The 56579-nt window shown below is 58.4% G+C and carries 56 protein-coding genes, 1 tRNA gene and 1 riboswitch (1 of these 58 running past the window's edge); of the genes, 18 read left to right on the top strand and 39 right to left on the bottom strand.

Features of this window, described 5'->3' with window-relative positions; translation table 11 throughout:
* From L6966_RS06610 to clpB, 4 genes are all read right to left on the bottom strand, one after another.
* Positions 1 to 665, bottom strand: partial view of a polyphosphate polymerase domain-containing protein gene (locus L6966_RS06610; protein WP_237224703.1) — the 5' portion only. It extends 232 nt beyond the left edge of the window; 665 of the gene's 897 nt are visible here — the first part of the coding sequence; the start codon lies at positions 663 to 665; the stop codon falls past the left edge of the window.
* A gap of 255 nt (positions 666 to 920) precedes the next feature.
* Positions 921 to 1511 (bottom strand): DUF4956 domain-containing protein, encoded by a 591-nt coding sequence (locus tag L6966_RS06605; RefSeq protein ID WP_219336358.1) that lies wholly within the window; start codon positions 1509 to 1511, stop codon positions 921 to 923.
* 165 nt (positions 1512 to 1676) lie between these two features.
* Positions 1677 to 2600: a Sir2 family NAD-dependent protein deacetylase gene (locus L6966_RS06600; protein ID WP_237224711.1), complete on the bottom strand. Its 924-nt coding sequence runs from the start codon at positions 2598 to 2600 to the stop codon at positions 1677 to 1679.
* 173 nt (positions 2601 to 2773) lie between these two features.
* On the bottom strand, positions 2774 to 5362 hold the full coding sequence (gene clpB / locus L6966_RS06595; RefSeq protein WP_237224704.1) for an ATP-dependent chaperone ClpB: 2589 nt from the start codon (positions 5360 to 5362) through the stop codon (positions 2774 to 2776).
* A 224-nt stretch (positions 5363 to 5586) separates the two neighbouring features.
* On the opposite strand from clpB, the gene L6966_RS06590 reads away from it, so the two are divergent.
* Positions 5587 to 6303 (top strand): glutamine amidotransferase, encoded by a 717-nt coding sequence (locus L6966_RS06590; RefSeq protein WP_083092031.1) that lies wholly within the window; start codon positions 5587 to 5589, stop codon positions 6301 to 6303.
* A gap of 19 nt (positions 6304 to 6322) precedes the next feature.
* Here L6966_RS06590 and L6966_RS06585 read toward each other — a convergent pair whose 3' ends face one another.
* On the bottom strand, positions 6323 to 6961 hold the full coding sequence (locus L6966_RS06585; RefSeq protein WP_237233107.1) for a hypothetical protein: 639 nt from the start codon (positions 6959 to 6961) through the stop codon (positions 6323 to 6325).
* 40 nt (positions 6962 to 7001) lie between these two features.
* On the opposite strand from L6966_RS06585, the gene L6966_RS06580 reads away from it, so the two are divergent.
* Positions 7002 to 7652 carry an HAD family hydrolase gene (locus L6966_RS06580; RefSeq protein ID WP_237224706.1) on the top strand — a complete coding sequence of 217 codons (651 nt, stop codon included), beginning with the start codon at positions 7002 to 7004 and terminating at the stop codon, positions 7650 to 7652.
* Between the two features lie 48 nt (positions 7653 to 7700).
* Here the strand turns inward: L6966_RS06580 and L6966_RS06575 are convergent, their stop codons facing one another.
* On the bottom strand, positions 7701 to 8204 hold the full coding sequence (locus tag L6966_RS06575) for a Dps family protein (protein WP_083092034.1): 504 nt from the start codon (positions 8202 to 8204) through the stop codon (positions 7701 to 7703).
* 540 nt (positions 8205 to 8744) lie between these two features.
* On the opposite strand from L6966_RS06575, the gene L6966_RS06570 reads away from it, so the two are divergent.
* From L6966_RS06570 to L6966_RS06550, 5 genes are all read left to right on the top strand, one after another.
* Positions 8745 to 9881, top strand: a complete 1137-nt coding sequence (locus L6966_RS06570) for a VIT1/CCC1 transporter family protein (protein ID WP_180377856.1) — start codon at positions 8745 to 8747, stop codon at positions 9879 to 9881.
* Between the two features lie 378 nt (positions 9882 to 10259).
* Positions 10260 to 10802, top strand: a complete 543-nt coding sequence (locus L6966_RS06565) for a hypothetical protein (RefSeq protein ID WP_237224707.1) — start codon at positions 10260 to 10262, stop codon at positions 10800 to 10802.
* A gap of 17 nt (positions 10803 to 10819) precedes the next feature.
* Entirely contained in the window at positions 10820 to 11665 is an 846-nt protein-coding gene (locus L6966_RS06560; protein ID WP_237233106.1) for a hypothetical protein, read from the top strand.
* Between the two features lie 218 nt (positions 11666 to 11883).
* Positions 11884 to 13023 carry a zinc-dependent metalloprotease family protein gene (locus tag L6966_RS06555; protein ID WP_237225167.1) on the top strand — a complete coding sequence of 380 codons (1140 nt, stop codon included), beginning with the start codon at positions 11884 to 11886 and terminating at the stop codon, positions 13021 to 13023.
* A 60-nt stretch (positions 13024 to 13083) separates the two neighbouring features.
* Positions 13084 to 13953, top strand: a complete 870-nt coding sequence (locus L6966_RS06550) for a hypothetical protein (RefSeq protein ID WP_237225168.1) — start codon at positions 13084 to 13086, stop codon at positions 13951 to 13953.
* Between the two features lie 144 nt (positions 13954 to 14097).
* Here the strand turns inward: L6966_RS06550 and sucD are convergent, their stop codons facing one another.
* The 4 genes from sucD to L6966_RS06530 all read right to left on the bottom strand — a co-directional run bounded on the left by sucD (position 14098) and on the right by L6966_RS06530 (position 19877).
* Entirely contained in the window at positions 14098 to 15015 is a 918-nt protein-coding gene (sucD, locus tag L6966_RS06545) for a succinate--CoA ligase subunit alpha (protein WP_083092039.1), read from the bottom strand.
* 32 nt (positions 15016 to 15047) lie between these two features.
* Positions 15048 to 16214 (bottom strand): ADP-forming succinate--CoA ligase subunit beta, encoded by a 1167-nt coding sequence (sucC, locus tag L6966_RS06540; protein WP_083092040.1) that lies wholly within the window; start codon positions 16212 to 16214, stop codon positions 15048 to 15050.
* A 160-nt stretch (positions 16215 to 16374) separates the two neighbouring features.
* A complete protein-coding gene (locus L6966_RS06535; protein ID WP_083092041.1) occupies positions 16375 to 16983 on the bottom strand; it encodes a sarcosine oxidase subunit gamma family protein in 609 nt (202 codons plus the stop codon).
* A 164-nt stretch (positions 16984 to 17147) separates the two neighbouring features.
* Positions 17148 to 19877 carry a UvrD-helicase domain-containing protein gene (locus tag L6966_RS06530; protein WP_419721885.1) on the bottom strand — a complete coding sequence of 910 codons (2730 nt, stop codon included), beginning with the start codon at positions 19875 to 19877 and terminating at the stop codon, positions 17148 to 17150.
* 98 nt (positions 19878 to 19975) lie between these two features.
* On the opposite strand from L6966_RS06530, the gene L6966_RS06525 reads away from it, so the two are divergent.
* The 3 genes from L6966_RS06525 (at position 19976) to L6966_RS06515 (ending at position 21574) form a co-directional block, all read left to right on the top strand.
* Positions 19976 to 20683, top strand: coding sequence for a hypothetical protein (locus L6966_RS06525; RefSeq protein ID WP_237225169.1), 708 nt, complete (start codon positions 19976 to 19978; stop codon positions 20681 to 20683).
* 130 nt (positions 20684 to 20813) lie between these two features.
* Positions 20814 to 21053, top strand: coding sequence for a hypothetical protein (locus tag L6966_RS06520; protein WP_237233105.1), 240 nt, complete (start codon positions 20814 to 20816; stop codon positions 21051 to 21053).
* Positions 21054 to 21133: 80 nt separating this feature from the next.
* Positions 21134 to 21574 carry a hypothetical protein gene (locus tag L6966_RS06515; protein ID WP_237233104.1) on the top strand — a complete coding sequence of 147 codons (441 nt, stop codon included), beginning with the start codon at positions 21134 to 21136 and terminating at the stop codon, positions 21572 to 21574.
* A gap of 187 nt (positions 21575 to 21761) precedes the next feature.
* Here L6966_RS06515 and L6966_RS06510 read toward each other — a convergent pair.
* Positions 21762 to 21834, bottom strand: a tRNA-Arg gene (locus tag L6966_RS06510).
* Positions 21835 to 21912: 78 nt separating this feature from the next.
* Between L6966_RS06510 and L6966_RS06505 the strand changes: the two genes are divergently transcribed.
* On the top strand, positions 21913 to 22827 hold the full coding sequence (locus L6966_RS06505) for a DUF4031 domain-containing protein (RefSeq protein ID WP_237225171.1): 915 nt from the start codon (positions 21913 to 21915) through the stop codon (positions 22825 to 22827).
* Positions 22828 to 22831: 4 nt separating this feature from the next.
* Here the strand turns inward: L6966_RS06505 and L6966_RS06500 are convergent, their stop codons facing one another.
* The 3 genes from L6966_RS06500 to L6966_RS06490 all read right to left on the bottom strand — a co-directional run bounded on the left by L6966_RS06500 (position 22832) and on the right by L6966_RS06490 (position 25253).
* The gene (locus L6966_RS06500; RefSeq protein WP_083092045.1) at positions 22832 to 23071 is read right to left on the bottom strand and encodes a hypothetical protein; all 240 of its coding nucleotides are present in this window, start codon (positions 23069 to 23071) and stop codon (positions 22832 to 22834) included.
* A 227-nt stretch (positions 23072 to 23298) separates the two neighbouring features.
* On the bottom strand, positions 23299 to 23925 hold the full coding sequence (locus tag L6966_RS06495) for a C40 family peptidase (RefSeq protein WP_237225172.1): 627 nt from the start codon (positions 23923 to 23925) through the stop codon (positions 23299 to 23301).
* A 6-nt stretch (positions 23926 to 23931) separates the two neighbouring features.
* Positions 23932 to 24078: riboswitch (cyclic di-AMP (ydaO/yuaA leader) on the bottom strand.
* A 482-nt stretch (positions 24079 to 24560) separates the two neighbouring features.
* Positions 24561 to 25253, bottom strand: a complete 693-nt coding sequence (locus L6966_RS06490; RefSeq protein ID WP_083092047.1) for an iron-dependent transcriptional repressor DtxR — start codon at positions 25251 to 25253, stop codon at positions 24561 to 24563.
* 351 nt (positions 25254 to 25604) lie between these two features.
* Here L6966_RS06490 and serC point away from each other — a divergent pair, with 351 nt between their 5' ends.
* Positions 25605 to 26729 (top strand): phosphoserine transaminase, encoded by a 1125-nt coding sequence (serC, locus tag L6966_RS06485; protein WP_237225173.1) that lies wholly within the window; start codon positions 25605 to 25607, stop codon positions 26727 to 26729.
* Between the two features lie 166 nt (positions 26730 to 26895).
* Here serC and L6966_RS06480 read toward each other — a convergent pair whose 3' ends face one another.
* Positions 26896 to 27384: a DUF3027 domain-containing protein gene (locus L6966_RS06480; protein WP_083092049.1), complete on the bottom strand. Its 489-nt coding sequence runs from the start codon at positions 27382 to 27384 to the stop codon at positions 26896 to 26898.
* A gap of 98 nt (positions 27385 to 27482) precedes the next feature.
* Here L6966_RS06480 and L6966_RS06475 point away from each other — a divergent pair, with 98 nt between their 5' ends.
* From L6966_RS06475 to L6966_RS06460, 4 genes are all read left to right on the top strand, one after another.
* Complete coding sequence (locus L6966_RS06475; RefSeq protein WP_083092050.1) at positions 27483 to 27728, top strand: hypothetical protein; 246 nt, start codon at positions 27483 to 27485, stop codon at positions 27726 to 27728.
* Between the two features lie 128 nt (positions 27729 to 27856).
* Positions 27857 to 28567 carry a response regulator transcription factor gene (locus tag L6966_RS06470; protein WP_143539159.1) on the top strand — a complete coding sequence of 237 codons (711 nt, stop codon included), beginning with the start codon at positions 27857 to 27859 and terminating at the stop codon, positions 28565 to 28567.
* An 88-nt stretch (positions 28568 to 28655) separates the two neighbouring features.
* Positions 28656 to 30080, top strand: a complete 1425-nt coding sequence (locus L6966_RS06465) for a sensor histidine kinase (protein ID WP_237225193.1) — start codon at positions 28656 to 28658, stop codon at positions 30078 to 30080.
* A 270-nt stretch (positions 30081 to 30350) separates the two neighbouring features.
* Positions 30351 to 30641, top strand: a complete 291-nt coding sequence (locus L6966_RS06460) for a WXG100 family type VII secretion target (RefSeq protein WP_083092052.1) — start codon at positions 30351 to 30353, stop codon at positions 30639 to 30641.
* Here the strand turns inward: L6966_RS06460 and L6966_RS06455 are convergent.
* The gene (locus L6966_RS06455; protein WP_237225174.1) at positions 30638 to 31525 is read right to left on the bottom strand and encodes an RNase H family protein; all 888 of its coding nucleotides are present in this window, start codon (positions 31523 to 31525) and stop codon (positions 30638 to 30640) included. The two genes, L6966_RS06460 and L6966_RS06455, sit on opposite strands and share 4 nt — an antisense overlap.
* Positions 31526 to 31618: 93 nt before the next feature.
* On the opposite strand from L6966_RS06455, the gene L6966_RS06450 reads away from it, so the two are divergent.
* A complete protein-coding gene (locus tag L6966_RS06450; RefSeq protein WP_237225175.1) occupies positions 31619 to 32434 on the top strand; it encodes a 4'-phosphopantetheinyl transferase family protein in 816 nt (271 codons plus the stop codon).
* 121 nt (positions 32435 to 32555) lie between these two features.
* Here the strand turns inward: L6966_RS06450 and L6966_RS06445 are convergent, their stop codons facing one another.
* The 7 genes from L6966_RS06445 to L6966_RS06415 all read right to left on the bottom strand — a co-directional run bounded on the left by L6966_RS06445 (position 32556) and on the right by L6966_RS06415 (position 38906).
* Entirely contained in the window at positions 32556 to 33647 is a 1092-nt protein-coding gene (locus L6966_RS06445; protein ID WP_237225176.1) for an isochorismate synthase, read from the bottom strand.
* Between the two features lie 123 nt (positions 33648 to 33770).
* Positions 33771 to 34907, bottom strand: coding sequence for a 23S rRNA (uracil(747)-C(5))-methyltransferase RlmC (gene rlmC / locus L6966_RS06440; RefSeq protein WP_237225177.1), 1137 nt, complete (start codon positions 34905 to 34907; stop codon positions 33771 to 33773).
* A gap of 87 nt (positions 34908 to 34994) precedes the next feature.
* Positions 34995 to 35147 carry a hypothetical protein gene (locus L6966_RS06435; RefSeq protein ID WP_180377858.1) on the bottom strand — a complete coding sequence of 51 codons (153 nt, stop codon included), beginning with the start codon at positions 35145 to 35147 and terminating at the stop codon, positions 34995 to 34997.
* Positions 35148 to 35357: 210 nt separating this feature from the next.
* Positions 35358 to 35666 carry a nucleoside triphosphate pyrophosphohydrolase family protein gene (locus L6966_RS06430; protein WP_237225178.1) on the bottom strand — a complete coding sequence of 103 codons (309 nt, stop codon included), beginning with the start codon at positions 35664 to 35666 and terminating at the stop codon, positions 35358 to 35360.
* 163 nt (positions 35667 to 35829) lie between these two features.
* Complete coding sequence (groL, locus tag L6966_RS06425) at positions 35830 to 37455, bottom strand: chaperonin GroEL (RefSeq protein ID WP_083092058.1); 1626 nt, start codon at positions 37453 to 37455, stop codon at positions 35830 to 35832.
* 326 nt (positions 37456 to 37781) lie between these two features.
* On the bottom strand, positions 37782 to 38501 hold the full coding sequence (locus L6966_RS06420) for a LytR C-terminal domain-containing protein (RefSeq protein WP_237225179.1): 720 nt from the start codon (positions 38499 to 38501) through the stop codon (positions 37782 to 37784).
* Between the two features lie 78 nt (positions 38502 to 38579).
* A complete protein-coding gene (locus L6966_RS06415) occupies positions 38580 to 38906 on the bottom strand; it encodes a DUF3263 domain-containing protein (RefSeq protein ID WP_237225180.1) in 327 nt (108 codons plus the stop codon).
* Positions 38907 to 38995: 89 nt separating this feature from the next.
* Here L6966_RS06415 and L6966_RS06410 point away from each other — a divergent pair, with 89 nt between their 5' ends.
* On the top strand, positions 38996 to 39643 hold the full coding sequence (locus tag L6966_RS06410) for a uracil-DNA glycosylase (RefSeq protein ID WP_083092236.1): 648 nt from the start codon (positions 38996 to 38998) through the stop codon (positions 39641 to 39643).
* On the opposite strand, the gene L6966_RS06405 is transcribed toward L6966_RS06410, so the two are convergent.
* From L6966_RS06405 to L6966_RS06330, 16 genes are all read right to left on the bottom strand, one after another.
* A complete protein-coding gene (locus L6966_RS06405; protein ID WP_237225181.1) occupies positions 39627 to 41261 on the bottom strand; it encodes a threonine/serine exporter family protein in 1635 nt (544 codons plus the stop codon). The genes L6966_RS06410 and L6966_RS06405 overlap by 17 nt on opposite strands.
* A complete protein-coding gene (locus tag L6966_RS06400; RefSeq protein ID WP_237225182.1) occupies positions 41251 to 43341 on the bottom strand; it encodes a threonine/serine exporter family protein in 2091 nt (696 codons plus the stop codon). The genes L6966_RS06405 and L6966_RS06400 overlap by 11 nt, the downstream gene beginning before the upstream one ends.
* A gap of 76 nt (positions 43342 to 43417) precedes the next feature.
* Positions 43418 to 44518, bottom strand: coding sequence for a lipid II:glycine glycyltransferase FemX (locus tag L6966_RS06395; protein ID WP_237225183.1), 1101 nt, complete (start codon positions 44516 to 44518; stop codon positions 43418 to 43420).
* A 293-nt stretch (positions 44519 to 44811) separates the two neighbouring features.
* Positions 44812 to 45720 carry a DUF3800 domain-containing protein gene (locus L6966_RS06390; protein ID WP_237225184.1) on the bottom strand — a complete coding sequence of 303 codons (909 nt, stop codon included), beginning with the start codon at positions 45718 to 45720 and terminating at the stop codon, positions 44812 to 44814.
* 233 nt (positions 45721 to 45953) lie between these two features.
* On the bottom strand, positions 45954 to 46232 hold the full coding sequence (locus tag L6966_RS06385; RefSeq protein WP_068169273.1) for an HPr family phosphocarrier protein: 279 nt from the start codon (positions 46230 to 46232) through the stop codon (positions 45954 to 45956).
* Between the two features lie 123 nt (positions 46233 to 46355).
* On the bottom strand, positions 46356 to 48053 hold the full coding sequence (ptsP, locus tag L6966_RS06380; protein ID WP_237225185.1) for a phosphoenolpyruvate--protein phosphotransferase: 1698 nt from the start codon (positions 48051 to 48053) through the stop codon (positions 46356 to 46358).
* A gap of 27 nt (positions 48054 to 48080) precedes the next feature.
* A complete protein-coding gene (locus L6966_RS06375) occupies positions 48081 to 50099 on the bottom strand; it encodes a PTS fructose transporter subunit IIABC (protein WP_237225186.1) in 2019 nt (672 codons plus the stop codon).
* Positions 50100 to 50148: 49 nt separating this feature from the next.
* Positions 50149 to 51111: a 1-phosphofructokinase family hexose kinase gene (locus L6966_RS06370; protein WP_083092066.1), complete on the bottom strand. Its 963-nt coding sequence runs from the start codon at positions 51109 to 51111 to the stop codon at positions 50149 to 50151.
* Positions 51108 to 51899 carry a DeoR/GlpR family DNA-binding transcription regulator gene (locus L6966_RS06365; protein WP_083092067.1) on the bottom strand — a complete coding sequence of 264 codons (792 nt, stop codon included), beginning with the start codon at positions 51897 to 51899 and terminating at the stop codon, positions 51108 to 51110. Before L6966_RS06365 ends, L6966_RS06370 begins: the two co-directional genes overlap by 4 nt.
* Positions 51900 to 52014: 115 nt before the next feature.
* A complete protein-coding gene (locus tag L6966_RS06360; protein ID WP_237233103.1) occupies positions 52015 to 52443 on the bottom strand; it encodes a VanZ family protein in 429 nt (142 codons plus the stop codon).
* Positions 52443 to 53558: a histidine phosphatase family protein gene (locus L6966_RS06355; RefSeq protein ID WP_237233102.1), complete on the bottom strand. Its 1116-nt coding sequence runs from the start codon at positions 53556 to 53558 to the stop codon at positions 52443 to 52445. Before L6966_RS06355 ends, L6966_RS06360 begins: the two co-directional genes overlap by 1 nt.
* A 206-nt stretch (positions 53559 to 53764) precedes the next feature.
* The gene (locus L6966_RS06350) at positions 53765 to 54580 is read right to left on the bottom strand and encodes a TrmH family RNA methyltransferase (protein WP_237233101.1); all 816 of its coding nucleotides are present in this window, start codon (positions 54578 to 54580) and stop codon (positions 53765 to 53767) included.
* 124 nt (positions 54581 to 54704) lie between these two features.
* On the bottom strand, positions 54705 to 55091 hold the full coding sequence (locus L6966_RS06345; protein WP_237233100.1) for a hypothetical protein: 387 nt from the start codon (positions 55089 to 55091) through the stop codon (positions 54705 to 54707).
* A gap of 46 nt (positions 55092 to 55137) precedes the next feature.
* Positions 55138 to 55569, bottom strand: coding sequence for a hypothetical protein (locus tag L6966_RS06340; protein ID WP_237233099.1), 432 nt, complete (start codon positions 55567 to 55569; stop codon positions 55138 to 55140).
* A 4-nt stretch (positions 55570 to 55573) separates the two neighbouring features.
* Positions 55574 to 55999: a hypothetical protein gene (locus L6966_RS06335; RefSeq protein WP_237225190.1), complete on the bottom strand. Its 426-nt coding sequence runs from the start codon at positions 55997 to 55999 to the stop codon at positions 55574 to 55576.
* A gap of 394 nt (positions 56000 to 56393) precedes the next feature.
* Positions 56394 to 56579: integrase core domain-containing protein (locus L6966_RS06330; RefSeq protein WP_237233098.1), on the bottom strand; the 186-nt coding region annotated here is incomplete at its 5' end.

Raw genomic sequence — 56579 nt, 5'->3', positions numbered from 1 at the left:
GTGTAGTCGGTTCCTACCTCGTACATAGAGGCGCGGGCCAGGGCCTGCTCGCTCATGGGGGTCCAGGTCAGGTTGGTGTCAATGGTCATGCGGGAGTCAACCGGGTTATTCTCAGATGCCGGGAGCAGTACGGTGGTGCGGCGGTAGGAGGTGGTCAGAACAGGCTCAAAAGCGGTGACCGGTGTCTCGATGAGGCCACGCAGTGATTCTTCAACATAGTCCCGTCCCGCTGCGTTCAGGTAGGCCCGGTCATTGCTGGGGTAGGGGATGCGCTCTTTGACCGTCACTGCCCGAGCGCCTTCGGTCTTGACCTCAAGAAAGGTAGCACCGGTGTCAAGATAGGAGCGGGTGCGGATCTTATAGCGGTTACGGCGGCCGGTGGCTGCCAGCCTATAGGAGTCCAAATTCTCAGTGTCGAAATAGACCGACTTGTAGGCAAAATGACGCTCGCCGTCGATTTCGAGCACAGAAGCCTCGCCAGGGAGGGCTGAGAGGATCTCTGCGGCGTAGCGGCCCTCGACGATGTACTTGCGATCGACACGGGTCTGCATGGCTGCTTTGGCGTTGAGCTCTGCCAGGCAGATACCGGGCCAGGAGGAAGGCACCATGGTGGAGGTACTCTGCTGGCCGGTGTAAATCTGGTCGTCAACTGCGGTTGCGGTCATGTTCTTTCCCTGTATCTGCATTACCTCGGTCGGCTCGCGACCGGCTTTCCTTGAGCTGTTGTTATCAGTGTTCTGGGCCAACCTATGTTTGAGCTGTAGTGAACGTAGCTTCTACATATGCTCTCATACGAGGATTAACTGAGGATTAATTTTGGTCTAGCTCTGGTTCAAAGTTGAGCAATCCAGTCTATTATTTCTCAGCTGTGACAGATGGCTGGGGAGAGATTCACGGGGAAAGCCCGGTCTGGGCTTGATTTAGCGCAGAGGAGTAGCGCCCGAGGCAGGCGGTATCTTAGAGGCTCCGCCAACGGTGTAACGGATGTTAGCAACAGTCTTATCATTGATGAGATCAAGCTCGGTGATGGTGACGTTTTCGATGGTATAGCCCATCTGAGTGCCCAGGTAGCTCTTAAGCTCTTCTTCGTCACCGATTGCGCGATCTACGATGACGATCTGGTTACGTAGGCTGGTCATGAGCTTAGGGTGGTCAACGATGAACATAATGACCAGTAGCAGGGCTGAGAGACCGATAGCAAGGCCGATGGGTTCGAGGCCTATGCCCATGAGCAGGCCTAGGGCCAGGGACGCGAAGTAGTAAGCCACTTCACGCTGATCCAGCTCGGTTGATCTCAGGCGGATGATGGAGAGGACTCCGAAGAGCCCTAACCCCATGCCGGCGCTGGTTGCATCTGCATTTGCCAGGGCCACAGTGACGGCGAAGACGCCCACGTTAATGATGATGTACGAGACCACCAAATCGCGGCGACGGTGGCGGGCCACGTACATGCCGCAGAGAAGAAGAATGGCCACGAGGTTGATAGCAGCCATAATGATAATGGTGTTCACGAGTGCGCTCCGCTTAAGTTCTAGTCCGTTTGTTTACTTACATCATTAGAGTAATCTCAGAGGCTATATCTAGCCTGTGCCCAGTTTAGCCTCCGCTTATGAAATATGAAGTACCCTGCGCAAGGTCTCGTGCGGCGGAGCACCTGGCCACCTGGCACCGCACCCCTAGAGACTCTGCGTTACCTCGAACAGGGCATCGGCTACATCGGCCCGCCAGATGTAGGTGGCGCGAGTATCGGCGCGCCCTGGGCCGCGATTGATGACGGCGATGGGTTTGCCGGCGCGGGCAAAATCAAGGGCAATTTTATAGGAGCTCATGACGGCAAGGGAGGATCCGAGCACCAGCAGGGAGCGCGCCCGCTCCCCCAGTTCTTTCACGGCCTGTTTGCGGGCAGGTGGCACAGGTTCACCAAAGTAGACCACGGCGGGTTTGAGTTTGGTGGAGCCACAGGCGAGGCAACCGACCATCTGAAAATCTTGAATGAAACGGGTGTCGATCTCGGCGTCACCATCGGGGTTTACGTGCAGGGTGGTGCTACCCAGGCGTTCAAGGTAGCCGGGGTTGGCGGCCTCGATTCGGGCGTCCAGTGACGTTCGCCCCTCGTCTGCTCCGCAGTCCAGGCACTCGATGTGGGAGAGGTCTCCGTGCAGGGTGACTACTTTTTGGGAGCCTGCCGCAGTGTGCAGGCCATCTACATTCTGGGTAATCAGCCCGGCCAGTTTTCCCCGGGCCTCGAGGTCTGCCAGCAGATAGTGGGCGGTGTTGGGGCGAGCGCGGCTCATCTGCCGCCAGCCCACAAACGACCGGGCCCAGTAGCGTTGCCGAGCCACTGCGTCATAGAGAAACTCCTGGTAGGTCATGGGGCGGTGGTTACGTAGGGAGCCAGCAGGCCCCCGGTAATCGGGAATACCAGAGCCGGTGGAAATCCCGGCTCCGGTGAGCACTAGCACCTGCCCGCCTGCCAGGAGTTGCCGCACGCCGTCCGCAGCCACCTGAGGCTCGGTAGGCTGGGCCGTTTCGGTCACAACCCGGTCGATGGAGCGCAGGGCCGCGGCGTGGGTGGCTGCGATGTCGGCTTTGGCGGTGATGGACGCGGACGCCCCGGCAAAGCGGGTATCGAGCTGGTCGGGTGCCTTGGGGAGCTGGTTCACTCTTCCAGTTTAAAAGACTAAAGACCCTATCGTTTCTCTCTTGACCCCGGGATAATCCGTGGGGTCAAGAGAGAAACGATAGGGTTGTGGCTGAGCTCTCAATTCAGCTTCTACTCGGCGGTGACCACTAGGCCGTCGACGGCGACGTCGGGGTTGACGTCGACGCGGACGGTGTCGCCGTCCTTGATGGTACCGGCCAGGATTCCCTTGGCCAGGCGGTCGCCGATTTCACGCTGGACCAGGCGGCGCAACGGGCGGGCACCGTAGGCCGGGTCGTAGCCTGCCAGGCCCAGCCACTCGGTGGCGGCGGGGGTGACGTCCAGGGTCAGACGGCGATCTTCGAGGCGGCGGGCCATCGAGTCAATCTGTAGCCCGACAATCGAGGAGAGATCGTCAGCTGAGAGCGGCTCAAACATGATGACCTCGTCGAGACGGTTGAGGAATTCCGGCTTGAAGGAGGCGTTCACGGTGTTCATGACGGCGCTCTTGCGGGCTTCGTCATCGAGGTTCTGGTCAATCAGGAACTGGGAGCCCAGGTTGGAGGTCAGAATCAGGATGACGTTGCGGAAGTCCACGGTGCGCCCCTGCCCGTCGGTCAGGCGGCCGTCATCGAGCACCTGAAGCAGGATGTCGAAGACCTCTGGGTGGGCCTTTTCTACCTCATCGAGCAGGACGACCGAGTAGGGGCGGCGGCGCACAGCTTCGGTGAGCTGACCGCCCTCTTCGTAGCCAACATACCCGGGAGGGGCACCAACCAGGCGGGCAACGGCGTGCTTTTCGGCGTATTCGCTCATGTCAATACGGACCAGGGCGCGCTCGTCGTCGAACTGGAACTCGGCCAGGGCCTTGGCCAGCTCGGTTTTACCGACGCCGGTGGGGCCGAGGAAGAGGAAGGATCCGATGGGGCGGTCGGGGTCTGAGATTCCGGCGCGGGAGCGGCGCACGGCATCAGCCACGGCGGTGACGGCCTTCTTCTGGCCGATGAGGCGTTTGCCCAGTTCGTCTTCCATGTGCAGGAGTTTCTCAGATTCACCCTGGAGCATACGCCCAGCCGGAATACCGGTCCAGGCGGAGATGACCTCGGCGATGTCGTCGGCAGTGACCTCTTCAGAGACCATGGACTCTTCGGAGGCGGTGTTTTCGGCCTGCTGGGCTGCGGCCAGTTCAGCTTCGAGGGCGGGTATCTCGCCGTAGAGCATGCGGGAGGCCTCGGCCAGGTTTCCTTCGCGCTGGGCGACTTCTGCCTTGGAGCGTAGCTCATCGATCTGGGTTTTGAGGTCGCCGACGCGGTTGAGCCCTGCCTTTTCGGCTTCCCAGCGGGCGTTCAAGGCGTCCAGCTCTTCCTTCTTATCTGCCATATCGGCCCGCAGGGCTTCAAGGCGCTCGGCGGATGCCGGGTCGGTCTCGTTGGCCAGGGCCAGCTCTTCCATGGTCAGACGGTCAACGGCTCGACGCAGGGCGTCAATCTCTTCGGGGGCCGAGTCGATTTCCATGCGCAGGCGGGAGGCTGCCTCGTCAATCAGGTCAATGGCCTTGTCGGGCAGCTGGCGCGAGGGAATGTAGCGGTTGGACAGGTTGGCGGCAGCCACCAGGGCGGAGTCAGCGATAGCGACCTTGTGGTGGGCCTCGTAGCGTTCTTTCAGACCGCGCAGAATACCGATAGTGTCATCAACGCTGGGCTCACCCACGTAGACCTGTTGGAAGCGGCGCTCGAGGGCGGCGTCCTTTTCAATATTTTCGCGGTATTCATCCAGGGTGGTGGCGCCTATTAGGCGCAGCTCACCGCGGGCCAGCATGGGCTTGAGCATGTTACCGGCATCCATGGACCCCTCGGAGGCACCGGCCCCCACAACCGTGTGAATCTCATCGATGAAGGTAACAATCTGCCCCTCGGACTTCTTGATGTCTTCGAGTACGGCCTTGAGGCGCTCTTCAAATTCGCCGCGGTACTTGGCACCGGCGACCATGGCACCCAGGTCGAGGGAGATCAGGGTCTTGCCGCGCAGGGATTCGGGCACATCTCCTGACACCATGCGCTGGGCTAGGCCTTCCACCACGGCGGTCTTACCGACACCGGGTTCACCGATGAGCACTGGGTTGTTCTTGGTGCGGCGGGAGAGCACCTGAATCACGCGGCGGATTTCGCTATCGCGCCCGATGACGGGGTCGAGCTTGCCTTCGCGGGCAACGGCGGTCAGGTCTGTGCCGTACTGTTCGAGAGCACCAAATGTGCCTTCGGGGTCGGGGGTTGTCACGGTGCGGTCTCCTCTCACGGTGGGGATGGTATCTTCGAGTAGCTTTTCGGTGGCTCCGGCTTTGTGCAGAGCGCGGGCGGTGGCGTCGTCACCGGCAGCCAGGGCTAGGAGCAGAACCTCGGTGGAGATGTAGGTGTCGCCCAGCTTCTCGGCTTTGGCCTGAGCTGTTTGGAGGGCAGCAAGGACGCCTCTGCTCGGCTGAGCCTGGGCCACAGAAGTCCCCTGCGCCTTGGGTAGCTTAGAAATTTCGGTGGAAGCAGCCAGTGAAATAGCGTCCACATCTAGCCCTGCGGCTTTGAGTAGCGCGACCGCCACCCCTTCGCGCTGGTCCATGAGAGCCTTGAGAATGTGGGCGGTGTCGAGTGTTGGGTTGCCCGCAGTATGGGCGTTTGTTGTGGCAGCCGAGAGCACTTCTTGGCTTTTGGTGGTGAATTGAGCGGTCATGATTCTCCTTACCTACTGGGAGGTTGTTCGTTCATACCTGAGTGTACTCCACTCAGCTTTACATTGAGTCTACTACACTCAACTATATTGCGCTATCTTTTAGGTAAAATTTTTAGCTGCGCCCTGCCACCCACCCTTGCGCAAGCTGGGTACCGTCATCCCTCTTCTTCAAAACCACCCAAAGAGCCGTACACTGGTAGCAGTCACTCACCGCAAGGAGAACCATGAACCGTACCGTCTACGCCGTTCGCCACGTAGCCTTTGAGAACCTCGGCATCTTTGAAAAACTACTCACCGACCGCGGCTTTACCGTGGAGTACCGGGACGCAGGCATAGCCCCTCTCAATACACGCGAGGTGCGAGAGGCAGACCTGCTGATTGTTCTGGGAGCACCCATCAGCGTGAACGACGCCCAGGACTACCCCTTCCTCTTCGAAGAGGTCGAGCTGATTAAGGCTCGTCTTGCAGACAAGAAGCCTGTGCTGGGCATCTGCCTGGGCGCCCAGCAGATTGCTGTGGCTGCTGGATCAGCGGTCGAACCTAACGGCGTGATTGAGCTGGGCTACTCCCCCGTCACGCTCACCCCAGAGGGCCTCAATTCTGTCTTGGCACCCTTGGAGGCCACCCCGGTTCTGCACTGGCACGGGGACGCTTTCACCCTCCCCCCGGAGAGCACCCACCTGGCCCGCACCCAGTTGTGCGAACATCAGGCTTTCACACTGGACGACGAACAAGGCCGCCCCTACGCGCTGGCCCTCCAGTTTCATCTTGAGGTCAACCCCCGCAATATTGAGCAGTGGCTGATTGCCTACGCCGACTATATTGTGGCAGCCGATCAGGAGGTCTCTGTAATTCGCCGCGAAGCCTCCCTGTACGCAGAAAAACTAACGGCAGCCGCGACCGAGGTGCTGGAGGCCTGGCTAACTGCCAATGCTCTCTAGGTTGACAGTCGCCCGGCAGTTAGTCGAGGAAATCGTACATTGATTCTTGCCGCTCGAGCTCCTCGCGGGTAGCGCTGTCTAGCCCCTGCCTGAGAGCCCGGGCCTTACGGTAGTCGCTGATAGCCAGCAGGAGCGTGGCCACAGCGAATGAGAAGGTCAGGATGCCGGTAGTGTTACCAAAAGCGGCCGACAGGCCGATAAAATCCTGACCCAACAGGGTAGCTGAGGCCGAGACGTTCCGCCCGTCAAGGCGGTCAGGAACAAGCATTCCAAAAATGCCGGCCATCACCCAGGTAGAGGCTAGCACCAGGGCCGTTATCGGCGGCAGACCAGCGCGAACCCCCGCTTCGTGTAGCTTCAGCTCCCGATGGGAATAGCCCCAGGCCACAAGCAGAAGGGCAAGCAGGGCGGGGCCAAAAGACACTGCAAAAATCAACATCAGGTCACCGCCGGCGCCGAAAAGGGCACGGCCTGCCGTGATCCAGAGAGCAGAGACAAAAGCCATGGGTATAGCCGCGTAGTGCAGGGCACTGAGTAGCACTCCGCCGCGCCTGTGCCCGGGATCAGGGGCAGCCACCCTGCGCACGGTAGGTTCCCCCTGCTCGCGGAGGTGGGGGGCAGAATGAGGTTTCTGAGGTTGCTGATGCGGTGAGCTCACCCTCCCCATTAAAGCGTCTTTGCCGGGTAGGGTGGAAGCTATGAGCACTCTTGAAGCAATCTTCTTTGACCATGACGGCACTCTCGTTGACACTGAACCCCTCTGGGCCGAGGCCAAAACCGCAGTAGCCGCTGAATTCGGTGGCGTCTGGTCCGAGCAAGACACCCTCGACACCCTGGGCAAGCCAGCCGCCTTCACCTTTACCCGTATGAAGGAACTGGGAGCTACCGAGTCAGCCGATGAGTTATATGAACAGCTCAAGGGCAAGATGTCGGTTTTACTCAAGGATGCCCGCGTTGAACTACTACCCGGCATGGAAGCCCTGCTGATGCAGGTAGCGGAAGCTGGTCTGCCCGCCGGTATCGTCACCAACGCCACCACCGACGTCGCACAGAACACCGCCCGCCTGGCACCAGAGGGCCTCTTCAAGACCCTGGTCACCGACGAGCAGGTTACCCATGCCAAGCCAGACCCCGAGCCCTACCTACAGGCGGCGCAGAACCTGGGGGTTACCCCTGCTAACTGTGTAGCCATCGAGGATTCTGCCTCCGGTGTTCAAAGCGCCACGGCTGCGGGTATGAAGGTGATTGTCGTTCCGGGTCTCACCGAAGTGCCGGAGCATCTAGGCCACGCCCGCTACAGCCACACCGACCTCACGCTAGAAAAAATCCGCGCCCTGGTCGAAGGTTAAAAAAAATATAGGTACCGGATGTAACTCCGGTACCTATACGAGGGTGGGCTACTTAAGGTTGCCCTGGCCGTCTTCGATATGGCCACGCAGGAACCACTGGAAGAGCTCAAGCTCAGCGGTCTGGCCAATCAGCAAGTCCTCGGTGATGGGATCAATACTACCCACCTTGGCGATAGCGGCACGGTGGTCTTCAACAACCACGTTGTAGACCTCATTCAGGGCACGGATATGGGCCAAGGCATCGGCGCGGTCAACGTCGTACTCAGCCCAGGTGCGCTTTTCAACCAGGTCACCGGAGAGGCCATTGGGAGCAACCCCCATGGTCGCCATGCGTTCAGCGATTGCATCGACAAAGCCGCGTACCAGGTCAACCTGGGGATCTAGCATCTCGTGAACAGCGATAAAGTTGGGGCCAACTACGTTCCAGTGGGCGTGCTTAAGTACCAGGTGTAGGTCGTTCAGGGCGTGCAGGCGCATCTGTAGCACGTCTGCAACGTGGTGGCCTGATTCTTCGGTGAGGCCGGGAACGGTAAATGATGCGTACTTGCTCATGGGATGAGACTTCCTTTCAGTGATAACCGCCGAGTGTGCATTGCTATCGGCGGGCTTGCTTCACCCCTTACCCTACGCAGGAAGAACACCCTTTTCAAGTCTTATTATGAGAAAATCATAATAAGTAAACCCTGGGCTGGCTTGGTCGTACGCCTTATATTTACCTTAAGTAAGCCTAACCTGAGCGCATCTGACCGGGCCCAACACCTGCGCCCTGCCCACCACCCACCAATAGGCAAAACCTGCCTTACCTTATTCCGTGCTTCAAAAAAATTTTTTGCCACAGCGACACACGGTCGCTAAAGTAGAGACAACGAAGGGGAGTAGTTCCCACCGGCGCGGTGCCACTATGAGGCGCAGGCTCAGACACCAACAGCGCCAACGCGGTTTATCGACACACTGGTTAGCCCACCGAGGCCCCCGGTAAACCACCGCCTAGCTCAGCGCTGGCGGCGAGCGAGACCTTCGGCTAAAAGCAAACCGTTTCTAGCCGAAGCATATCTACGCTATCGCTTCGGCTCCTGACCAAAGGTAAACATCGTGCCAGCAGCCACCCCAAACTCCCCCGCCGTACCCCACACCTCTCGCCCCGAGCCTACTCGCGCCCAGATTCGCCGCTGGCGCCGCTACCTGGCTGAGGAAATCTCAGAAGCCCATATCTACGCGGCCCTTGCCGACCGCGCGGAGGGTAAGGACGCAGAAATTCTGCGCGAAGTCGCCCAGGCCGAGCAGCGCCACCAGAACCACTGGCGCGAGCTTTTGGGCGAGCATGCCCACCCCGAGCCCAGACCATCTATCTCAGCCCGTTTCTTGCAGCTACTTGCTAAGAACTTTGGCTCTGTTTTTGTGCTGGCCTTGGCTCAGCGCGCAGAGGCCCGCTCCCCCTACGCCCTTGACCCCGATGCCACCGAGGCTATGGCCGCCGACGAGTCCATCCACGAAGAAATTATTCGTGCGCTGTCTACCCAGGGCCGTGAGAAGCTCTCGGGAAACTTTCGCGCCGCGGTCTTTGGCGCCAACGACGGGCTGGTCTCGAACGCAGCGCTGATTATGGGAATTGGCGCCTCGGGCGCCAGTAGCTCCATGGTGCTTCTCTCGGGGGTTGCGGGCCTGCTGGCCGGTGCGCTCTCTATGGCCGCAGGCGAGTTCGTCTCGGTACGTTCCCAGCGCGAGATGCTGGATGCATCCCGCCCCACCCAGGTCACTCTGGACGTTGCCCACCACCTCGATATCAACCAGAACGAGCTGGAACTGATTTATAAGGCCCGCGGCATGAGTGAGGAGGCCGCCCGCCACCGCGCTTTGGAACGCTTCGGCTACTTCACGTGTGACTGTGACCCCTCGCTTTCCTTCCGTGATGACCTTGAGGGTGAGGGCGCCGAGGTTCAGCACGGTGCGCTCGGCAGTGATGTGGGGGCGGCGGCATCTAGTTTCTGCTTCTTTGCTTCTGGCGCGCTGATTCCGATTCTGCCTTATCTCTTCGGCCTGGGTGGAGGCACTGCCATGCTGGTGGCCATGCTACTCGTGGGTTTTGCGCTCATGCTCACCGGTGGCGTAGTTGGCCTACTCTCTGGAGCCTCCCCCTTTAAGCGCGGCCTGCGACAGCTGGCCATAGGCTATGGGGCGGCCCTTGCCACCTACCTGCTGGGCCTGCTCTTCAATACAGCGGTACTTTAGTAATTTCACAAGACCCATTCAAAAATGTTCCTTACACAGGCTTGTTTACAATATTTCTACTAGCCAGATCGCATCCATAGTTGTAGAATTATTGCAATTACCATTACAGAAGCTTATTCATAAGGGGTTCCGCAAGCTCACACTCGCTATGAACCTGCCTCACCTAAACCCTTTTGAATAAGCCTCCTAAAACTAGGAGCATCCTTGGGCAAAAAATCGATAACCCTTCTAGCAACATTAACGCTAACCCTCATAGGTTGCACCTCTCCAACCACTTCCAGTCAAACAGAGTCAGAGTCTGCATCTGCGTCCCCGACTACGGTAGCCAGTAGCACATCGTCAGCGAGCGCGACTACGACCTCAACCGCTTCTGCGCAGGTGACTCCTTCGCTTAGCCCCTCTACTCTTACTGCAACATCTGACGAAAGTACTGGCTACACCTCAAATCTTTCCACAGAAAAAGCTAACAGCTACCTCGTTTTAAATGACTTTTCAGGAGCCACCACAGGCTGGCAGGACGGCGTCTATCACATAGCGGAGAAATCAGACATCACGGGGATTGGCACCGAATTGTCCTCCTGCACCCCCGCACCAGATCACAACGATATGGGGGATGGCTTCAGCAATAATACCCAGACACTAAGGCTCAATCTCGGCCATAAATTTGATACTCTCAAATTTGAAGTAGGTCAAGGGAACGATTCTAAATCCCTCAACCAAGATTTAGCTGTTCGAATCACTGACGGTTCTAAGCAAATTGGTGAGATTACCACGGTTAAATTTGATGAGTACAAGACTGTAGAAATTTCAACCAAAGATAGGAACGTTATTTTCATTCAGTTCTACATGCCCGCAACAGCTGGAGAAAGTTGCTACTCCAACTCAATCGTCCCCGTCATTTTTAACGTTGAACTCAGCTGATTACCCGTAGACTCCTCATGGATGAAGCAGAAGAGACTCCTCAACTGCATAACGAAGCTCCTGCAAAGAAAACAGAGAGAGGGAAGTTACCAACCTGGATGAAATCTCCTGCGAAAACAGTCCTCGGCATCACCGTAGGGAGCCTTGCGATCTTATCAGTTTCATTGATTAGCATAAACGCCTCTGTGCAGATTGGTGACACAACAGAAATACATAATAATTTCGGTTCAGCAGTAGCAAGTTCTTCACAGACATCGCTTCAGTCAAAATCCGTCAGTACAGAAGAAGCGAAACTTTCCATGGATACTGGTACCTGTTTACTCTCTGGAACCCCGGTTCCCTGCGACACAGAACATGACCAAGAAGTGATTTCTACAGATATTGGCACCTGTGATATCTCTACTCTCTACGCATATGTCTCAGGGAACCCAGACTTTGACTACTTCGGCCCCTCTGTCTCTGTCTCCTCTTCTGGCAGTCATTGCATCGCTCATTTTCCTTCCCGGCAATCAAGTGTCGAAGGGGCATGGGCAAATCCAGCCGCTGAGATAGACCCTCTTCGAGCTTGCTTTGCAGGACCACAAGCTATATCCCCCATTGTTGATTGTTCACAGCCTCATACCGGCGAAATAGTCTATCAACAAGATACCACTACCACAGAAAGCATGGATTGCCAGGCCCGAGCAGAAGAATACACTAACACTCCCTATTTTGATTGGCGTGATACCTTACGGGTTGACCAGCTTAACGATGACAGCAAGGGAGTGCGACAGTGCATTCTTACCATACGAGGTGATGGTGAGCTCAAAACCGGACTGCGCAATTTGAAAAACACGAAAGTCCATGTTGCCCCCTCTTCATAGAGGCCTATTTATAAGGGTGAGGTGAGCCAGGCTCGCGCTGGATGGAGCCAGCGGCTTCGCTGCGAGCCTGGGTCGCCTGATTACTTTTGAATAAGCCTCTTTGAATAGAGTTAATTTAAGACTCTTCGCACAATCGTTTTTACGTTCACAGTAAAACCTTTGATAAAATCAATCATCCCCCATTTATTTTGTTACACACAAAAGGTAACCGATCCCCCATGAAAAAAAGAATACTCTCGATGGCGGCCAAGTCTGTTGTGACCTCCCTCCTCCTCATCGCCCTCCCCTGGGCCAGCGCCGCCCACGCCAATCTCACTGATACAGACGGTGATAAACTGCCCGACACCTGGGAAACCAGTGGCTACGACGCCAACAGTGACGGCGTCATCGATATCGATTTTCCCGCCCTAGGAGCTAGCCCCTACCGCAAGGATCTCTTCGTCGAGATGGACTGGATGCCCCGCGCTGATGGCGGCATCGAACTGGCACCGGTAGAGGATCTCGACCGCATTGTCGACGTTTTTGCAAAATACCCGATTCGAAACCCCGACGGAAGCACAGGGATCACTTTACATCTAGACGCTGGTGACGCTCGCGGTGATAGATATAACCTAGGTGGCGGTAACCAAGTCGAATACAATCGCCTTAATAATCACCTTAACGATCTAACCACCATCAAGAACCAGCCAGGAAACTTTGACTCCGCCCGTGGAGGTATCTTCTACTACATGATCTGGGGCGACCTCTACAGCAATGGCTCCTCCTCAGGTATCGCCTGGATGAACGGCATGGACTTTCTCGTCACCGTAGGGCAAACCTACTACGGTCGAGGATCTAGCAATATTCGGGTAGGAACTTTCATCCACGAATTCGGGCATAACCTAGGCCTGGGCCACGGCGGGGCAGACGCAGTTAACTACAAGCCCCACTATCTGAGCGTCATGAACTATGCCTACCAGTTCACCGGCGTGCCCAAGCAAGGTGGCCTGAACTACTTCGGTTTCTCCCAGCGCACAGGTCTGACTCTCGACGAAAATGCAGTGAACGAAGCGGTCGGGTTAGGCTCCGCCTCAGCCGGTTACACCTACACCAACAGCAGATTCAGTCTCCGCCGCGCATTAGCCCACAAGAACCTCGACCTCAACCAGAACGGCACTATCGATGCAGACCCCATTCAGGTTGACCTCAACAATGACGGCCAGTTTACTCAGTTGTCTGCCCCCAACGACCTGCTCCTCATGCGCTTTCAAACCCGCGCGTACGCAGGCGGCGCTACACCTGATCAGGAACACGACTTGCAGATCCACCCCAATGAGCTCACCGCAGATGACGCCCGGGCTCTTAACCTCATCCCCTAAACCCTGCTCAAGCTCTCATCAGCCTCTCCCCTTATCTTTCTTTCATAAAGGAACACCCTCATGATCCCCTCTGAGAAGCAAAAACTCAGCCGCAGAACTACACTCAAAACCGCAGGTTGGAGCGCACCAGTCGTACTCACCAGCGCAGCTGTCCCCGCCTACGCAGCATCGACACCTCCAACAGGTGCAGAGCTTTCGGCCGATTACGGCCTCTTCGCCCAAATGATCAATAGCAGCATCGACAACCCCTTTGACACCTATGCAGGTGTCCACTCCTACGAAGGTAACGTCACAGACTCATCGGGTAACGCCCAATACGACAATGGACAGATTACCGGAACCAGCGGTCTAGCAGCTCACGGTGAAGGGGTATTTACCCCCGGTGGCACCGTAGGTGAGGGCAGCTATGGCGGTATGGGTTTCTGGGCTTCAGCTCCCTACGACGCTGCAACACGACAAGCAGCTGCAGGCACTACACTTCTAGCTGCAGGAACAAGTTTTGAGGTAACCTACCGGTTTACTTTTAATGACGAGTTCGCCATCAATGACCCCCTACGCTGGCGGACGGGTGCCGATGGGCCCTACCTAGCCATAGAAGATAATCCCACCAGCCGCCTTCGCTACAGTAATGGTGCTGCTTTCCGGGCCCGCATGTTCGCGCCAGAAATTGATGGGTTAGTGTGGACTGGCCGCCTCATCACCGTACTAACCGAAGACCTCATCATCAGTCACCGGGATAATCAGTCTAATCTGGGTCAGATTCTTGCCAGCAACCACGCTGTTTACCACGACATCACTGAATATCTGGAACAGGGCGAAGTCACCATCGCCCCGATTGATAACGCGCAACTAGTGCTCACCGCAACAGGCTACGATTCTAAAATCATTAGCCTCGTCGGCAAGCAGGTCACCATCGCCTTACCTTTCTAGCCCTTTCCCCCCAGCACCTCAACACAGTGACCTGAGAAAGTACCCCGTCGGGTTTGCAGAATACCGAGACTTAAAAGATAAGAAGGGGCGTCGCACCCCAAGGGGTGCGACGCCCTCACCTTCTTGCGAGGCTACTAGTTACGATTACTTGTTAGCGAAAATCTCCCGCATGAGCTGGGCGGCCTCTGAGGGAGTCTTGCCCACCTTGACACCAGCGGCCTCCAGGGCCTCCTTCTTGGCCTGGGCAGTGCCAGATGAGCCGGAGACAATCGCGCCAGCGTGCCCCATGGTCTTACCCTCGGGGGCGGTGAAACCAGCGACATAGCCAACAACGGGCTTGGTCACGTTCGCCTTGATGAACTCGGCGGCCCGCTCCTCAGCGTCACCACCAATCTCACCAATCATGACGATAGCTTCGGTCTCGGGGTCAGCCTCAAAGGCCTCGAGGGCATCAATGTGGGTGGTGCCGATGATGGGGTCACCGCCAATACCGATAGCTGTGGTGAAGCCGATGTCACGTAGCTCAAACATCATCTGGTAGGTCAGAGTACCGGATTTAGAGACCAGACCAATCTTGCCCTTACCCGTGATATTAGCGGGGGTGATACCCACCAGGGACTCGCCAGGGGTGATGATTCCGGGGCAGTTGGGGCCAATAATGCGGGTGACCTGCTTGCCGGAAGCATCGACCTTGCTCTTGGCATAGGCCCAGAACTCGGCGGTATCACCCACGGGAATACCCTCGGTGATGACGACAACAAGGGGAACCTCAGCGTCGATAGCCTCGATGACGGCGTCCTTGGTAAAAGCCGGGGGTACAAAGACGATGGAGACGTCAGCGCCAGTTTCCTTGACAGCCTCGGCGACAGTGCCGTACACGTTCAGTTCAATGTCGTTACCGGCAGCGTCCTTGTGAGAAACGGTGGTGCCCGCCTTACGGGCGTTCACGCCACCAACAACCTGGGTACCGGCAGCCAGCATACGGGCGGTGTGCTTGGTACCTTCACCACCGGTGATGCCCTGAACGATGACCTTGGAGTCCTTGTTCAAAAAGATAGACATTTTAAAACCTTCTACTAATAATCAGCGGTGACTTAGGCGGTATGGGCCAACTCGGCGGCCTGATCGGCACCTGAGTCCATGGTCTCAGCCTGGTGAACCAGTGGGTGGTTGGCCTCAGTCAAAATGCGGCGGCCCTCTTCAACGTTGTTGCCGTCCAGGCGTACAACCAGAGGCTTGGTTGCCTTATCGCCCAGAATCTCAAGGGCCTTGACAATACCGTTGGCTACAGCGTCGCAGGAGGTGATGCCACCAAAGACGTTGACAAAAACAGACTTGACCTGCTCGTCGTTCAGAATGATGTCGAGACCAGCTGCCATGACTTCAGCCGAGGCACCGCCACCAATATCGAGGAAGTTAGCGGGCTTGACGTTGCCGTGCTTCTCGCCGGCATAAGCCACAACGTCCAAGGTAGACATCACAAGGCCCGCACCATTACCGATAATGCCGACCTCACCGTCCAGCTTGACGTAGTTGAGATCGTTCTCCTTAGCCTTAGCCTCAAGCGGGTTCTCGGCTGACTTATCAACCAGGGCCTCGTGCTCGGGCTGGCGGAACTCGGCGTTGTCGTCCAGGGAGACCTTGCCGTCCAGGGCCAGGATTGTGCCGTCACCGGTCTTGACCAGCGGGTTGACTTCAACCAGGGTGGCATCTTCCTTCTTGTAAACCTCGCCCAGCTTGACGAGCACAGCAGCGACGCCCTCGCGGACCTCCTCAGCAAAACCGGCGGCCTCAACAATTTCAGCGGCCTTCTCAGCGGTGATGCCGTCCACGGGGTTGACCTCAACCTTAGCCAGGGCCTCAGGGCGCTCAGCGGCCAGGGTTTCGATATCCATACCGCCTTCAACGGAGCACATGGCCAGGTAAGATCGGTTGGCGCGATCCAGCAGCATAGAGAAATAGTATTCTTCAGCTATGTCAGCGCCCTGGGCAATCATCACGCGGTGGACGGTGTGACCCTTGATGTCCATACCCAGAATCTGCTGGGCGTACTCATAAGCCTCATCTGCGGTCTTAGCGACCTTCACACCGCCAGCCTTACCGCGGCCGCCCACCTTAACCTGGGCCTTGACTACGGTGACGCCGCCGATTTTCTCAGCCGCTGCCTTTGCTTCTTCGGGGGTGGTAGCCACGATGCCCTGGAGCACGGGGACGCCGTGCTTCTCAAAAAGATCGCGTGCCTGGTATTCAAACAGGTCCACAGGAGTGTCCTTCTTCGTCGAAGTCTTGCCAAACCGGGCGTCGGCTCAGCTATTACAGTTGTGAAGGCCGCACCCCGGCGAGAGCCAGAGCACAGAGCACTTCTCTAGGAGCAACTTTAGCGCACTTCACACACGGGGGCGAACTTCGTTACACCCCGGGCTACTTAACTTTCTCGCACGCATCCAGAATATTAACCAGGAAGGGGGCAGTGTCTGAGGCCCGAGGAACCATCAAATATTCCAGCTCATCAATGCGCCAGAGCATAATACGGGCCTCGGCCACGGTGCAGGAAAGCGCCTTGCCCGGATCAAAGAAATCCGGAGGGAAGTCAAAATGCACAACCTCATCAATCACATCGGCAGCCGCCACCCCGCTCAGATTCAGCACGGTACGGTTAACCGAGACGTCGAGCACCAGGCCCTCATCGCCCCCCAGGGCCGCTGCTAGCGCCCGCCCCAGCCTGACGGCGTCCACGCGGGTAACCACCAGATAGATACCCTCTTCAACGTAAAGACAGGCCACCACCTGGCGGGTGCCATAGAGCAGGTGCAGGGCCGTGGCATCACCGGTGACCTGGCCACGGGTAGCGGGCAACTGAGCCCCCAACACTTTCTCGATGCGGCGGGCCGCCTCGCTTACCGGATCAATTTCAATGCGGAAGAGAGCGAGGTCAGCTATCTCTTGGAGCTGCACCCTCGTATCGGTGACCTCGTCCATAGCCTCGGTGAATTCTTCGGCGATTGACGGAACGCTAGAGTCGTAGTCCATACGGTATTTTCCTCGGGGTGTGAGTGATAAAAGCCTGGCAGGCTGGGGTTAGGGTTACCCTGACAGGCAGGTTGTTATCTATACTAACTGCCTCCCGCTGAGCGCAGGCCCTGGAGCCGGAGCCACCCCCGCCTCCAGAAGAGCTGAGGTGCCTCCCCGCCTCCCTACTTCTTGGCCAACGGTGCATACCGCAGCAGTAGGCGCTTCTCCTCTGTAGCAAAACGTACCTTGACCACAGTCTTATCGCCCGTGCCTTCAACCGCCGTCACTCGCCCCTCACCAAAGCTCTTGTGCTCCACAACGTCCCCCACCGCAAGTGCAGGAATCTCCTTATTTGGCTGCACACGCGAGACATTGCGGGCCGCGGCCTTGAGCCCGTAGGTGGCTGACCCGTTGACCTCACTGGTTGAGGGTTCGGACGCCCGCGCGCGGCTAGAAGCCCCGCCAGCCGGCTCGTCAAAGCGGGACGTATAGGTGGGTGCCCCATAGGCAGTACCCCCGTAGCCTGTTGTACCTGAGCGTCCGCGCCAAGCACCGGTACCGCCGGAGTAGGCGCCCCCACTGTAGCTACCGTAACCCCCGTAGGAGGAACCGGTACGCTTCCAGTCAATGAGCTCCTCAGGAATTTCTTCGAGGAAAGGCGAAGGCGGGTTAAACTGGCTCTGACCCCACATACTCCGATTCTCAGAGCGAGTCAGGTAGAGGCGCTCCATGGCGCGGGTCAAGCCCACGTAAGCAAGGCGGCGCTCCTCACTCATCTCAGCCTGATCGGTCAGCGCCCGCTGGTGCGGGAAGAGACCGTGCTCCATGCCGGTCAAAAAGACCACCGGGAACTCCAGACCCTTAGCGGTGTGCAGGGTCATCAGGGTTACCACCCCCTGGGAGCGCGCCTCGGCCACCTCCGCGGCAATTTGAGCGGCAGACGGCCCGCCCTCAGTATCATGCTTAGGCTTGTTGGGAATCTGATCGGCATCAGCAACCAGCGAGACGTGCTCCAGAAAGTCCTCGAGGGCAGCACCCGGGTTCTCAATTTCGAACTCACGTACAGCGTCTACCAGCTCTGAGAGGTTTTCGACGCGAGACTCGTCCTGAATATCCTTGGACTCGCGCAGGGTAGCCAGATAACCGGTTTGCTCCAGCACAGCCTCCAGGCAGGTGGCTGCAGGCTCAGTGGCAGCAACCTGGGCCAGGTCATCAATGAGCTGGACGAAGGCGGCCAGCTTCTTCACGGCCGCAGCACCCAGGCCAGGAATATCGGCCCCAAGGCGCAGAGCAGCCATGAACGAGATACGGTTGGCTCGAGCGAAGTCAGCAACTACCGACTCGCTCTTAGCCCCAATCCCCCTCTTAGGTTCGTTGAGAATGCGGCGCAGGTTGATGTCGTCGTCGGGGTTGAGTAGCACGCGCAGGTAGGCTAGGGCGTCCTTGATTTCTTTGCGCTCATAGAAGCGGGTGCCACCAACCACCCGGTAGGGCAACCCCACACGCATGAGCATCTCTTCGAGGGTACGCGACTGGGCGTTGGTGCGGTAAAAAATCGCAACGTCGCCGGGGGCGGTGCCGTGCTCATCGCGCAGGCGGTCAATCTCCTGGGCTATGTAGCGGGCCTCAGCATGCTCCGATTCGGCCACGTAACCAGTGATTTTAGCGCCGTCGCCACTGGCCGTCCAAAGCTTCTTAGGGCGGCGGTCTGTATTACGCTCAATCACCGCGTTCGCAGCAGAAAGGATGTTTTGGGTGGAGCGGTAGTTCTGCTCCAGCAAGATGGTGCGGGCCTTGGGGTAGTCCTGCTCAAAATCGGTGATATTGCGAATATCAGCGCCGCGAAAGGCATAAATCGACTGATCAGAATCACCCACCACCGTCAGCTCAGCGGGCGGGTAGGCATCCGGGTAGGGGCCGCGAGCAGACTCGCCGGGAGTGCTTGTGCCGCTGCCGGCGTCCGCGTTTCCTCCAGCGGAGCCGGACGCCGCCCCCACCAGGGCTCGTACCAGCTGGTATTGGGCGTGGTTGGTGTCCTGATACTCATCCACCAGAATATGGCGGAAGCGGCGGCGGTAGTAGTCAGCCACCTGCGGGTGATCCTTGAGCAGGTTGACGGTCTCAAAGATGAGGTCGTCAAAGTCCAGAGAATGGGCCGCCCGCAAGCGCTCCGTGTAGGCCGTGTAGACCTTTGAAATCACGCCCTCCCAAGGGTCTGTTGGGCTTGTCTCGGCAGCAAACTGGCGGGCGCTGACCAGCTCGTTCTTCAGGTTGGAGATGCGATTGCCCACCGCCTTGGCGGTGAACTTCTTAGTATCGAGGTTCATCTGCTTGATAATCAGGGTCAGCAGGCGCTGCGAATCGGCTGAATCGTAAATTGTGAAGGTGGACTTGAGCCCCAAGGTCTTGGCTTCCCGGCGGAGCACACGCACACACAGAGAGTGGAAGGTCGAAATCCACATGCTCTGGGCCCGCGGCCCCACTAGAGCTGTGATACGCTCACGCATCTCAGCGGCAGCCTTATTGGTAAAGGTAATAGCCAGAATCTGCCCCTGGTGGGCCCGGCCCGTCGCCAGCAGATAGGCGATACGGTGGGTCAGCACACGGGTCTTGCCCGAACCCGCTCCCGCCACAATCAGCAGGGGCGAGCCCGCGTGGCGCACCGCCTGCTCCTGGTTCTCGTTCAACCCCGCCAGCAACTGTTCCGGGTCTACCTGGGCCGGGCCAAGGGCGTCCTCAAAATCCTGCATGAACCCGCCCACCTGGTAGGACGGCGGAACAAAGTCACCGGCCACAGTTGCCTCATCGTAGAAGGGGTCGTAGGGGGGCTCATCATCCGCCGTCGCCTTCTCAGATGTGGGCGCGGCGGGGCGCTTGCCCGAGATCGCAGGCATAAAATCATCGTCAAACATGGTGAGCCTCTTCTGATTCCTTGACCGTTACCTAACCCATCTTAGGCGAACATATTTTCGAGTCCCACCCTATTTAGCTGACAGATAAGATAGAGCACATGGGTCTTTCAAAAGGTCAAAAGAAGCGCCTCTACGGCGAGCAGGCAGACACACCGGCCTCGCATCCCCACTCAGCTACCTCAAGGGGTGTAGCAGGGCGGGCGTCCGCGCCCTCTTCCCGCGCCGCATCAGAGCCGCGTGCGGTCGCAGACCTCACGCGCACTGACCTCACCGCAGAACCGAACAAGGGCGGTGGTTCCTACATCTTTGTGGGCGTTGCCTTTGTGGTGACTGTGCTCTTTTTGCTCTACTACTACCTGATGCTTCTACCCGGCGTTTCAGCGGTGGCCGGAGCGACCGCACCTGAACTCATGCTTCACTTTGATGCAGATCATCTACAGGAGGTCGCCGCGGGTCTGGGTGAAGAGGGGCTGCGTAGCTACCAGATATTACACCGATCCACGGGCCTAATCCTGCCCCTCATTTTCGCCTTTACGTGGTGGAACATGGTCCGAGCCTCTGGTTTTGAGCTACAGCAGGGGCGCTTCATGCTGACCCTGCCCGTGGCCTATGCGGTGGTATTTATTGCTGGCGGTTTCGCCATAGACTCCGCCCTGGCGCGGCCTCTGAGCTCGGCAACCTTACTGGCTTCCGTCCTAATCTCTGCTCGCTGGGCCCTGTTTGTGCTCTGTCTACTCCAGCTCGGCTATATGGCGGTTCGCCTGGTGCGCTCCAAGGTAGACGCCTTCGCACGGGGCGAACTTTAAAGTGCGCGAGGGCTCAATTTTGTGTAAAAATCGCCCTGTTTTTGACACAAAATTGAGCCCTCGCCTAGGAGTTATCCACAGATTTCAGATTTAGGTGCTGGGAGCAGCTCACAGCGGTGAAAATACCGGTATGAGTAAACTTCACCACCTCCTCCCAGCACCGCTCTTTACCCTGCAGGACGCCGCAACCTCAGGGATTACTCGCAACCAGGTCGTCCGGGGCGGCACCACCCGCATCGCCTTGCAGGTCTACGCGCTCGAAGGGTATTCTCCGCCGCCCGAAGAGCTCCTTAAACTTATTCATTGCACCGCGCCACAAGTCGTCATCGGGTCAGTCTCGGCAGCTCGGTTGCTCGGTTGCTCGGCATGAGATTGCCGCCCAGGCTTCAGCAAGACTCGACTGTCTATCTCCTCCAGGGCCAAAGCCCCACCCGGGTAAGGCGAAAAGGCGTGCGTTGCTCTCGTGCTGTACTCAAGCCCGAAGAAGTTTTTACCGTGAACGGGGTTCCTTGCACCACCCATGAGCGCACCTTCTTTGACCTGGCTCAGGTGCTGAGCTATCGCGAGCTCATCGCCGTGGCAGACGGACTTCTGGTTCACCATGAGCATCGGGCCAATCAGCACGTGCCGATTCGTACGCGGGAACAGCTTCAAAAGTACCTCCGCAAGCACCCCGGCAAACGCAGAATTAAAAAATGTCGATATGCCGTAGAGAATGCGGTGACAGGTAGCGATTCTTATATGGAGAGTCTCCTGCGGTGTATTTTGCAGGACGCCGGTGTGCGCGGACTCGAATGCAACGTGCCGGTTTACGACGATTTTTGGGAATCTGCTTTTTCAACCCGGCCTCGCCCTCATCGGCCAAAAACTCAGCATCCAGTACGAGGATGAGCATCACGGTGGGCGTGAGCAGATTCGGCGCGATATCACCCGGGCACGAGCAGTTGCTAGCCTTGGTTGGCGGGAGGTCAGAATTTTCTCAGACGATATATATGAGAAGGTCTGGTTCCGTGGCGAGTATCTGCCACGAGCCGCGATGTTGGTGCTCACCGCTCTCGAACAATAAAGCGGGAGTAAGTGCCCTCGAATGGATTCGAACCATCGACACCCGCTTTAGGAGAGCGGTGCTCTATCCCCTGAGCTACGAGGGCGTACCTTCTTTACGAAGACTCACACCAGTATAGTCGCTGTTTGAAGAAGATCGTAACTCGGCGTGCGAGACTTGTGACATGAGCATCCTCATTGATCCACCAACCTGGGCGGCCCACGGCACCGTTTTTTCGCACCTGATCAGCGATACCTCGCTCTCAGAACTCCACGCTTTTGCCCGGGCACAGGGAGTGAGCGAACGCGCTTTTGACATGGATCATTACGACGTTCCAGCCCACCGCTACGATGATCTGGTGGCTGCTGGTGCCCGCCCCGTCAGCGGTAATCGGCTTACTCGCGTCCTTGTTGCAAGCGGGCTTCGCGTCCCTTTGAAAGAGCGGCCATCGAAGATACGCCGTACCCTGGTGGGTCGGTGGGAGCGGCTTCTTCCGGGGCAGTCGGAGCTCGGCCTTAATCTGTTGGCTCGGTGGGAGGAGCCCCACCGCTCTTACCATAACAGCGCACACCTGCTAGAGATGTTGAACCACCTAGAGCGGCTAGCGCAAATAGAAGGTGTCTGCCTGCCCAATACACTTGTGCTGGCGGCCTGGTTTCACGACGCCGTTTACCAGGGTGTTCCAGGCTCGGACGAGGCTGTTAGCGCAGACCTGGTGCGGCAGCTTTTAGCGGGCCTCGTCTGCGACGCCACGGTAGAGGCCACCGCCCAGCTGGTGCAAGCCACGGCCACACATTCTTCTCAGCTCACTCACGCTATGGTAGCTGCGGGGCTGGAGCAGGTGCATCTTGACCTCTTTTTCGATGCTGATTTAGCGATCCTTGGATCCACCCCCGACCGCTACCGCAGGTATGTGGCTGGGGTGCGAGCTGAGTTTTCACAGCTGCCCGAGCATGATTTTGTTCGAGGCCGCCTAGCTGTGCTTAAGCAGCTGACTGCGCACGGTATTTTTGTTACGGACGCCGCCCGCCAGCTTTTTGCGGAGTCGGCGTCGAGGAACACCGCAGCTGAAATGAGAGAGCTTGAGGGCCGGCTTTAGCCGTCTACTTTTGGGTTGTTTTCTTTTTGAACATCACCCGAGAAATGATGAGGCCAAGGACGATGCCAATGCCGCCGGTGACAGAGACCCACATGGCCGCGTGGCCCACAAACAGGGCGATGAGCAGGCCAGCGATGATGCCAGGAACAGCGCCTGCAACCATGCCGACTGCCATGTAGGTGAATTCCCGGTCTGATGAGCTGACGGGGTTTTCAAAGTGGGGGCTTTCGAACTTTTGCGACATACCACCATTTTAGCTGTGCTGGTGAGGTGCGAAAAAATGGGCGTAAAAATGCGCCCCAGCTGGTCGTCTGGTGGCGCATTCGCAAACACTGGGTTTGCAGGGATCCATACCGTGTTGTGATGTGTGGCAGGAAGTTTTCTGCACAGAGGGCTTGTGATTGACCAGGGCCGTGTGCAGCTCCGTTGAGCGGGGCAGGGGTGTATGCCCCTGCTCAGGTAGGAGAGGCTTTAGATACCAGCGGTGTAGTAGCCGTCAACGGGCATGAAGCCGCCGCCGTCAACTGAGCTCAGCATGGTCCCCTGTGAGGGGTTGAGAGCTGAAATCATCTGACCGTTGCCAACGTAGATGCCAACGTGTGCGTAGCCGTTGGTGAAGACGATGTCACCGGGCTGGGGGTTCGAGGTGGGGGTCAGCTCGCCTGCCATGGCGTAGGTGTAGGCGGTCAGGTTGATGCCGGCCTGAGCGTAGACGTAGGAAACGAAGCCTGAGCAGTCCCATGACTTGTAGGACTTGCCGCCCCATACGTAGGCGCCGCCAATGCCGTCGTAGGCTGCTGCCAGTACGGCCTCACGTGCTGATGAAGATGTTGCTGCGGGAGCTGCCTGGGGGGTCACTGCGGTGTTCTCAACCTGGGCAACGTCGGTTGCCTGGTAGCCCCAGTTGTTGTAGCTCCAGGTGTTGTTGTAGGTGTCTGCGTGTGAAGCCAGTACGGGTTCTGACTGTACAGGTGCTGACTGTACAGGTGCTGATACTTCAGCTACTGCAAATGCGTTTGCGGGTACGACGGTTGCGGCAAGCATGGTGCCTGATGCTGCGACGATACCTGCGGTGCGGATAACGGTTGACTTAGCCATTGTAATTTTTCCTCCATTGCCGAACGAGGTGAGCTGTCGGGTTCGAGTATGAAGTCACTCGGTCACAGTTGCCTGCAACTTAACCCCAAGGGCTCCTAGGTGGTGAGCCCGAAAGGTGGGTCCCCCGCTTCTGCCTGATAATTTTTGTTTTGTTTCCTGTGAACAGTGGCAGAACTAGGCGGTGCTGTTCGTAGGGTGCGCATCCGACCAGTGATGGGCACGGAATAGAACATTACACACTGCGGGCGAGATTGTCACGCTTTGGTCACGAATCAGTTACTTTTTTCTGAAAATAAGAAGTAGGGTGATTTTTCATGGGGCGGCCAGGACGTTTCCAGGCGGAATGCAGGTGAGTCTTAATATGCGCATTGACCAGTAGATATACAACCCCTAAAGAGGCCTTCATAAAAACTTTAACACCACCGCCCTATCAGGTTTCTATCAGAATATTTTTAAAAGAGAACCCCACCACTTAAGAGCACAGAGTGCAATTAACCCCCGTCAAGAACCCACTCAACCCGCCATGAAGGCGGGTTATGGGCCCTCATGCACCCCCAAACCTGCTCAAAAATAACGGTTTGGTAACAAAAAGAGGGCCCACTACACAGCTGGGCCCTCTTTTTGTTATCAAATTGTTACCGTTTGACCACAATTGACTCCGCTACCTCAGCGTTCAGAGTCAACGACTGCTCCTCGCCGTCCGCGTGAACCAGCACCGAGCCATCCCCGCTGCCCACAATAGACACCGTCGCACCGTACACGATGCCGGCCTCACCCAGGCGGCGCAACAGCTCCACATCGGTCTGAATAAACTCTGGCAGACGCGATACCGTAAATCGATCTTCTTCAGAAGAATCCTTAGCAGCAATCGACATGGTCACGGTGCGCCCGTCATTCTGTTCGCTCTCGGCACCCAGATTTTCAAGACCGGGAATCGCATTACCGTATGGCGAGAACTTAGGTTCATTCAGAAGCTCCAATAGACGGCGTTCAACACGTTCGCTCATGACGTGCTCCCAGCGGCAGGCCTCCTCGTGGATATACTCCAAATCTAGACCAATCACATCGGCCAAGAGGCGCTCAGCTAAACGATGCTTACGCATGACCTCAACAGCCCTCTGGCGGCCTTCGCTGGTCAGCTGCAAAGAACGGTCAGGCGCAACGGTCAGCAGGCCGTGACGCTCCATTCGAGCAACGGTCTGAGAAACGGTCGGCCCGGAGTGCTCGAGTCGCTCGGCAATGCGAGCACGCATAGGAGTGATGCCCTCTTCTTCTAACTCAAGGACGGTGCGCAGATACATCTCGGTGGTATCAATCAGATCAGTCATGCCTTCTCGTATCTCCTGGGGCCAGTTACCGCAGTGCACTAGCGGTAGATGGAACGGTATGTTGTTGCTCTTAATTGTATGCGGTTATCAACCATCCACGCGCCCGCTCTCTTTGTCAGCTGAAATCTGTAGGGCCAGCTGGGGTGTGAGCATCCTACCGCTCCATCCACCCACGACATGCCGGGTCTCACTATGTAGATATCGTTCGCCTATTTTGAGACAGACGCGCGGTGCTAGCTGCCGGTTGGCCAGCAAGCCTGCACAATAGAAGAGGCAGGACGCCGGCGGCACCCCTCCCTCATACACGCATACGCCGCCCGGCTCGGGTTCTGCCCACGTCTAGGAGCTACAGTGACTCATAACCTTGTCATCCCCGCAGAACTACTACCCGCAGACGGCCGTTTCGGTGCGGGCCCCTCGAAGGTTCGCCCCGCGCAGCTCACCGCGGTTCAGGCCGCAGCGACCACGCTGATGGGCACCTCCCACCGCCAAGCCCCGGTGAAGAACCTGGTTGGTGAGATCCGTGAGGGCCTACGTACCTTCTACTCCGCCCCTGAGGGCTACGAGGTTATTCTCGGTAACGGCGGTGCCACTGCCTTCTGGGATGCCGCGACCTTTGGCCTCATCGAGCGTAAGGCCCAGCATCTGACCTTCGGTGAGTTTGGCTCTAAGTTCGCCGCTGCGACCACGGCCGCGCCCTTCTTGGCGAATTCAACCGTACTTGCCTCCGAGCCCGGCACTCGCCCAGCCCCCCAGGCCGAAGAGGGGGTAGATGCTTACGCCTGGCCCCACAACGAAACGTCCACCGGTGTTTTCGCGCCCGTAACCCGCCCGGCAGGCATTGCTGACGATGCCCTGGTGCTCATTGACGCGACCAGTGCCGCCGGCGGTCTCGATGTGAACATTACGGAGACTGATGTCTACTACTTCTCACCCCAGAAGAACTTTGCCTCGGACGGCGGGCTCTGGCTGGGTCTTTGGTCACCTGCTGCCCTTGAGCGCGCCGAGCGCATCGGAGCTACTGACCGCTGGATTCCTGACTCTCTTAACCTGGTCACCGCAATCAGCAACTCCCGTCTCAACCAGACCTATAACACTCCGGCGCTGGCGACCTTGATTATGCTCAACGAGCAGATTAAGTGGATGAACGATCAGGGCGGCCTGGCTTTCGCCGCTGCCCGTACCGCCGATTCAGCCGGGCGGGTCTATGCCTGGGCAGAGGCCAGTGAGTACGCCAGCCCATTCGTGGCCAACCCCGCTGAGCGCTCCCCTGTGATTGCGACCGTTGACTTTGACGACTCCCTTGATGCCGCCGTCATCGCCAAGACTTTGCGTGCCAACGGCATCGTTGACACAGAGCCCTACCGCAAGCTGGGCCGTAATCAGCTACGCATCGCTACCTTCACCGCGATTGATCCAGACGATGTTTCAGCTCTGTTAGCCTGCATCGACTACGTGGTAGAAAACCTGGCATAAAACCCGGTACGGCCCGTTGCCTAGCTCAGGGACGCCGCCCCCCCTTCTGCCGTACGGCAGTTGGTAAGGGGCGGCGCCCCGTGCGTAAGGAGGCTCTCCATAGAAGGGCCAGGGCGGAGCTAACTAGCCTGACTCTACCGCCGCTGTCAGTCTGATCCGGGGCTTGCTACTCATAGTCAGGGCCTTCATGATCTTCAGGGAGCAGACGGTCGGCCCAGGGCACCCAGGCGGGAGCCAGCAGAGCATCATCGCCCGGTAGAAGGCCGACCTCACACACCGTAGCGGTCTTTGAGCGCGGAGCACGCGCGAGGGTCGCAAACCAGAACCAGCCGCGGTAGCCGGGCAGGGCACATTCAAAGAGATGGGTGGTCAGGCGTTCTTCTTCACCACGCAAATGGTGTACGGGCCCAATGGAGTTTTCAGGTGCGACTTCAGCAAGACCGGCCAGGGCGACACCCTGCGCCGCAGCTAGCACAGTGTCAACCTTGCTAGTGCGGCGACGCTTGATGGGCTCACCCAGGGTAGGCTCGGGCACGGACGCCGACGGGTTCAGCTGGTCAGCCGCGGCAATATGGCCGGTGGCCTGCTCAGCCCGGTACTCACCCTTGAGGGCCGCACTGGGAGCCGATAGCTCGTCTTTTACCTCTTCAGTCATACCTCCATTAAACCAGGCCGCCAGTTGTGCGGTCTCCACTCAGCACAAACAGCTAGAGACAAAGAAATGTCACTGTAAGCTTTGGTACCTTAGAGAACATGACAGATCATCTCACCGAGCAGGCTGAACTCCCCTACAACGGTGCTATTCGCGTGCTGGGTCTTACGGCCGGGGTGCTCACAGTTTTAGGCACTATCTCGGGTGTGGCGATGCTTCTACTGACCTGGGCCACCGGCGGGGCACCTCATATTTTGAGCATCCTTCCGCTCCTTGTGCTCCCGGTCGCTTTTCTGGCGTTCCTTGCCACGCTCCTCCTCACGCTGCTCCGCCGCAGGGCCAGCTAAAGCCAACCGCCAGCGTCCTTTAGCTCACAGCGTACTTTCGGCCTTCACCCATCAAAGCGCTAGGAAACACAGGCAGGCTCACAGCTCCACACAGCTCACGCACAGGTAGCAAGAGCAGAATGAAAATCGTGAATACCAAAGAACCTGAAGCAAAACTGCTGGTCGTCGACGACGAACCCAACATTCTAGAGCTCCTCGCAACCTCCCTGCGTTTTGCGGGCTTTGAGGTTGTCACCGCAGCCAACGGCCGAGAGGCCCTCGACAAGGCTGAAACCGAGTCACCCGACCTTGCGGTACTCGATGTGATGCTACCCGACATGGACGGCTTCACGGTCACCCGCAAGCTGCGCAACTCAGGCCGCCTTTTCCCCGTGCTCTTTCTCACGGCTAAGGACGACACCGAAGACAAGGTCACAGGCCTGACCGTCGGCGGCGATGACTACGTCACCAAACCTTTTAGCCTTGATGAGGTCGTAGCCCGCATTCGCGCCGTTTTACGCCGAACCCAGCCCAGTATCGAAGAAGACTCACGACTCCGCGTTGACGACCTGGTACTCGATGACGATGCCCACGAGGTCTTCCGCGGCGACCGCGAAATTGACCTTTCTCCCACCGAGTTCAAGCTACTGCGCTACCTCATGCTCAACCCCAACCGTGTGCTGTCTAAGGCCCAGATTCTCGATCATGTGTGGGAGTACGACTTCAACGGGGATGCCTCAATTGTAGAGTCCTATATCTCCTACCTGCGCCGCAAGATTGATAACGACCAGAATCTGCCCCCGCTCATTCACACCAAGCGTGGTGTAGGCTACCTGCTACGCACCGCCAGCAAGAACTAGGCTCAAGGGGTTGCGAGTGCGTTCTCGTCTCTCTGTGCACCGGCTGGGTTCGCTGTCTTTGCGAACCCAGCTCGTGCTTTTAACATCCATGCTGTTGGCGCTGGCTATCTCGGTTATGTCGCTCGTGGCTATTTCTGCTATCCGGGCCAAAATGATGGACCAGCTCGACGATGAGATTGCAGCCAGCTACAGCTACCTGGTGACTGCGGTTTACGCTGATCAGCAGTTATCTAAGACAGAAGGGACTTTCATTCCCTACGAGGCCTATCTGCTCGACAGTGATGGGAACATCATCCGCCCCGTAGCAACGTTGGCCGACGAGACCTCGTCACCCGTCATCTCCGGGCTGACCGCTGATAACGTGAAACGCTACAACAAGGCCGCCCTCACCGTGCGCTCTGCCAGCGGGCATACCGAATGGCGCATGATTGCCTTCCCGGTAGAGAACACTGACCAAACCCTGGTCATAGCCGCCCCGCTCACCCAAATAAATCAGACGGTGGCAATCGTGGGCAGTTTGACCATGCTCTTTGGCGTAGCCACCCTGCTGGCCTCGATAGCCCTGACCTGGGTTATCGTCACACGGGCCTTTGAACCGCTGGCCCGGGTGGAGCAGACCGCAGCCCAGATTGCTACCGGTGACCTTTCACAGCGTATTGAAAACTACAGCCCCTACAACGAAATAGGCCACTTGACGACCTCACTCAATACCATGCTCTCGCACATTGAAGAGGCCTTCGACGCACAGAAACGCTCCGAGGTGAAGATGCGCCGGTTTGTGGGGGACGCCTCACACGAGTTACGCACCCCCCTGGTGTCAATTCGTGGCTACTCAGAGCTCTACCGTATGGGCGGCCTGCCCAACGATGAGGCCGTAGGCATGGCAATGAGCCGTATCGAATCCGAGTCGAAGCGTATGGGCCAACTGGTTGAAGACCTGTTGACCCTGGCGCGTCTGGACGAGCGCCGGGTGGCAGAAAACGCTCGTGTCGACCTGCTCAAACTGGCCCAGGACGCTGCCAACGACGCCTTCGCCTCAGCCCCCGACCGCACTATCGAAGTGGTGGGCCTTGAGGGAGGTGAAGCTCTGACCACCCCGGTCTGGGGTGACGAACAGCGTCTTCGCCAGGTGATTGCTAACCTGATGACCAACGCCCTGCGCTACACTCCGGCCGGTTCCCCCCTAGAAATCGTCGTTGGCTCCGCTCCCGGTGCGGATGGCAACTGGACGTCTGTGCTCCAGGTACGCGACCACGGCCCCGGTATTCACGGTGAAGAGGCAGAACGCGTCTTTGAACGCTTCTACAGGTCTGACACCTCCCGCACTCGTGAGACGGGTGGTACGGGCCTGGGGCTTGCCATTGTTGCGGCCATAGTGAGCCAGCACGACGGCACCGTGAGGGTAGAAGAAACTGAGGGTGGCGGAGCGACCTTCACTATTCGCATACCCCAGTACAGCAACGGCAAGACCGGCCCGATTCCCACGGTGGAACCTGCCAGCAAGGAGTCTTAGCGTAGATGTGAGGGTCTGTCTAGCTCTGTGGATAAACCCGACTGGCAGCTCGTCACATAAAGTCATCACTGCACCAATTGTTGCGGAACAAGCACCACAAAACCCCGCCTGCGCAGGCTAGAGTGCTGGGCGGGGTTTTCCACACCCAGTACCGGGGCGTGACCGAAGACTGTGGCGGGGTTAGTGTCTTGAGTATCGGATCAGGCAGGCGCATACCCCGGCCTGACTGCATCTCCACCACTTAACTGACTCATGACAAAGGAGAGTCCCATGGCACAGTTCAACGTCGATTCTGACCTGATTGCAAGCAAGTCAGCCCAGGCCCGCTCACAGGTGCAGACCCTTATCTCTGAGGTCAATGCGCTGACCGCGTCTTTGCAAGACTTGCAAGGCTCCTGGACGGGCGCAGCGTCCGCAAATTTTCAGGGTGTACTGACCAACTGGCGTGCTACTCAGAGGCAGGTTGAAGAGTCCATCGCAGAAATCAACGAGGCGCTTTCCCGCGCCGGTGTCAATTACTCAGAGACCGAAATGGCAAATGCCTCTATGTTTGTGGGCTAGCCGCCCAGCGCTGTGTCTTGGCGGTAGCGGAGCGTCCAGCTGCCGCCGGAGTCAGCCACCCAGGTACTCGTGCGTAAAATGAGGCCCTTTTCGGTGGGCACCTGAGAAACTAGCTGGGCCGCCTCGGGGCCCAGAGCCAGAGCCGTGATCTCTTCGGACGCACCGGTCGACGCGCAGGCGCGGCTGCGGTAGCGCAGAACGGTCTGCCTGTCAGTCAGCTGCCCGGTCGGTACCGCCCACGTAAGATCGGGGTGTAAGAGGGCACCCAGTAATTTTTCTGACCCGTAGATAGCCGGGCGTAGCATCTGGGCTTCACACTCGCGTACGGTAGCCAGGGTTTCTTGCCAGCTACTCCGAGTTGCCGGAGCCAGCTTCTGGCCGGACTGGCCGCTGTTCACCTCGCTCTCAGACGGTTCTTTCAAGCCCGGGCCAGTATTAGGGGCCCTGCCGTCACGGTAGGCCTGAGCCGCTTCGTTAGCTCTACGGTCAGCTGCCTCGTTGAGAGGGTGCCCGGTGTGCCCTTTCACCCACTCGAAGCTATAGACACGGCCCGCAATTGCCCGGTCGAGAGCCTTCATCAAATCCACGTTCAGCACGGGTTTGCCGTCTGACTTCTTCCACCCCTTCTTCTTCCAGCCGGGCATCCACTTGGTAATAGCGTTGATGGTGTACTGGCTGTCGCAGATGACGTGCAGGTGGGTTTGGGGCAGGTGCGCGGTCGCTTCGAAGAGATCAAGCACCGCCTTGAGCTCGCCCATATTGTTGGTGCCGTGCTCCCAGCCACCGGCAGCCCACCGGTTCTCATCAATGTACCAGGCCCAGCCTGCTGGCCCGGGGTTGCCCAGGGCTGAACCGTCGGCTGCTGCAATGATTTTCTCGGTCATAGTCCTTCTGAGGTTTGAGGGTACCGGGCTCTTATATTCTACGCTGGGAGCAGGCCCGCTACCGCACGGGCCTGCACCGCTAGAATAGATGCTATGGTTCACGGTCCCTCAGCTGCCGGGCAAACGGCTTCTCCCCTGACGCTCTTTACTCTGCCCGCAGAGACCTTGAGAGGCGGCTACGGCATCAACTGGTTGGACTACGTGGGCCTGGCCGAGCGGGCCCGGGCAGCCGAGTTCTCTAACCCAGACGAAGCCCTAGCTTTCGCCGCCCAGCACACGCTCATGAGAGCTATTGCTGCAAGCGTTTTAGGGGTTAAACCGACTGCGGCCGCCAATATACCGGTGGATCGGACCTGCCTACTCTGCGCAGACGCCCCCACAGGCTCAGCTCAAACACACGGCAAGCCCCGCATTGATGGGGTCAATCTTTCGATGGCACGCTCTTTAGGCCTGGTGGCGGGTGCCCTAGCACCAGCCGATGTAGCCGTAGGGCTAGATGTCATAGCGATACGCGGTAGCTATTACGATAGCTTCGACCGCATCGCGCTAGCTGACTATGAAAAACGCGTGGTGGCCTCCTTGGCGCAAAGCGAGGCTAGCGTTGCTCGGCATCTGCTCTGGAGCGCCAAAGAAGCTGTGCTGAAGGCCAGCGGCTACGGTCTCGCCGTGGAACCTAGCAGGGTCATGCTGTCACTGCCACCCATCAGCAGCTCTATTGAAGACTCACACGGCCTCACAGCCCGAGCCGTCGCCCACCTACCCGGTGGCGAGGCTCCCGCAACGTTCTGGCTGACCTGGCAGGTTTATCACGGCAGGCATCTGCTGGCGGTTGCCAGCGATACCCCGCACCGGGTCATGGCGCACACCGTCACCACCCCGCTAGCAGTCAAGCGCGTTCTCGGCGCTTAACGTTCGATAAGGACTCATTCACAGTAGTCAGGTGAACCAGGCACACAACAAAACCACCTGGCTCCACCGAGCGCGAGCCCGTGGGCACCTCGAGAAAAACCTGATGAATAGACCTTATTTTCTAGAGTGAACCCACCAGCTCAACCCCCAAGGCGCGGCCAAAGGTAGCCAGTTTAACCGCGGTCTCGTGATGTTCACGTGCAGGCACGGAATCTTTTACAATCCCCGCTCCAGCAAAGAGGGTGGCACTCCGCTGACCCACTTCAGCGCAGCGTAGCACCAGGTACCAGCTACCGTAGCCACGGGCGTCCATGTACCCCACCAGCCCACCAAAGAAACCACGCTCGAAGGGCTCTAGCTCAGCAATAAGCTGCTGGGCGACACCCCGCGGGGTACCGCAAATGGCCGGGGTCGGGTGAATAGCGCGCGCAGCGTGCAACGAGGTGACCCCGGGGTTGAGTTCACCGGTCACGGGTGTGCTCAGGTGCCAGAGCTGCGGGGTGGAAAGCAGGGAGGGCACAGCCGGCACGTGGAGCCGGGTGGTCAGGGGCGTGAGCCGCTGCTCAATATCACGGACCACAGTGGCGTGTTCAGCACGGTCTTTGGCCGAACGTAGGAGCTGCTCACCCCCCTGGGCGTCGTCGGTGGTACCGGGCTCTTCGGTGCGGGCGGCCGAACCCGCCAGGGGCACGGTGCGGATGCCGCTTTCGTCAGTGCGGACGACCAGCTCGGGAGATGCCCCCATCAAGTAGTTTTGGTTGGGCAATTGCGCCGCGAAAACAGTGGCCCGGGCCTGCTGCACCCGCAGGGTCTCAAAGAGGGCCCCTAGATGGAGGTCAGCGTCAAAGGTCGCCTCAACCAACCTAGCCAGCACGACCTTATCAAGCAGCCCCCGATTGATGAGGCTGACCGCCTGGGCCACAGCCTGCCGGTAGCCGGGGTTATCAACGCCACTCAGTGAGGACGCCGGCGGCTGGGCTGGTTGTTGCCCCACCCGAGCGGGAGCCTGCTCCCGCACCAGTCGCTCGGGAACTGCCAGGTGGGCTGGGGCGTGCGGGTCGAAGGGAATCAGCCCCACCACAGCCGAGTTTTTCTGCCTAGCAACGGCTAGGGCCTGCTCCTCGGTTACCGGTGTGAGGGTGCCCTCAGCCCGCACCAGGGCGCTCCCCTCTGCCAGCATGAAGGGCGAGGGGAGGGCTGAAGCTGACGACATTTCACTTTCTTTCACGGGCAGGTAGACGGGCTGGGCCTTAACAAGGCTACTCCAGCTCAGGCAGGGCGCCTAAAATATCGAAAGGACTTTACGGGTGGTGATGGGGCCGCGTTAGTGCCCCGGTTACCTCTGGCGCTGCAGGAGCAGAATTGTTTCATAGTGATTGCTGTGGGGAAACATGTCCATGACCTGGCCCACCAGCGGATAGTAGGAGGGCATGAGTTCCATATCTTTGACGTAGGAAGGCAGGTGACAGCTAGAGTAGATTACCCGGTCGATGCCGCTACTCTCAACCCAGCGTGAAAGCTCAGCCCCCAGGCCGCGCCGGGGCGGGTTGACCACCAGCATCTCGGGTACCTGCCTGCTGGCAGCGGCGTAGTCGGGAGCGTCCTGGGCAATAAATTCAACTCCGCTTATCCCGGATTCGTGCACGGTGCGCTGAGCTGAGGCGACCGCCTCGGGGCTAATTTCGATGCCGGTGACGCGGGAGCCTGCAGGTAAGACCCGGGCAGCGTGTAGGGCAAAGCCGCCAACCCCGCTATACAGATCCCAGAGGCTTGCCGGTGCACTGGTCTGCACCCAGTCTTGAGCACGGCGGTAGAGGGCTGCTGCTATATCAGTATTGGTCTGAAAGAAACTCTGCGGGCGCAGGTGCAGGGTCAGGTCATTGACCTGCATGGGTAGAGTGGTGCGCTCGGTCAGGATGATTTCTTCGCTCCCCTCGATGAGGGCCACATGCTCACGAAGCAGGTTAATGCTTACTACAGCCAGCTGGGGTAGTTGGCTCTGAAGCCAGCCCAGCTGGCTGCGGATAGCAACCAGAAGTTTTTTAGAGCGCAGCACGAAACGAATCATGAGCTCACCGTTAGCGGATGCTGTGACCAGGATGTTTTTGAGCTCTCCCTTACGGGTTGGTACCTGGTAAGGAGTGAGGCCGGCTCTTTGAATGAGGGCGGTCAGGACGGGAATCGCGGCAGCTACCGGGGGCGTGTACAGCAGGCAGTCGGTCAGGTCGACACCTGAGCCTGAGCGGTCCAGAATACCCAGTGTGGGCTCGGTGGCGGTGCCACCCACCACAAGTTTTGCCTTGTTACGGAAGGCTGTCTCGCTACTGGCGACGGGGCCTTCCCAGGTGATGCTGGGCCAGGGGGCTAGGAGGGCACGGGCGTCAGCCTGTTTGCCCTCAAGCTGCCGCGTGTAGGGGGTGTTAAGTAGGGTGCAGGAACGGCAGAGGCCGGCATCAAAGTAGTGGCAACGCATAGCTTCATCATTTTACAGGCAGAGAGAAAAAACCGGTGCCTCGTTGCCGAGACACCGGTTCCAGGAAAACACAATCACTAATAACTTTTAGCCACCTGCACCAAAGGCCATATCGCGATGAAGAGCCTCAGCGCTCTTTTTCTCTAGTTTGGCCCAACCGTCCGATGCGTAGGCCGCGAGCAAGATGGCAACCAGCCCTACAATAACTGCGTAGAGAACCAAATCGACAATGCTGAGCATATGCCTCACACCTTTCAGTTTCCTCTTTGATACTGATGATTAAAAGTAGAGAAGACCTCTCTAGCGATTTAAAGCATACTCCCACTCAAGTGTGAAGTGCAATACTATTATCTAAAATTTTTAGGCATCTTTTTGTGGGTGCCGCTGACCCGGGTGTTCATAGCATGAATACAGACCCTCCCCCAGGCACTCCAGCTCGGGCTAGGCGTCCTAGCCAAACTGCTCCTGCTTCTGTTCCAAGAAACCCTGCACGCACTCTTCGTACGAAAGCCCCATACGCTCAGCTAGAACTGCCAACCACCAGGTGCACTCACCAATTTTGAAGGCCAGCTCATCAGCTGCCTCGCTCGGCCAGCGCCCCTGCTGGGACATGGCATAGCGCCCTACCAGCCCGGCATCCGTCAGGAACGCAAGAGCGTCCTCTTCAACCGACCAGCGGGAATCGTGGTGGATTTCTTCAAGATTGTGGTATTTGGCGCGAATATCGAGTGACTGTTCAGTAACGTCCTGCAGATTCATGGTGTAGTAAGCCCTGCCTCTCGGTAAGCCCTGTGTGGGTTTCCCTCATTCTGCCACAGAGTCATAGAGCAAAAGCTCCGCCGCTCCCTGCATAAGCAAGAAGCGGCGGAGCTGACAGCACATGAGAAACCGGAAGCGAACCGGTTCTCTCGGGCGGGCGTGATTACATCATGCCGCCCATGCCGCCCATATCGGGGGCAGGTGCTGCCGCTGCGGGCTCGGGCTTGTCAGCCACCACAGCCTCGGTAGTCAAGAAGAGACCTGCAATGGAGGCTGCGTTCTGCAGTGCAGAGCGGGTAACCTTCACGGGATCGTTGATACCAGCTGCCATGAGGTCTTCGTACTCACCGGTTGCTGCGTTCAGGCCGGTACCTGCGGGCAGGTTGCGAACCTTGTCAACCACAACGCCGGGCTCCATACCAGCGTTGAAAGCGATCTGCTTGAGGGGGGCATCAATAGCAACACGAACAATGTTGGCACCGGTTACCTCATCACCGGAAAGTTCCAGCTTCTCAAAGGCCTTAGCACCAGCCTGAATCAGGGCGACGCCACCACCGGCGACGATACCCTCCTCAACGGCTGCCTTAGCGTTACGGACGGCGTCCTCAATACGGTGCTTGCGCTCCTTAAGCTCAACCTCGGTTGCAGCTCCCGCCTTCAGAACAGCTACACCACCGGCGAGCTTAGCCAGGCGCTCCTGCAACTTCTCACGGTCGTAATCTGAATCTGAGTTGGCGATTTCGCCACGAATCTGAGCTACACGGCCTTCAATAGCGTCCGCATCGCCAGCGCCCTCAATGATGGTGGTCTCATCCTTGGTCACAACAACCTTGCGGGCTGAACCCAGCAGGTCGATGGTTGCGGTATCAAGTGACAGACCAACCTCTTCGGCGATGACCTGGCCACCGGTCAGAATGGCAATGTCAGCCAGCTGGGCCTTACGGCGATCGCCGAAGCCGGGAGCCTTGACTGCAACGGACTTGATGGAACCGCGCATCTTGTTCAGCACGAGCAGGGCCAGGGCCTCACCCTCAACATCCTCGGCAACAATCAGCAGGGGCTTGCCGGACTGCATGACCTTCTCAAGTACGGGAACCAGGTCTTTGACGTTGGAGATCTTGGAGCTAACAATCAGGATGTAGGGGTCCTCAAGAACTGCCTCCTGGCGGTCTGCGTCGGTAACAAAGTAGCCGGAAAGGAATCCCTTGTCGAAACGCATACCCTCACTCAGTTCAAGGGTCAGGCCAAAGGTGTTGGACTCTTCAACGGTGATGACGCCCTCTTTACCGACCTTCTCCATAGCCTCAGCGATCAGCTTGCCGATTTCGGGGTCACCTGCTGAGATGGAGGCGGTTGCGGCGATTTCCTCTTCGGTCTCAACCTCCTTGGCGGAGGCGAGTAGCTCGGCGGTAACAGCTTCTACAGCCTTTTCAATACCGCGCTTCAGGGAGAGGGGGTCAGCACCAGCAGCGACGTTGCGCAAACCTTCGCGCACGAGGGCCTGAGCCAAGACGGTTGCGGTGGTGGTACCGTCACCGGCGATATCGTCGGTCTTCTTTGCGACCTCCTTGACCAGCTCGGCGCCAATCTTTTCGTAGGGGTCTTCGAGTTCGATTTCTTTGGCGATAGAGACGCCGTCGTTGGTGATGGTGGGTGCGCCCCAAGCCTTTTCAAGGACGACGTTGCGACCGCGGGGGCCGAGGGTTACCTTGACGGCATCGGCTAGGGTGTTGAGACCCTTTTCAAGACCGCGGCGTGCCTCTTCATCAAAAGCAATCAGCTTTGCCATGTGGCTTTCGCTCCTTCTGGAACAGTGAGATTGGGTGCGACACCGGTGCCCGCGACGGACGGCACCACCTGTTTCTCGCCGTCGGGGCGAAAGGGGTGGGCCTCACCAGAGTATCGCTTCAGTTGGTCCGCCCGGGGGCGCCCGCTGCGTCAACCTAGCACATGATTTAGCAGTCTTAGCCCCCGAGTGCTAATACTAATCTTGGCACTTGAGCGGTGGGGGTGCAAACCTATTGGGACGCTGGGCGAACCTTAATCGCCCACAGCGCACAAACTCACCCCTACCTGATTTGATAGTAAGGAGTCGGCAACCGCAGGCACCTTCGCCTAGCCGAGCACAAAAGTGCCGGTGGTGGCGTCGTAAACGTAGGGGCCCGCCGGGTCAACGTAGTAGGTGCCGGTGGTGGGGTCGTAGTTGTAACGCTCAACGGCAGCTGGCGTGGGCTCAGCACTACTGGATTCAGTGACGGTAGGTTCAGTGACGGTAGCTTCTTCGGGTGCTGGCTCGAAGGCGGCTGAGTCAAAATCAGCCCCCAACACTACGTAGACGAGCCCCGTGTCTGCCTGATAATCCTGGACGATGGTGGGCAGTTTGAGTGTGTCTGCGACCTCGTTAGCCTCAGAGGAGGCCCCTGTGGCGAAATAAACCAGGGATTCCTCGCTGTAGGCCCCCTCCCAGTTAGATGTAGAGGTGACTGTGTACCCAGCTGCCTCCAGGGCAGCTGTAGCCTGGGCGGCAGCACCGGGTGAGGCAGAGGAATTGTAGACCTCAACCCTGACACTAGCAGGGTTGGTAGTGGGTGTAGGCTGGGTGGCTGCGGCGGACGGACTGCCGGTGCTGGCGCCCCCTACAGCCTCAGGTGCCGCAGTACGTGGCGACATCACAAACATGGCTCCGCCCACGATAAGAGCCAGCACACCGGTCACCACCATGGCAATGAGTCCAGCGCGGGAGGTGTTGGCGTCCTTCTTCACCCCGCGGTAGGCACCACGGCGAGCGGTTGCTTCGTCGATATCATCGAACTCATCGCGAGGATAAGTGTTCACAGGCGGCCTCGTTTTCATACAGCGGGCGTGATTGACAGTCTCTAGAGTACACGCCCTGGCGTGCACGTGAGAGTAGGTTTAGGTGAGCAGGTCGCGTTGCTGGCGCAACCGCGCGGTCAGCACCGGTTCAGCGGCAATAGCCACAGGGTTATCGATCAGCGCATTGAGCTGTTGGTAGTAGGCAACGGGGGTAAGCCCCAGGCGGCCAATAGCCTGCTCTTTACTGCCCTGATACTTGAAGCGTCTTTTCTCTAGGGCCAAAATAGCCAGCTGCCGCTCGTCGAGAGCCCGCAGCGTTCCAGGCTCTAGGCCCCTCTCCCCTGCCGCTGTTCCTGCGGGGCGGGATTCACAGCCGTGCCCCTGCTGCACAGACGGGGCGTGTGACTCTGGCTGGCTGGCGGTCATATGTGCCTCTTCCGTGGTCTAGTCTTATTAGAGGAGGATACCCCACAGCAAGGAGAGAGCCAGTGCCTGCCCGCCCCTTACATGACATTATGGCCGCTGACTGGGCGGCCGCCCTAGCCCCCGTAGAGCCCCAAATTCGAGCCATGGGTAATTTTTTGCGGGCCGAGCATGAGGCGGGCCGGGCCACTCTACCCCCGGGGGAAGACATCTTTCGTGCCTTCACCTACCCCCTGTCTGCGGTAAAGGTACTGGTCATTGGGCAAGATCCTTACCCAACCCCCGGGCACGCTATGGGGCTGAGTTTCTCGGTGCGCCCCGACGTCCGGCCCCTGCCTCGTTCACTCCAAAATATCTACCAGGAACTCAACTCCGATCTGGGCATCATTCCCCCGGCCCACGGTGACCTGACCGCCTGGAGCGCGCAGGGCGTCATGCTCCTCAACAGGGTACTCTCGGTAGGTGCAGGCACCGCCGGGTCGCATCGCAACCTGGGATGGGAGCAGGTCACCACCGCAGCTATCGAAGCGCTGGCGGCGCGTGGCACTCCTCTCGTCGGCCTGCTCTGGGGTGCGGATGCCCGCAAGTGCAGGCCCCTGCTCGGCGGCTACCCCTGCGTTGAGTCTGCTCACCCATCACCGCTCTCAGCCTCACGCGGCTTCTTCGGCTCCCGCCCCTTCTCCCGGGTTAACGAGCTACTAATCAGGCAGGGAGCTACCCCCGTCAACTGGGAGCTCTAGCTGAGCGCACCTTCTGCGTGACCGCATCCCACAGGTAGGTGCCAAGCACAATGCCGGTGGCCATCAGCAGCACGGTGACGCCAGCGGCGGTAAGCCCCTGTATACCGGCTGAGAGGTCTTCACCGCCCAACACCAGGTAGGAAGACCGAAAGATAGTTAGGCCCGGTAGCATGAACATCATGCCCGGAACGTAGTAGGTAGAGGCCGGTGCGTGGAGCAGGTAGCCGGCGAGCGCTGAGAGCAGGCCAACGGTGAAGGCGCCGATGAGGACGTTGAGCCGCCCGGCTTCAAGGCCGCTACCCAGGTTTAGCCCGTGGTAGGTAGCCTGCCCCGCGAGTGAGACGAGGGCGGCGAGCCAAATGTTGGTGGCTGAACCCTGCCAGGCGGCAGCGGTCATGGCGGAGCCAACTGCCATACCTGCGATTGTGCCCCAGAGGGGTGGAGGGTTGAAGACGGTTGCCTGCACGTTGAAGGAGGCCGGGTCGAAGAAGTTGACTACGGTGAGGGCAACAGCGATTCCCGCAATCAGGCCGGTGAAGTTAGCACCGGTGATGACGAATTTTCCGGCGGCGGTGAGTGGGAAGCCGTGGAGGGCGTCCTGCACCGCTGAAACCAGACGGAAGGTGGGAAGGAGCATCATGAGCCCGGCAGCGACCACGTGGGGCGCTGAGACGTAGAAGCCGCGCGCGACCAGGTAGCCTTCTGGGCTTGAGACAAAGAGAGCCAGCATGGTGATGACGCCGGAGCCCAGGGCCATCATGAAGAAGGAGGGCAGGGCCAGTTTACCCGCAGCAGCTAGCACACCGTGGACGGCGGTGTAGACCACCAGTGAAGTCAGCGCGGCGCGCCAGGAACCGCCAACGCCCAGAGTAAAAGCCCCGGCCATGATCAGGTTCCAGGCCAAAAGGGCGGCCGGTGAATAGGGCTTTTTCTCTGAATTGATAGTAGCGAGGCGGCGCTCTGCCCTGGTTCGGCTTACCTGCCCAGAGGCGATGTCATGCACCAGAGTGTAGAGCCGGTGCAGGGCCCGGTAGTTCTCTGAGGTGGAACGCACCACGCGCACCAGGGTTAGGCCCAGTTTCTCACCCCCGGCGGGGTCTTGCCCCGCTACACCCTGGGTGGTGGTCATCGCTTCGGGCAGGGTCCCGGCCTGCGCTGCCCGGTCGAACTCCGAGACATAGTTGATAACGATGGACTGGTAGGTGATATCAACTTCAACGTCGTGCAGGCCGTAGACGGCGCAGACGGTGACCACAGCGGCGTCCACGTCGGCGGCATCCGCACCGTAGTGGAAGAGGGTTTCAGCCAGACGTAGGGCGAAGGCGAGAATCTCTCGGGTATGTTCTTTGTGCTGCGCCCGTTGCCGGTATCGGGCTACCGCCACCTGGGCCAGTTGGCGCTGGGCCACGCGCGCAATACCGCGCATGGGCACGGTCAGGGCCTGTTGAGGCTGGGCAAAGGAGCGCAGGGACGCGCCTGCCCGTCTTTTCGCCGGTGGCTGGGTGACGGGCACGGTGGCCGGGTAGGAGGCTTGAGGGAGCGGCTGTGCAGAGAATGGGGTGGTCTCGGGCTCAGGGTGCGGCTCATAGCCCAGCCCCCGCCGCGAACTATCGGTCACGTTTTTCTTTCGAATCGGTGCCGCTGACAGCGGTGGCCAGGTAACGCTGGATGATGTACTGCATCAGGTAGCTACCCAGTACCACACCGGAGGCCATGGAAAGAATGACCGCGATAGCCGCGACCATGCCGGGCACTCCGGTAGCCGAGTTGGCCTCGACGGTGAAGAGGTAGAGCCCCCGGAAGACCGAGAGGCCGGGGAGCAAGAAGGTCAGCGCCGGAACGTAGAAGATAGAGGCTGGAGCGTGCAGACGGAAGGCTAAGAAGGTGCTCATCAGGCCGATGACGAGCGCGGCAAAGGCGGTGTTAGCGCGGCCAGCACCGGCACCAAAGAACAGGGTGTAGCCCTGATAGGCGGCAAACCCGCAGGTAGAGATGAGCAGAATCCACAGGAGGGTGCGCCAGCGGGCGTGGGTAGTTACAGCGAAAGCGAGTGAGGCCAGCATGAAGAAAATATAGGAGACCACAGGGGTGGCGCCCACAAAGCGTGTTTCGGTAATGTCGAGCTCGCTCACTCCCAGCACCGAAAGGGCAGCCACCGCTGAGGCCAGCCCCACCACGATACCTAAGAAGGACATACCTGTTGAGACGAACTTACCCGCTGCCGTGAGCGGGAAGCCGTTGAGGGCGTCCTGCACCGTTGACACCAGACGAGCAGTGGGGAGCAGCATAATCAAGCCTGCCGCCACTATGTGCGGTGCACTCACGTGGAATCCCACCTGAGAGAAGAGAGATGCCTCATCTGATATATAAATCGCGGCGAAGGTAACCACACCCGCCCCTGCGGCCATGGTGAAGAAACCTGGCATCTTGAGCCGGGAAATCAGACTGTTCACAAAGTGAATCGCGAGAAAGACGATACCGCCCACAGCGCCCGCAGCTAACGAGCCGCCCAGAGCCAGAACCAGCGAGAAGGCCGCCACGATATTGGCCAGCATAATGACCATGGGTGAGTAGGGCTTCTTGGCGGTGTTAATTTTGTGTAGGCGGCGCTCTGCGCGGTGGCGGGGCAGCCCCCCGGCGGTGATGTCGTTGATGAGCTTGTAGATATCGTCAAGAGCAGCGTAATTCTCTGACCAGGAACGCACCACGCGCATGACCGTGTGGCTAAAGCGCTCCTTACCGGCACCGGCCTCGGTGCTGCCATCCAGGGAAATGGCGCGGGTCTGGTCGTCAACCTCATCAATGTCTGATACATAGTTGATGATGACGGACTGGTTGGTGATATCAATTTCAACGTCGTCGAGCCCATAGGCTGCGCATACCGCCACGATAGCGGAGTCTACATCGACCGTATCTGCCCCATAGTGAAACATGGTTTCGGCCAGGCGCAGGGAGAAGTTGAGCACCTCACGGGCCTCTTCTTTTTCGCGCACGTAGGCGGCCCGATGGGCGGCCGCAATGTTGAAGGGCCGCTGGGCTAGACGAGCGATACCCCTCATGGGCTTGGTCAACGACTGGTCGGTGCTGACGAAAGACTTGAGCGAAGAGCGCACACGCGAAGGGCGCTTAGCGTCTGACGCGGCCGGTGGGGCCACCGGTAGGTTGACGGTGTGTGGGCCAGACGCCGAGGGGTAGGAGGCCTGCTGCAACCCGGTAGCCTCATCGACCGTGGGGTTCCCTGCGGTGGTCGGGGCAGAATCAGGTTCTGCAGCGGCCCCCAGGGTCAGGTCGGTAGCCGGCCCAAATGCGGAAGGCACCTGATAGGTGGCCGGCGCGCTCAAATCAAAGGCAGAGTTCTCAGGGGTTGGGGGCGCAGACTCCCCCAGGTGCGCGAGGGCATCGCGCAACCGAGGATCGCGTACCTCATCAAGTGAGATAACCGGTACAGGGCCCCAACTACTACCGGTCGATGCGGCCGGCGGGTTCTGGATACCGCCCCGCTCCCCGCCAGCTGCCCCTCCGGTAGGTGGGGCGGTAGCGTCCTGCTGTTTCTGCCCCGGTGTGCCGCTAGAGACCCGCGGTAGAAGCGCGGTCTGCCCGAATGCCCCGACGCTGGCCTCATCAGCAGATGAAGCTATATCAAAAGCAGAAGCGGAAGGGTAGGCCTTCTGCTGTAAGGGAGCGGAACTCTTACTCACGGTTCAGGTTTACTCCTTCCGCCTCGTGCGGTGAAGTGGCACATCTGTGCCCTAGGGCTGCTTGCCAAGTGTTGATTTAATAGAAGGGCTGGCCTGTCTTGCGCACCCAAATCTGGCGCATGACTTTCTCAACGGCACTGTTCCAGGCCCGGTACTTGACCGGTGAGATGACCTGATCCCACACGCCCACGTAGTCAATGACGTCCTTGGTGAAGGAGGTCTTGAAAAGGCCCAGGCCGTAGTGGCGGTGATCCTTGTTCTTAAGCTCGCTCTTGGGCGGGGTGCCGCAGAAGTCGTAGCTCTTAATCTCGAATTCCTTCATCAGGTCGGTCAGGGCAGTCCACTGAACCTGGTGGGAGTCGCCGTACTGTTTACGGCGCGGCTTGGAGCCGCCGTCCTTGTAGGTGCCCTTCTCACCGTAGCGAATCACGTAGGCACCCACGGAGGGCTCGCCGTCCTCATAGGTGAAGTAGAGGCGGCCCTGGCCGGCCTTCTCGAAGGTTGTCCAGAAGTCACGGTAGTAGTCGTAGGAGCGCAGGTGAACGTTGGCGTTGCCCTGCCCCACGGTGTCCATGAGGGCGTACATCTTCTTCATATTCTCTTCGGTCAACTCTACGCGCTGCACCTGGCACCCCTCACGCGCCGATCGGCGCACAGCGTTACGGCCGCGGGAGGAGAGGGACTTGAGCACGTCTTCTTCGCTCTTGTCGGTATCGAGAATGGCGGTGGAGTCGTTGGGCTGGATGTTCCAGCTTTTGACCAGGCCGGTCTTGGCCATGAAGGCGTTGATGGAGTCGTCTGCGATGATGTCGGGCTCAATCTTGACCGCGAAGACACCCAGCTTCTCGCGCTTGATGAAGTCCTTGTTAGCATCGAGAATAGCGGGAATCTCTTCAACAGAGTTCACGCCGGGGCCCTTGATCATGTACCAGATTTTGCCCAGGGCAGGTACCGACTTTTCAAGGACCAGGTTACAGCTGGTAAAGGGGGCCTCTTCACCGTTGAGCACGGTAGTGCCTTCGTAGACCAGGTAAAGAGGCTTCCAGCCGTGCTTGGCCTTGACGGAGGCGAAGGACGCTGACTGTAGCAGGTTGCCGCCGCCGGGGCTAGCGATGACGTGGCCGTCCCAGGAGGCGATTTCGGCGTCGGTGGCGAAGCGGGCTGTGAATTCTCGCAAGGTCCCTCTTTTTCTTTTCGGTGCGCGAGTGGGCGCGGGAAAGGTTTCAGCTTCCCAGTCTATCGACTGTGGGGCGGGGCGCGCATCCTTTAACAGCGTGAGATGAGCTGTCTTTTCCTACTCATACTCCACATTTAAAAGAAACCTCCTGCTTCAGACACTAAAGAGGCTGATTCAAACGGTATGACAGGCTCACAGTCGCTACTGATCTTCTCCTCTAGTTCACTAGCTATCTCGCAAGCTCACCAGACTCACTGCGAAACTACTCCACCTGCTCTTATGAATAATCCTTCTTAAAGATGGAAGAAGTATTTTTTTCTACTAGCTGCGAAAATCTTGGCAACCTCTTGCTGGTGCAGGGCATCTCCCACCTTCTGCCCGTGAATGGGAGGGTAGAGAGGCCTTTCCTGAGCCAGAATATACCAATGATGAATATCTTTGACAGAGCGATTGAAAAAATGGAGCTTTGATTCATAAGTAAAGCTACCTTGCAAACGTCCAGCTGATTTGTCCCTACCTATCCACATGTAGTTCGAGTCTTCAATCAGTTGACGGTCGAGAGCCCGTGTTAGGTACCCAGCAACCCAATCTGCGAACTGGATATTAGACGACAGTTTACTATCCAAGTGCATGGGAGCCTCTAGCAGTCTAAGCATCTCTTCAAACTCAGTAGACCGAGAAAAGATATGCTGATACATGCGAGCAACACGCTGTGCACGTTGCTTCTCATTAATGCTGTCGATAGTGACCAAGAGATTCTGTTCTTTCGATTCTGCATGGCGAGCTAAACGATTGAGGGTTTCCTTCATAGCATCGGCCTCTCTCTTCTCGACGTCTAATTGAGTTTGCTTGGGTGTTCCAAGCTCCTTTTCGTCTACGTAATAGAAAAGATGCCCTCCGAAGGACCTTAGCTCATTTACTAGAGAACAGAAAAAGCGAAGATGCTCAGGATGTAAATTTGGAGTATCTCCACGGAAAAGTTCAGACCCCTTGACTTCTAAATATTTAATATCTTGTTCTTGAGCCTTCCCTTTAAACCGATTCCGCTTCTGCTGGGTGAAGATGGACCCAAACTCACGAGCGTGCTCTTCAGGTATGACAAACCCTGCATATCCGAAACCGGGAGAAGTGTTGTATTTAGGATGGTCGCGTGCGATGAAGGCTCCCGGCTCACCTATCTCATCGATATACGCTAGGAGCATTGTCCTTGTTACCTTCCTTCTCACGGCAAAAGCCCACACCTAAGCGTGGGCTTTGCGGGGTGATGCTCTGAGGACTTTTGGGGAAATTCCCTCACCACTAGCTTTCATATCAAAGCCTACCTCTAAACGATTCCTAGAACAAGAAGCAACGCGCAACAAGATAAAGGCGCTTGCTCCCCAAGCTAAGGGGAACAAGCGCCTTATCTAACCGAGTGTTCTAAAGACCTTAGAGTCTACTCGGCGTCGTGGTCGGTCTCGAGAATCTTGACCAGGGTGTCGAGTGCTTCTTCGGCGCCATCGCCCTCTGCGCGCAGAACGACTTTGTCGCCGTGCTTGGCACCGAGTGACATCAGGGAAAGGATGGACGCTGCGTCCATTGCCTCATCTGCGGGCTCGCCTTCAGCTGCGATGGTGACTTCTACTGGGAGGTCGCCGGCTGCCTCAGCGAAAATCGCTGCGGGGCGGGCGTGCAGGCCAACACGGCTTGCGATGGTGGCAATACGTTCTGCCATGGTGTTCTCCTTACAAAGGGGGTGGATTTGCTGTCCACTACTGAGTCTAAATCAGTCGCGTATGTTTCGCGCGTGTTAACGCACGATTTGAGCGTGATTTATCAAGGAGTGGACGGCGGTGGTTTAGAGCCCGAGCTCGTCAAGGATAGGCAGGTGCTTACGCGCTGCTTCCTTGGCTTCAGCTGATGAGATTTGGTCGAGGGCGTCAATGGCGATCTGCTGTGCTTTCTGCGGGGTGACCGACTTGAGCACGGCTGAGACTGCCGCCATGGCACCTGCGTTCATGGAGAGGGTGTCAACACCCAGGCCCACCAGGACGACAGCCAGCGCAGGGTCGGCTGCCGCCTCGCCACACACGGAGACGTACTTCTTGACGCCGGCCTTGGCTGATGCTCGCTTGGCACCCTCAACGGTCAGCTTAATCATCTTGAGCACGGCGGGCTGCCAGGGGTTGTTGAGATGGGCCAGGTCGCCGAGCAGGCGGTCGGCTGCCATGGTGTACTGGGTCAGGTCGTTGGTGCCGATGGAGACAAAGTCGACTTCACCGAGGATCGCTTCAGCGTTGACGGCTGCTGCGGGGGTTTCTACCATCACGCCGCGAGTGTGGAGCCCCACTTCGTCCACCATTTCTTTGAAGCGGCGGGCTTCGCTGGTGGTTGAGATCATGGGGGCCATGACCCAGATGTCGGCATCGGAGCCGTCAGCTGCTGCCTTGATGGCTTCGAGCTGGCGTTCGAGAACACCGGGCACGGTCCAGTCAGTGCGGTAGCCGCGCACACCCAGAGCGGGGTTCTCTTCTTCTTTGACGTTGAGGAAGGGCAGGGGCTTGTCAGCGCCCGCATCGAGGGTACGGACGACGATGTGCTTGCTGGGGAAGGCATCGAAGACAGACTTGTAAGTGGTGGTCTGGGTTTCTACCGAGGGCTCGGTATCGTGACCCAGGAAGCCGAATTCGGTGCGGAGCAGGCCAACGCCTTCTGCCTTGAGGCCGGCTGCTTTCTCTGCGCTTTTACCGTCGCCGACGTTGGAGTAGAGGGGTACCTGGGTGCCGTCTGCCATGACTCCGGTACCGTCGAAGGCGGGGAGTTCCTTTCGGTTGGCGTATTTTTCGGCCAGGGTGCGATGCTCGTTTGTGACCTCGGTGTCTACGGTGCCCTGGTTGGAGTCAACGTAGATTTCTGTGCCGTTGGGAATCTCGGTGACTCCCTTGGCGGCGACGATGGCGGGCAGGCCGAGTCCGCGGGCGAGAATGGCGGTGTGGGCCTGGGGGCCGCCGTCCGAGGTGATGAGCGCGATGACTTGTTTGGGATCCAGGGTGGCGGTGTCTGCCGGTGCCAGGTCAATTGCGGCCAGGATGAAAGGCTCATCGGAGACGGGGATGCCGGGGGCCTGCTGGCCGGTCAGCTCGGCGACGATGCGGGCGCGGACGTCGTGGATGTCGGTAACGCGCTCGGCCATGTAGCCGCCCAGGGCTGCCATCTGGTCGGCGAAGGCAGATGCGGCCTCCCAGACGGCAAGTTCGGGAGCCTTGCCCTGCTTCTCCACAATCTTGATAGCGCTCTTGAGAAGGGCCCGGTCGGTAGCCATCTGTGAGGTGGATTTGAGCACGGCTTTGCCGTCGCGGCCAGCGTTTTCGGCACGCTCAAGCAGACCATTTTTGACGGTTTCGGCTGCTGCCTTGATACGTTCTGCGGCCTGCTCGGGGGTCTCGCTATCTGAGAGTTTCAGGGAAGATGAGGGAGCCTTGATGGGCTCGGGCATCTGTAGAACCTTGCCAATAACGCGGCCGGCGTAGACGCCGACACCCTTGTAGGTAGTCATAGTGTTTTCCTTCGAAAGTTGAGGTCGTTAGGCCGCAACGTCGGTCTTCTGACCTGCGAGTGACTTGAGAACAATATACACGAGTGCGCCTGCCACGGTGCCAGCAATCGCCGCAATAAGAAACATAATGGGGTTTTCTACCAGAGCGATGATCCAGACACCGCCGTGGGGTGCGGGTGAGGCTACGCCTGCGCCCATGGAGATCGCGCCCGCTATTGCGGCACCGATCATGGAGGAGGGGATGACGCGCAGCGGGTCGGCGGTGGCGAAGGGAATGGCGCCTTCAGAGATGAAGGAGGCACCCAGAAGCCAGGCTGCCTTGCCGTTTTCACGTTCAGGGGTGCTAAAAAGCTTGGGGCGAACGGCGGTGGCTAGGGCCATAGCCAGCGGGGGCACCATACCGGAGATAATGACGGCCGCCATGACCTGCTGCGAGGCCAGGGTGCCTGCGGAGAGTCCGGCTGTGGCGAAGAGGTAGGCTGCCTTGTTAACGGGACCGCCCAAATCAAAGCCCATCATGGCACCCAGTATGATGCCGAGAATGACGGCTGAGGCACCGGTCATGGAGTTCAGCCACTCGGTCAGTGAGGTGGTAATCCAGGCCAGGGGTGTGCCAAGCAGGAAGAAGATGAGGCCACCGGCAAAGAGGGTGGCAATGAGGGGGGTGATGACCACGGGCATCATGGAGGCAAGCCAACGGGGTAGCTTAAGCAGGGAGAGCCAGTAGGCGCACAGACCGGCCAGCAGGCCAGCGACGATGCCGCCGAGGAAGCCGCCGCCGACGAGGACGGCCACCGAACCGGCAATGAAGCCGGGGGCGATGCCGGGGCGCTGAGCCAGGCCGTAGGCGATGTAGGCGGCCAGAATCGGAACCATAGCGCTGAGGCCAAACCCGCCGATGGTGTGCAAGGCTGCACCCAGGTAGAGGGAGAGCGGGGTGCCGTTCAGGTTGGTGAGGGAGGCGCCTTCGAGGATGGCTTCGGGGTCTACCTCGCCCAGGTTGGGCATGGTGATGGCTTCGAGCATGAAGCCGATAGCCAGGATGATACCGCCAGCTGCCACGAAGGGAATCATGTAGGAGACGCCGGTCATCAGGGCCTTGTAGATGCGGGTGCCCCAGGGGCCTGAGTCTGCGGTTGCCTCGGCGGCATCTGCTGCGCTACCTGCGGTGATGCGCTTGCCTGCGGGGTTTTCAGCTTCGGCTAGCGCTTCTTCAATCAGCACCTTGGGTTCGTCGATACCGCGTTTGACGGGGGCCTCGATGTAGGGCTTACCGGCGAAGCGTTCGCGTCCGCGCACGGGCAGGGCCACAGCAAAGACGACGGCGTCGGCTTCGTCAATCTCGGCCTGGGTCAGCTTTTCACCGCCTGAGGAGCCCTGGGGCTCGACCTTGAAGTCGTAGCCCAGTTCTTCGGCGGCGTATTTGAGGCCGTCGGCTGCCATGTAGGTGTGGGCGATGCCGGTGGGGCAGTTGGTCACAGCCACAATTTTCTTGCGGCGGGCGGGCTCAGTGGTGCCTGCGGCAGCCGCTGCGCTCGTGCCGGACGCTGTTGCCCCGGCTTCTGCGGGAGCGGGTGCCTCAGCTGCCTTTTCGCGCAGGCCCAGTGCTTCTTCCACCAGAACAACAACCTCGTCAGCGGTCTTTGCCTCGCGCAGGGCTGCGGTGAAGGATTTCTTCATCAGGGAGCGGGCCATTTGGGAGAGAATCTTCAGGTGAGCTTCGTCGCCGTCAGCGGGAGCCGCGATGAAGAAGACGAGGTCGGCGGGGCCGTCCTTGGCGCCGAAATCAACGGCGGGGTTGGGGCGGGCCATAGCCAGGGTGGGCTCTGTGACGGCCTCTGAGCGGCAGTGCGGGATTGCGATGCCGCCAGGAATGCCGGTGTCAGTTTTCTCTTCGCGGGCGCGGGCGGCCGTGTAGAGAGCCTCTAGGTCGGTTGCACGGCCGGTCTCTGCGACAGCTTCTGCCAGGCGACGAATCACGTCGAAGCGGGAGCTGCCGAGGTTCTCATCGAGGCTGATGAGATCTGCGGTGATAAGAGCAGACATGTGCTCCTCCTCGGGGTGGTTGTGTTAGGTGGGTGTGGCTTTCGATGGTTCAGAGGGCCAGCTGGCGCAGGGTCACTGCGCTGGGCGTGGTGGATTCGAGGGTGGGCACCTGGGTACCGGGCAGGGCGGCGGCGGCGGAGCCGTGGGCAACCGCCTGGATGAGACATTCAGGCAGGGTCTTGCCCTGTTCGTGTGCGATCAGAAAACCGGCCAGGGAGCAGTCGCCTGCGCCGACGGTGGAGCGTACCTTGATGGGGGCGTGTACAGCGTGCCAGGCGCCTTCGGCGGTCACGAGAACAGCTCCACCGCCGCCGAGGGTAGCGAGTACCATTTCAACGCCGCGGTCAACCAGTTCTTGGGCGGTGCGGGCGGTGAGTTCGGGGCTGGCTTCGAGCTCGTCCGTCATCTCGATTTTGCCGACCAGTTCGGCCAGTTCTTCGGAGTTAGGTTTGATGAGGTTGGGCATGCCGTCCAGCCCGACGAGGGCGTCGCGCAGGGCTGCGCCTGAGGTGTCTACAGCGATACGGGGGGCCTTCTCCCCCAGGGACTCACGGAGGGAACGCCCGACGACCGCGTAGTAGTCGGTGGGTACGCCTGCGGGCAGGGAGCCCGCCAGGACCAGCCAGGAGGCGTCGATGGTCTCTTTGATCATCAGACGGGTGAGCTGCTGTTGGGCTACGTCGTTGAGGGGCTTTCCGGGGGCGTTGATTTTGGTGGTGGTGCCGTCGGGTTCAACGATGGTGATGTTGGAGCGGATTGGCGTGCCAATGGGCATGTTGACGAAAGGCACGGAGGCGTCTTTGAGGCTGGAGAGCACGGGGTCTTCGGAGTCTCCGGGTAGCACGGCGATGGTTTCAAAGCCTGAGACCGAGAGGGCGCGGGCTATGTTGACGCCTTTACCTCCTGGGTCGGAGGCTGCGGCGACAGCGCGTTGCACAGCACCGCGTTTGATTTCGTGGGCAAGTTCCACGGTGCGGTCCATACTGGGGTTGGCGGTTAGGGTAACAATCATGCGATGAGCACCTCTACATTGGATTCTTCGAGCGCTGCGGCAAGGTCACCTTCGGGTGCCTTGTCGGTGATGAGGGTGTCGACGTCTTCGAGCCCGGCAAAGCGCACCAGGGATTCTTGGCCGAATTTGGCGGAGTCGCATAGGAGCACCACACGGCGGGCTGACTTGACGATGGCGGTCTTGACAATTGCTTCGTTCAGGCCGGGGGTGGAGAGCCCGAATTCGGCATCAAGCCCGTTGACGCCGATGAAGGCGATGTCGGGCCGGATGGTTTCGAAGTGAGCAGCTGCCCGGGTACCCACGGCTGCCCAGGTCATTTTGCGCAACTGGCCGCCTACCATATCGATGGTGATACCGTCTGCCTCGGCTAGCTTGACGGCGATGTGCAGGGCGTGGGTGATGATGAGGCGGTCTGCCCCTGATTTGAGGGAGAAGTCGGCGGCGGCGATACGGTCGGCCAGGATCTCGATGGTGGTGCCCGCGTCGAGAACTACCGCTCCGGCGTCTGAATCACGGAGTAGCTCGTAGGCTCGCAGGGCGATTCTCTGCTTTTCGGGGGTGTTCATATTCTGGCGCAGGGCGATGGAGGATTCAATCGAGGTGGATTGCTCTACGGTTACGGCGCCGCCGTGTACTCGGCGTAGCTTACCGTCGGCTTCGAGTGCGGCGAGGTCACGGCGGACGGTTTCCATCGTGACTTCGTAGCGCCGGGCGAGGTCGGCACCGTTAACACGGCGCGCGGAAGCCACGAGTTTAGCTATTTCAGCACGTCGTTCTTCAGCGAACATGTGTCTATCACCTTATAACGTCTGGGGGATGGGATTACAGAACCCTAGTCTACAGTTGATTTTATGTGGGTTTCTGTGGGCACGTCAATGCAAACCCCTATAATTACGGGGTATTTCAGCGGGAATTTTTGGGTTTTAGGGCAGTTTTGAGCAGGGCCAGCGCAAAAACCCAACCGATAACACACCCTAGAAAGTTAGCAAGGACGTCTGCCAGCGAGCTAGTTCGCTCAGGCATGAAGTGCTGGGTGGCTTCAATAGCACAGGTGGCAACCAGCCCGCCTGCCGGAATCAGCCAGAGGTGGACGGGGCGGAGGAGCAGGGTGAAGAGCAGGCCGCCGGGGATGAACATGGCGATGTTGGAGAGCCACTCGACCTGGGCGTAGCCAAACCAGGCCGGTAGCCAGCCGTCCCTGTGCCCGGCAGCCAAGATCCGAGTGAGGGTTTGGCCGCTGGCGCCAGCGTCCACGTGGCTTGGCCAGAACACTATGAAGGCCACAGCTAGTAGGTAGAGAACCGTGATGACCCCCAGGGTAGCCCTGCCCACTAGGGTTTGCCGACTAGCAGGGGTTCGGTGGCTTCGGCCCAGTGGGCCAAGCCTGGCAGATTGACCTCGAAGGGTTCGGCGTTGGCGATAGTGCCGAATTCACGGCCATGGGTGGCTGAGAGGGTGCGGCGTATGAGGGAGCCGTGCGAAACAGCGATGACGCGTTGCCCGGGGTAATCGCGGGCAATCTGGCGGAGCACCCTAATGCCGCGCACGTAGACAGAGCGCTCGCTTTCTACACCGGAGTAGAAGGCGTCGGGTTCCTTACGGGCCTCAGCTGAGATATCGAGACCCTCAGCCTCACCGTAGCCGCGTTCGATGAGGCCCTCGTAGGTTGCACCAACGGTGAGGCCGAAGGCTGCACCGATGATGTCTGCGGTTTCTTTGGCGCGGGAGAGCGGGGAGGAGACAATGACGTCAAACTCGAGACCGCGGGCCTTGAGGGAGTCAGCGGTCTGGTGGGCCTGGGCGCGGCCTGTCTCGTTGAGGGGGATGTCGCTGGAGCCCTGCATGAGGTGGTTCTTGTTCCAGTCGGTTTGGCCGTGACGGATGAGCATGATGGAGGCTGCCCTGTGGGCGGGGGCTAGCTCTACTACGGTGCCGTTGGCAGGTACGGGGACTTTGTGGCTGGTGCGCTCGGTGAGCAGGCGGGAGATGAGCATGCCGTGGGCAACGATAATCAGGTTCTTTCCGGCGTGGTCGGCTTCGATTCGGTCGAGGGCTTCTTCAACGCGGGCTAGAAAGCTGGCTAGCGGTTCGATGTCTGCGGTTTCGTTTTCGATGGTTTCCCAGAGGGCAGGGTTGTTGGGTGTGCCTTCTAGCCCGTAGAAGGAGCGTTCTGCCAGACCCTCGTAGGTGCCGAGGGTGGGTAGGTTGAGCTCCTTGGCGATGATATGGCCGGTCTCTCGCGCGCGTGAGAGGGGTGAGGTGACTATTCCGTCCCAGGTGAAGTTGGGGTTGGTGGCCTGGAGGGTGCGGGCGTATTCGAGGACGTTGGTGGCGGCTACGCGGGCCTGGTCGCGGCCGGTGTCATTGAGGGGGATATCGCTGGATCCTTGAAGTTTGTGTACGAGGTTCCAGTCGGTCTGTCCGTGTCTGATGAGTACGCTAGGCATGGTCTCTATTATCGCACTGTTGTGGTGGGTGGGGTGTTCTGGTCGGTGTGTTCAGGGGCTCACGCATCAAAGCGAGAGGGCTCAATTCTGTGTAAAAAATAGGGTAATTTTTACACAGAATTGAGCCCTCACGTATGTCTAAAGTAACTACACGGAGATGCTGGCACTAATGTTTCCCCGAGATAGTTAGTTATTTTTGGCCTTGATTAGTTGGGAGCGGTTGAGGCGAGATTGAAATCTGCCCTGGAGTGCAAGGCTATCCCCGCAGATACGGAAACGTTCAATGATTCAGCTCTTGGGTTCATTGGAATAGTTACCTTATCCTGAGAAATAGCGCCTATGGCCTCAGAGGCGCCAATTTTCTCGCTACCAAAAACAAGAACTAGTCGTTCTTTGATGTGACCGAGCTGCTCAATGCTAACTGATCCCTCAAGGTCGAAAGAAACTAGCCTGCTACTGTTCTTTGAAAAGTGTTTCAGGGTTTCTTCTCGGGTAGCGAGCACGACGGGCAGGGAGAAGACGTAGCCACGACTTGCACGGATAAGTCTACGGTCTGCGACACTTGCAAGATCGCTGTTAACGAGGACTATTCCGGCGGCACCGAGTGCGAATGAGGTTCGGACTATGGCCCCGATATTGCCAACAATTTTGACACCGTCGAGAAGTATGATGTCACCGGATGCTTTTTCTAAGTCTGTAAAACGTGAAGGTCGGGGAACGCGTGCTACCCCAAAGAGCTTGGGTTTTTTCTCAATTTTGAAAATCTGCCCCGCTAAAGAAGTTGCGATCACTCTCACCGGAATGTTGTGTTCGGCTGCTTTAGTTAGAAGCTCGTGCGGCAGGGTCGCATTTTCTAACCCGTAGATTTCCACAAACTCCACTCCTGCAGCAAGACTCTGCATGAGGGGCTCAAAATCTTCAATCAGAACTGTACGCAATTTTCCACGTGCAGGTTTGATGAGATCTACAATCCGTTGGACTGCCGGGTCGGAGCGTTCGGAGATGAAGTCTGGGCTCAGCATGCACCAAGTATAGCAAGGCTTGATCCCTGGCCCACATTTCTCTAGGAGTAGCGACTGATGTGTACTGGATTCGGCCTGTGGTGGTCTACTTTTTTGGGGCACTTCATCTGCCTAATAGCACCAGCTACTTGCTCAAATCCAAACCCTCAACACCCACAATCACCGTAGGACTAAAAGGCAACTGCCACACCCCCACATCCACCACCATCCTTGGATTTTCATCCATCAAACCACCAATACGATCCACCACCTCACTATCAGCCAAACCATACTGTTTTCCCTTAAAAACCAAATCAGAACAATCAGGACTCTGAAGATAAATATCAGATGAAGAACTATACGACCTAGCCCCGCTACGTTGTCCTGCAATTGCTGTGATGGTGCATTGCTCGGTGTGATGAAAAGCCCTGTTAACTTGTGTAGATAACAGTACCCAAGCAGTTCCATACACCGTAGGAACAAGGAAAATCGACAACCCCACAAGATTACGAACCCGCTCCCAAGGCGTCATATACTTCCACCCATTAGGCTTCTTAGGCTTAGACCCCTTAGAACCTTTACTCACCAGGCACCTCCGTCAATTCATCAACCAACACCGCACCAGAACCCGCACCCACATGAGAAGCCGCCGACAACAAACCCTCACCGGCAGAAGGATCAAAAGATACCGAACCCACAGACCGCACCGGCCCACTCGACGCCACACCACCAGAAACAGCCTGCTTAAGGCCACCCTCAAAAGCTTTACCAGCATTCCACCCTGGACCCTTATAATCCTCATCCCGATAGGACTCATACTGCGGCGAATACGTCATCGGAGCACCCGAATACGACGCCACACCATTGACAAAATCACCAATACCATCAGAAACCATAGAACGCCCCTTAGCCAAGACACCCTCAGCAGCATCCCAACCAAAGTTCGTCAACTTTTGATCGACATACTTCGAAACAGGCTTCGGCACCAAAGCATTCGACACCGCAGGCACACCCTTACAAGCGATACCCATACCCCAACACATAATCCCCCTCAGCCGGCAACTGAAAAGGAGGGAACACCAGCACCACCTGCTGACCCCGATACCCATCCAACTCAGCAGCCATCTCCTCCCAAGACCCGGCAGGAGAAGGAGACAAAACCTTAGAAACATAGACAGTCCCACACTCCTCCGTACGAATCTTCAACTCAGTACTGGAAGTTGATAAACCACCGGTACCACTACGTTTATTGAAAACTTCAGCAGAGATAATTGTGCACTGTTTATCAATAGGATTCTTTTGACTATATTCATTGTACAAAGGAATGCCAATCATAGATAAAACGCTGAGGGAAACAATAGTCAGCAGGCAGAAACTCAACCATTTCCTGGGCTTTTTATTTCCTTTTTTATTTAATTCATCACTATAAAATATATTCATTATTCTACTCATTACGTAGCGGTGTAGCGGGACGAATTGCGTCCGCAGATGAAGAAGAAACTCCACTTGAGCCACCACTGAGCATGCTCTTAAGGCCCTCTTTCCCGGCATCTGTGATATTCAAGGAATTCTCCTGGGGAGTAACGACATAATTGGCGACGCCTAGAGCATAGTCACCAATTCTATCAAGCCCGAAACCAGCTATATTTTCCACAGTAGACCCCGATACGTAGTTCTGCCTCAACGGCGTCACCCTCGGCGACACCACACCAACCCCCACACCAGACACCGTCGCCCGAGCATAACCACCCACTGTATGCTCCTCAAAATCACCCAAACCATACGCCAAATTATTACTCGCCACATTGATATGTACTGGCTTTAGTTCCGACCATCATACGAGACTCACAGCAGCATCCACCACCTCATCCGGCGTCCGATAACCAAGAGACGCATGCAACCGCCGCTCATTCCACCAACACACCCAGCCAGCCGTCTCAGCTTCCAGCTGCCCAACCGACCTAAAAAGCCGGTCCCGCACCATTTCAGCCTTGTAAGCCCCGTTCACCGATTCAGCCAG

The organism is Rothia nasisuis (assembly GCF_928381405.1).
Lineage (GTDB): Bacteria > Actinomycetota > Actinomycetes > Actinomycetales > Micrococcaceae > Rothia > Rothia nasisuis.
Note: the sequence above shows the minus strand (reverse complement) of the source record. Positions and strands in the feature narration are given on the sequence as shown.

Bases quoted from the DNA above. Each gene is read 5' to 3' on its own strand.
- clpB (WP_237224704.1), bottom strand. From the start codon at position 5,362: ATGACCGCTCAATTCACCACCAAAAGCCAAGAAGTGCTCTCGGCTGCC.
- L6966_RS06590 (WP_083092031.1), top strand. From the start codon at position 5,587: ATGAACCGTACCGTCTACGCCGTTCGCCACGTAGCCTTTGAGAACCTC.
- L6966_RS06580 (WP_237224706.1), top strand. From the start codon at position 7,002: ATGAGCACTCTTGAAGCAATCTTCTTTGACCATGACGGCACTCTCGTT.
- L6966_RS06575 (WP_083092034.1), bottom strand. From the start codon at position 8,204: ATGAGCAAGTACGCATCATTTACCGTTCCCGGCCTCACCGAAGAATCA.
- L6966_RS06560 (WP_237233106.1), top strand. From the start codon at position 10,820: ATGGATGAAGCAGAAGAGACTCCTCAACTGCATAACGAAGCTCCTGCA.
- L6966_RS06555 (WP_237225167.1), top strand. From the start codon at position 11,884: ATGAAAAAAAGAATACTCTCGATGGCGGCCAAGTCTGTTGTGACCTCC.
- L6966_RS06550 (WP_237225168.1), top strand. From the start codon at position 13,084: ATGATCCCCTCTGAGAAGCAAAAACTCAGCCGCAGAACTACACTCAAA.
- sucD (WP_083092039.1), bottom strand. From the start codon at position 15,015: ATGTCTATCTTTTTGAACAAGGACTCCAAGGTCATCGTTCAGGGCATC.
- L6966_RS06535 (WP_083092041.1), bottom strand. From the start codon at position 16,983: ATGGACTACGACTCTAGCGTTCCGTCAATCGCCGAAGAATTCACCGAG.
- L6966_RS06530 (WP_419721885.1), bottom strand. From the start codon at position 19,877: ATGTTTGACGATGATTTTATGCCTGCGATCTCGGGCAAGCGCCCCGCC.
- L6966_RS06525 (WP_237225169.1), top strand. From the start codon at position 19,976: ATGGGTCTTTCAAAAGGTCAAAAGAAGCGCCTCTACGGCGAGCAGGCA.
- L6966_RS06520 (WP_237233105.1), top strand. From the start codon at position 20,814: ATGAGTAAACTTCACCACCTCCTCCCAGCACCGCTCTTTACCCTGCAG.
- L6966_RS06505 (WP_237225171.1), top strand. From the start codon at position 21,913: ATGAGCATCCTCATTGATCCACCAACCTGGGCGGCCCACGGCACCGTT.
- L6966_RS06500 (WP_083092045.1), bottom strand. From the start codon at position 23,071: ATGTCGCAAAAGTTCGAAAGCCCCCACTTTGAAAACCCCGTCAGCTCA.
- L6966_RS06495 (WP_237225172.1), bottom strand. From the start codon at position 23,925: ATGGCTAAGTCAACCGTTATCCGCACCGCAGGTATCGTCGCAGCATCA.
- L6966_RS06490 (WP_083092047.1), bottom strand. From the start codon at position 25,253: ATGACTGATCTGATTGATACCACCGAGATGTATCTGCGCACCGTCCTT.
- L6966_RS06480 (WP_083092049.1), bottom strand. From the start codon at position 27,384: ATGACTGAAGAGGTAAAAGACGAGCTATCGGCTCCCAGTGCGGCCCTC.
- L6966_RS06475 (WP_083092050.1), top strand. From the start codon at position 27,483: ATGACAGATCATCTCACCGAGCAGGCTGAACTCCCCTACAACGGTGCT.
- L6966_RS06465 (WP_237225193.1), top strand. From the start codon at position 28,656: ATGCTGTTGGCGCTGGCTATCTCGGTTATGTCGCTCGTGGCTATTTCT.
- L6966_RS06460 (WP_083092052.1), top strand. From the start codon at position 30,351: ATGGCACAGTTCAACGTCGATTCTGACCTGATTGCAAGCAAGTCAGCC.
- L6966_RS06455 (WP_237225174.1), bottom strand. From the start codon at position 31,525: ATGACCGAGAAAATCATTGCAGCAGCCGACGGTTCAGCCCTGGGCAAC.
- L6966_RS06450 (WP_237225175.1), top strand. From the start codon at position 31,619: ATGGTTCACGGTCCCTCAGCTGCCGGGCAAACGGCTTCTCCCCTGACG.
- L6966_RS06445 (WP_237225176.1), bottom strand. From the start codon at position 33,647: ATGTCGTCAGCTTCAGCCCTCCCCTCGCCCTTCATGCTGGCAGAGGGG.
- rlmC (WP_237225177.1), bottom strand. From the start codon at position 34,907: ATGCGTTGCCACTACTTTGATGCCGGCCTCTGCCGTTCCTGCACCCTA.
- L6966_RS06435 (WP_180377858.1), bottom strand. From the start codon at position 35,147: ATGCTCAGCATTGTCGATTTGGTTCTCTACGCAGTTATTGTAGGGCTG.
- L6966_RS06430 (WP_237225178.1), bottom strand. From the start codon at position 35,666: ATGAATCTGCAGGACGTTACTGAACAGTCACTCGATATTCGCGCCAAA.
- groL (WP_083092058.1), bottom strand. From the start codon at position 37,455: ATGGCAAAGCTGATTGCTTTTGATGAAGAGGCACGCCGCGGTCTTGAA.
- L6966_RS06415 (WP_237225180.1), bottom strand. From the start codon at position 38,906: ATGACCGCCAGCCAGCCAGAGTCACACGCCCCGTCTGTGCAGCAGGGG.
- L6966_RS06410 (WP_083092236.1), top strand. From the start codon at position 38,996: ATGGCCGCTGACTGGGCGGCCGCCCTAGCCCCCGTAGAGCCCCAAATT.
- L6966_RS06390 (WP_237225184.1), bottom strand. From the start codon at position 45,720: ATGCTCCTAGCGTATATCGATGAGATAGGTGAGCCGGGAGCCTTCATC.
- L6966_RS06385 (WP_068169273.1), bottom strand. From the start codon at position 46,232: ATGGCAGAACGTATTGCCACCATCGCAAGCCGTGTTGGCCTGCACGCC.
- ptsP (WP_237225185.1), bottom strand. From the start codon at position 48,053: ATGACTACCTACAAGGGTGTCGGCGTCTACGCCGGCCGCGTTATTGGC.
- L6966_RS06375 (WP_237225186.1), bottom strand. From the start codon at position 50,099: ATGTCTGCTCTTATCACCGCAGATCTCATCAGCCTCGATGAGAACCTC.
- L6966_RS06370 (WP_083092066.1), bottom strand. From the start codon at position 51,111: ATGATTGTTACCCTAACCGCCAACCCCAGTATGGACCGCACCGTGGAA.
- L6966_RS06365 (WP_083092067.1), bottom strand. From the start codon at position 51,899: ATGTTCGCTGAAGAACGACGTGCTGAAATAGCTAAACTCGTGGCTTCC.
- L6966_RS06355 (WP_237233102.1), bottom strand. From the start codon at position 53,558: ATGCCTAGCGTACTCATCAGACACGGACAGACCGACTGGAACCTCGTA.
- L6966_RS06350 (WP_237233101.1), bottom strand. From the start codon at position 54,580: ATGCTGAGCCCAGACTTCATCTCCGAACGCTCCGACCCGGCAGTCCAA.
- L6966_RS06345 (WP_237233100.1), bottom strand. From the start codon at position 55,091: ATGACGCCTTGGGAGCGGGTTCGTAATCTTGTGGGGTTGTCGATTTTC.
- L6966_RS06335 (WP_237225190.1), bottom strand. From the start codon at position 55,999: ATGAATATATTTTATAGTGATGAATTAAATAAAAAAGGAAATAAAAAG.